Annotated in this window: 50 protein-coding genes, 3 pseudogenes and 1 riboswitch (1 of these 54 only partly in view); of the genes and pseudogenes, 31 read left to right on the forward strand and 22 right to left on the reverse strand. The window is 73.0% G+C overall.

The genetic code is table 11. The features are described from left to right. Positions 1-157 (reverse strand): annotated as a pseudogene (locus AB7F12_RS26065) (diaminobutyrate--2-oxoglutarate transaminase); the annotation flags it as partial. A gap of 733 nt (positions 158-890) precedes the next feature. Here AB7F12_RS26065 and AB7F12_RS26070 point away from each other — a divergent pair. Then, positions 891-1,175, forward strand: coding sequence for an ANTAR domain-containing response regulator (locus AB7F12_RS26070; protein WP_428497538.1), 285 nt, complete (start codon positions 891-893; stop codon positions 1,173-1,175). Positions 1,176-1,928: 753 nt separating this feature from the next. Here the strand turns inward: AB7F12_RS26070 and AB7F12_RS26075 are convergent. Continuing rightward, complete coding sequence (locus AB7F12_RS26075) at positions 1,929-2,459, reverse strand: DUF6886 family protein (RefSeq protein WP_428497539.1); 531 nt, start codon at positions 2,457-2,459, stop codon at positions 1,929-1,931. 560 nt (positions 2,460-3,019) lie between these two features. Between AB7F12_RS26075 and AB7F12_RS26080 the strand changes: the two are divergent. Then, positions 3,020-3,382, forward strand: a pseudogene (locus AB7F12_RS26080) (class I SAM-dependent methyltransferase); the annotation flags it as partial. 141 nt (positions 3,383-3,523) lie between these two features. Here the strand turns inward: AB7F12_RS26080 and AB7F12_RS26085 are convergent. Beyond that, positions 3,524-3,847, reverse strand: a pseudogene (locus AB7F12_RS26085) (DUF6879 family protein); the annotation flags it as partial. 834 nt (positions 3,848-4,681) lie between these two features. On the opposite strand from AB7F12_RS26085, the gene AB7F12_RS26090 reads away from it, so the two are divergent. After that, positions 4,682-6,124 (forward strand): FAD-binding oxidoreductase, encoded by a 1,443-nt coding sequence (locus tag AB7F12_RS26090; protein WP_428497540.1) that lies wholly within the window; start codon positions 4,682-4,684, stop codon positions 6,122-6,124. Between the two features lie 208 nt (positions 6,125-6,332). Here AB7F12_RS26090 and AB7F12_RS26095 read toward each other — a convergent pair whose 3' ends face one another. Continuing rightward, on the reverse strand, positions 6,333-7,058 hold the full coding sequence (locus AB7F12_RS26095) for a hypothetical protein (protein WP_428497541.1): 726 nt from the start codon (positions 7,056-7,058) through the stop codon (positions 6,333-6,335). Positions 7,059-7,342: 284 nt separating this feature from the next. Beyond that, complete coding sequence (locus tag AB7F12_RS26100) at positions 7,343-8,962, reverse strand: AMP-binding protein (protein ID WP_428497542.1); 1,620 nt, start codon at positions 8,960-8,962, stop codon at positions 7,343-7,345. A gap of 109 nt (positions 8,963-9,071) precedes the next feature. Here AB7F12_RS26100 and AB7F12_RS26105 point away from each other — a divergent pair, with 109 nt between their 5' ends. The 4 genes from AB7F12_RS26105 to AB7F12_RS26120 all read left to right on the forward strand — a co-directional run bounded on the left by AB7F12_RS26105 (position 9,072) and on the right by AB7F12_RS26120 (position 13,041). Beyond that, positions 9,072-10,001 (forward strand): thiamine pyrophosphate-dependent dehydrogenase E1 component subunit alpha, encoded by a 930-nt coding sequence (locus AB7F12_RS26105; protein WP_428497543.1) that lies wholly within the window; start codon positions 9,072-9,074, stop codon positions 9,999-10,001. Beyond that, positions 9,998-10,975, forward strand: coding sequence for an alpha-ketoacid dehydrogenase subunit beta (locus AB7F12_RS26110; protein WP_428497544.1), 978 nt, complete (start codon positions 9,998-10,000; stop codon positions 10,973-10,975). Before AB7F12_RS26105 ends, AB7F12_RS26110 begins: the two co-directional genes overlap by 4 nt. Beyond that, entirely contained in the window at positions 10,972-11,736 is a 765-nt protein-coding gene (locus tag AB7F12_RS26115; protein ID WP_428497545.1) for an SDR family NAD(P)-dependent oxidoreductase, read from the forward strand. Before AB7F12_RS26110 ends, AB7F12_RS26115 begins: the two co-directional genes overlap by 4 nt. A gap of 654 nt (positions 11,737-12,390) precedes the next feature. Beyond that, the gene (locus AB7F12_RS26120; RefSeq protein WP_428497546.1) at positions 12,391-13,041 is read left to right on the forward strand and encodes a class I SAM-dependent methyltransferase; all 651 of its coding nucleotides are present in this window, start codon (positions 12,391-12,393) and stop codon (positions 13,039-13,041) included. A 14-nt stretch (positions 13,042-13,055) separates the two neighbouring features. Here the strand turns inward: AB7F12_RS26120 and AB7F12_RS26125 are convergent, their stop codons facing one another. After that, on the reverse strand, positions 13,056-15,836 hold the full coding sequence (locus AB7F12_RS26125; protein ID WP_428497547.1) for an FAD-binding and (Fe-S)-binding domain-containing protein: 2,781 nt from the start codon (positions 15,834-15,836) through the stop codon (positions 13,056-13,058). Between the two features lie 313 nt (positions 15,837-16,149). Between AB7F12_RS26125 and AB7F12_RS26130 the strand changes: the two genes are divergently transcribed. The 5 genes from AB7F12_RS26130 (at position 16,150) to AB7F12_RS26150 (ending at position 20,897) form a co-directional block, all read left to right on the forward strand. Continuing rightward, positions 16,150-17,727 (forward strand): alpha/beta hydrolase, encoded by a 1,578-nt coding sequence (locus tag AB7F12_RS26130; protein WP_428497548.1) that lies wholly within the window; start codon positions 16,150-16,152, stop codon positions 17,725-17,727. Positions 17,728-18,024: 297 nt separating this feature from the next. Beyond that, complete coding sequence (locus AB7F12_RS26135) at positions 18,025-18,711, forward strand: hypothetical protein (protein ID WP_428497549.1); 687 nt, start codon at positions 18,025-18,027, stop codon at positions 18,709-18,711. Between the two features lie 3 nt (positions 18,712-18,714). Further along, on the forward strand, positions 18,715-19,122 hold the full coding sequence (locus tag AB7F12_RS26140; RefSeq protein WP_428497550.1) for a hypothetical protein: 408 nt from the start codon (positions 18,715-18,717) through the stop codon (positions 19,120-19,122). 229 nt (positions 19,123-19,351) lie between these two features. Further along, positions 19,352-20,056, forward strand: coding sequence for a maleylpyruvate isomerase family mycothiol-dependent enzyme (locus AB7F12_RS26145; RefSeq protein ID WP_428497551.1), 705 nt, complete (start codon positions 19,352-19,354; stop codon positions 20,054-20,056). Between the two features lie 160 nt (positions 20,057-20,216). Next, complete coding sequence (locus tag AB7F12_RS26150) at positions 20,217-20,897, forward strand: RibD family protein (protein WP_428497552.1); 681 nt, start codon at positions 20,217-20,219, stop codon at positions 20,895-20,897. Here the strand turns inward: AB7F12_RS26150 and AB7F12_RS26155 are convergent. Then, complete coding sequence (locus AB7F12_RS26155; protein WP_428497553.1) at positions 20,788-21,537, reverse strand: CDP-alcohol phosphatidyltransferase family protein; 750 nt, start codon at positions 21,535-21,537, stop codon at positions 20,788-20,790. The two genes, AB7F12_RS26150 and AB7F12_RS26155, sit on opposite strands and share 110 nt — an antisense overlap. A gap of 275 nt (positions 21,538-21,812) precedes the next feature. On the opposite strand from AB7F12_RS26155, the gene AB7F12_RS26160 reads away from it, so the two are divergent. From AB7F12_RS26160 to AB7F12_RS26185, 6 genes are read left to right on the forward strand one after another with little or no spacing between them, the layout of a single operon-like run. Next, positions 21,813-22,784, forward strand: coding sequence for a zinc-dependent alcohol dehydrogenase (locus AB7F12_RS26160; protein ID WP_428497599.1), 972 nt, complete (start codon positions 21,813-21,815; stop codon positions 22,782-22,784). 2 nt (positions 22,785-22,786) lie between these two features. Continuing rightward, positions 22,787-23,185 carry a 6-pyruvoyl trahydropterin synthase family protein gene (locus tag AB7F12_RS26165; protein ID WP_428497554.1) on the forward strand — a complete coding sequence of 133 codons (399 nt, stop codon included), beginning with the start codon at positions 22,787-22,789 and terminating at the stop codon, positions 23,183-23,185. 34 nt (positions 23,186-23,219) lie between these two features. Further along, complete coding sequence (locus AB7F12_RS26170) at positions 23,220-24,257, forward strand: glycosyltransferase family 4 protein (protein ID WP_428497555.1); 1,038 nt, start codon at positions 23,220-23,222, stop codon at positions 24,255-24,257. Continuing rightward, positions 24,254-25,198, forward strand: coding sequence for a lysylphosphatidylglycerol synthase transmembrane domain-containing protein (locus tag AB7F12_RS26175; RefSeq protein WP_428497556.1), 945 nt, complete (start codon positions 24,254-24,256; stop codon positions 25,196-25,198). Before AB7F12_RS26170 ends, AB7F12_RS26175 begins: the two co-directional genes overlap by 4 nt. After that, positions 25,195-26,766 (forward strand): sulfatase-like hydrolase/transferase, encoded by a 1,572-nt coding sequence (locus AB7F12_RS26180; protein ID WP_428497557.1) that lies wholly within the window; start codon positions 25,195-25,197, stop codon positions 26,764-26,766. The genes AB7F12_RS26175 and AB7F12_RS26180 overlap by 4 nt, the downstream gene beginning before the upstream one ends. 4 nt (positions 26,767-26,770) lie before the next feature. Beyond that, positions 26,771-27,181: a hypothetical protein gene (locus AB7F12_RS26185; RefSeq protein ID WP_428497558.1), complete on the forward strand. Its 411-nt coding sequence runs from the start codon at positions 26,771-26,773 to the stop codon at positions 27,179-27,181. Here the strand turns inward: AB7F12_RS26185 and AB7F12_RS26190 are convergent. After that, entirely contained in the window at positions 27,157-27,669 is a 513-nt protein-coding gene (locus tag AB7F12_RS26190; protein ID WP_428497559.1) for an Lrp/AsnC family transcriptional regulator, read from the reverse strand. The genes AB7F12_RS26185 and AB7F12_RS26190 overlap by 25 nt on opposite strands. 133 nt (positions 27,670-27,802) lie before the next feature. Between AB7F12_RS26190 and hppD the strand changes: the two genes are divergently transcribed. Further along, the gene (gene hppD, locus AB7F12_RS26195) at positions 27,803-28,966 is read left to right on the forward strand and encodes a 4-hydroxyphenylpyruvate dioxygenase (protein ID WP_428497560.1); all 1,164 of its coding nucleotides are present in this window, start codon (positions 27,803-27,805) and stop codon (positions 28,964-28,966) included. A 156-nt stretch (positions 28,967-29,122) separates the two neighbouring features. Here hppD and AB7F12_RS26200 read toward each other — a convergent pair whose 3' ends face one another. Genes AB7F12_RS26200 through AB7F12_RS26210 form a run of 3 tightly spaced genes read right to left on the reverse strand, consistent with a single transcriptional unit; the run spans position 29,123 to position 32,698 of the window. Further along, entirely contained in the window at positions 29,123-30,784 is a 1,662-nt protein-coding gene (locus AB7F12_RS26200; protein WP_428497561.1) for an ABC transporter substrate-binding protein, read from the reverse strand. A 32-nt stretch (positions 30,785-30,816) separates the two neighbouring features. Next, complete coding sequence (locus tag AB7F12_RS26205; protein WP_428497600.1) at positions 30,817-31,344, reverse strand: VOC family protein; 528 nt, start codon at positions 31,342-31,344, stop codon at positions 30,817-30,819. Positions 31,345-31,348: 4 nt separating this feature from the next. Then, entirely contained in the window at positions 31,349-32,698 is a 1,350-nt protein-coding gene (locus AB7F12_RS26210) for a Rieske 2Fe-2S domain-containing protein (protein ID WP_428497562.1), read from the reverse strand. Between the two features lie 244 nt (positions 32,699-32,942). Between AB7F12_RS26210 and AB7F12_RS26215 the strand changes: the two genes are divergently transcribed. Continuing rightward, a complete protein-coding gene (locus tag AB7F12_RS26215; RefSeq protein WP_428516947.1) occupies positions 32,943-33,878 on the forward strand; it encodes a LysR family transcriptional regulator in 936 nt (311 codons plus the stop codon). A 55-nt stretch (positions 33,879-33,933) separates the two neighbouring features. Here AB7F12_RS26215 and AB7F12_RS26220 read toward each other — a convergent pair whose 3' ends face one another. From AB7F12_RS26220 to AB7F12_RS26230, 3 genes are all read right to left on the reverse strand, one after another. After that, on the reverse strand, positions 33,934-35,586 hold the full coding sequence (locus AB7F12_RS26220; RefSeq protein WP_428497564.1) for an ABC transporter substrate-binding protein: 1,653 nt from the start codon (positions 35,584-35,586) through the stop codon (positions 33,934-33,936). A 412-nt stretch (positions 35,587-35,998) separates the two neighbouring features. Then, positions 35,999-36,880 carry a phosphoribulokinase gene (locus AB7F12_RS26225; protein ID WP_428497565.1) on the reverse strand — a complete coding sequence of 294 codons (882 nt, stop codon included), beginning with the start codon at positions 36,878-36,880 and terminating at the stop codon, positions 35,999-36,001. Between the two features lie 23 nt (positions 36,881-36,903). Then, the gene (locus AB7F12_RS26230) at positions 36,904-37,977 is read right to left on the reverse strand and encodes a class 1 fructose-bisphosphatase (RefSeq protein WP_428497566.1); all 1,074 of its coding nucleotides are present in this window, start codon (positions 37,975-37,977) and stop codon (positions 36,904-36,906) included. A 331-nt stretch (positions 37,978-38,308) separates the two neighbouring features. Here AB7F12_RS26230 and AB7F12_RS26235 point away from each other — a divergent pair, with 331 nt between their 5' ends. The 7 genes from AB7F12_RS26235 (at position 38,309) to AB7F12_RS26265 (ending at position 45,658) form a co-directional block, all read left to right on the forward strand. Beyond that, on the forward strand, positions 38,309-39,313 hold the full coding sequence (locus AB7F12_RS26235; protein ID WP_428497601.1) for a sensor histidine kinase: 1,005 nt from the start codon (positions 38,309-38,311) through the stop codon (positions 39,311-39,313). Further along, positions 39,313-40,107, forward strand: coding sequence for a LytR/AlgR family response regulator transcription factor (locus tag AB7F12_RS26240; protein WP_428497567.1), 795 nt, complete (start codon positions 39,313-39,315; stop codon positions 40,105-40,107). Before AB7F12_RS26235 ends, AB7F12_RS26240 begins: the two co-directional genes overlap by 1 nt. Positions 40,108-40,129: 22 nt before the next feature. Further along, positions 40,130-40,504: a hypothetical protein gene (locus AB7F12_RS26245; protein WP_428497568.1), complete on the forward strand. Its 375-nt coding sequence runs from the start codon at positions 40,130-40,132 to the stop codon at positions 40,502-40,504. After that, positions 40,501-42,177 carry a cation acetate symporter gene (locus AB7F12_RS26250; protein WP_428497569.1) on the forward strand — a complete coding sequence of 559 codons (1,677 nt, stop codon included), beginning with the start codon at positions 40,501-40,503 and terminating at the stop codon, positions 42,175-42,177. The genes AB7F12_RS26245 and AB7F12_RS26250 overlap by 4 nt, the downstream gene beginning before the upstream one ends. Positions 42,178-42,323: 146 nt before the next feature. Continuing rightward, the gene (locus tag AB7F12_RS26255; protein WP_428497570.1) at positions 42,324-42,674 is read left to right on the forward strand and encodes a DUF485 domain-containing protein; all 351 of its coding nucleotides are present in this window, start codon (positions 42,324-42,326) and stop codon (positions 42,672-42,674) included. Continuing rightward, the gene (locus AB7F12_RS26260; protein WP_428497571.1) at positions 42,671-44,320 is read left to right on the forward strand and encodes a solute symporter family protein; all 1,650 of its coding nucleotides are present in this window, start codon (positions 42,671-42,673) and stop codon (positions 44,318-44,320) included. Before AB7F12_RS26255 ends, AB7F12_RS26260 begins: the two co-directional genes overlap by 4 nt. Before the next feature lie 81 nt (positions 44,321-44,401). After that, a complete protein-coding gene (locus AB7F12_RS26265; protein ID WP_428497572.1) occupies positions 44,402-45,658 on the forward strand; it encodes an amidase in 1,257 nt (418 codons plus the stop codon). A 139-nt stretch (positions 45,659-45,797) separates the two neighbouring features. On the opposite strand, the gene AB7F12_RS26270 is transcribed toward AB7F12_RS26265, so the two are convergent. The 4 genes from AB7F12_RS26270 to AB7F12_RS26285 all read right to left on the reverse strand — a co-directional run bounded on the left by AB7F12_RS26270 (position 45,798) and on the right by AB7F12_RS26285 (position 48,340). After that, positions 45,798-46,451, reverse strand: a complete 654-nt coding sequence (locus AB7F12_RS26270; RefSeq protein ID WP_428497573.1) for an acetate uptake transporter family protein — start codon at positions 46,449-46,451, stop codon at positions 45,798-45,800. A gap of 292 nt (positions 46,452-46,743) precedes the next feature. Then, entirely contained in the window at positions 46,744-47,181 is a 438-nt protein-coding gene (locus tag AB7F12_RS26275) for a Fur family transcriptional regulator (RefSeq protein WP_428497574.1), read from the reverse strand. Then, a complete protein-coding gene (locus AB7F12_RS26280; RefSeq protein WP_428497575.1) occupies positions 47,154-47,594 on the reverse strand; it encodes a Dps family protein in 441 nt (146 codons plus the stop codon). Before AB7F12_RS26280 ends, AB7F12_RS26275 begins: the two co-directional genes overlap by 28 nt. Before the next feature lie 107 nt (positions 47,595-47,701). Further along, positions 47,702-48,340 (reverse strand): TetR/AcrR family transcriptional regulator, encoded by a 639-nt coding sequence (locus AB7F12_RS26285; protein WP_428497576.1) that lies wholly within the window; start codon positions 48,338-48,340, stop codon positions 47,702-47,704. 74 nt (positions 48,341-48,414) lie between these two features. On the opposite strand from AB7F12_RS26285, the gene AB7F12_RS26290 reads away from it, so the two are divergent. Further along, on the forward strand, positions 48,415-49,665 hold the full coding sequence (locus AB7F12_RS26290) for an MFS transporter (protein WP_428497577.1): 1,251 nt from the start codon (positions 48,415-48,417) through the stop codon (positions 49,663-49,665). A gap of 142 nt (positions 49,666-49,807) precedes the next feature. On the opposite strand, the gene AB7F12_RS26295 is transcribed toward AB7F12_RS26290, so the two are convergent. Beyond that, positions 49,808-50,356 (reverse strand): hypothetical protein, encoded by a 549-nt coding sequence (locus AB7F12_RS26295; RefSeq protein ID WP_428497578.1) that lies wholly within the window; start codon positions 50,354-50,356, stop codon positions 49,808-49,810. Positions 50,357-50,669: 313 nt separating this feature from the next. On the opposite strand from AB7F12_RS26295, the gene AB7F12_RS26300 reads away from it, so the two are divergent. Then, positions 50,670-51,071 carry a hypothetical protein gene (locus AB7F12_RS26300; protein ID WP_428497579.1) on the forward strand — a complete coding sequence of 134 codons (402 nt, stop codon included), beginning with the start codon at positions 50,670-50,672 and terminating at the stop codon, positions 51,069-51,071. Positions 51,072-51,147: 76 nt separating this feature from the next. Here AB7F12_RS26300 and AB7F12_RS26305 read toward each other — a convergent pair whose 3' ends face one another. The 3 genes from AB7F12_RS26305 to AB7F12_RS26315 form a co-directional block, all read right to left on the reverse strand. Next, the gene (locus tag AB7F12_RS26305) at positions 51,148-51,390 is read right to left on the reverse strand and encodes a helix-turn-helix domain-containing protein (RefSeq protein WP_428497580.1); all 243 of its coding nucleotides are present in this window, start codon (positions 51,388-51,390) and stop codon (positions 51,148-51,150) included. Further along, positions 51,391-51,870 (reverse strand): DUF2975 domain-containing protein, encoded by a 480-nt coding sequence (locus AB7F12_RS26310; protein WP_428497581.1) that lies wholly within the window; start codon positions 51,868-51,870, stop codon positions 51,391-51,393. It abuts the gene before it with no gap. Positions 51,871-51,935: 65 nt separating this feature from the next. Further along, positions 51,936-53,087, reverse strand: coding sequence for a 5-aminoimidazole-4-carboxamide ribonucleotide transformylase (locus tag AB7F12_RS26315; protein ID WP_428497582.1), 1,152 nt, complete (start codon positions 53,085-53,087; stop codon positions 51,936-51,938). A 31-nt stretch (positions 53,088-53,118) separates the two neighbouring features. Beyond that, positions 53,119-53,208, reverse strand: a riboswitch (ZMP/ZTP riboswitch). 61 nt (positions 53,209-53,269) lie between these two features. Here AB7F12_RS26315 and AB7F12_RS26320 point away from each other — a divergent pair. Beyond that, entirely contained in the window at positions 53,270-54,937 is a 1,668-nt protein-coding gene (locus AB7F12_RS26320) for an FAD-binding dehydrogenase (protein ID WP_428497583.1), read from the forward strand. 186 nt (positions 54,938-55,123) lie between these two features. Continuing rightward, positions 55,124-55,680, forward strand: partial view of a thiamine pyrophosphate-binding protein gene (locus AB7F12_RS26325; protein ID WP_428497584.1) — the 5' portion only. It continues 1,180 nt past the right edge of the window; only the first 557 of its 1,737 coding nucleotides appear in the window; its start codon is at positions 55,124-55,126; its stop codon lies off the right edge, out of view.

The following is a 55,680-nucleotide window of genomic DNA, read 5'->3' on the forward strand; positions in this document are numbered from 1 at the left end:
CGTAGTTGAGCGCGCCGGCGCCGGCGAAGAAGTCGAGGTAGCTGTTGCCGTCGACGTCGGTGAGGCGGCTGCCGCGGGCGGTGTCGAACACGACCGGCCAGTTGCGGCAGTAGCTGCGGACCTCTGACTCCAGCTCACCGAAGACGGCCGGGGTCATTGGGGGGTGAGTAACGGCTCCGATCACGCACCCATCCTCGTAGGCACACGGTTCTTCGAACCTTTCGGTCACCTGACGACTATTTCGGTGAAACTGACGGGTTCCTGACGAAGTCGGCGCTCGTCTATCGATCGGCGACGAGCTCGGGTAGACCTGGCGCCGGTGGTCGGCGGGGCCAGCACTTCCCGGGAAGTACCCTCAGCAGTTGCCGGTTGGTCAGCCCGCGGCAATTGGGGAGCGCGAACCGCGGCAGCCACGGCGCCGTTCCCACGACGGCGCCGACGCAGCGGCGCAGGACGTCCGCTGCAGGCTCCGCCGACCACCGCCAGGTCCCATCCCGTGCCCGAGTCAGCACCGGTTGGATTCGGTCCGGACCCCGACGACCAGGATCTGTGGCGATGTGCTGGCCGAGATGGCCCGGGTCGCGGTGGCAGTGCCACGGGGCGTCTTCGGCTGGATCGTCCCGGTCGTCCCACCAGCGGAACTCGCAAGCTCCGCAGCGCCCCTGGAACGGATCGGGATCACCTGGGCGTACCACCGCTAGGGGATCGTCTGGGACGGCGAACTCTCGATCGTTCGGCTCCTGTGCCGACACTGTTGCCTCCTCCGGCGCATCTCAACGTGCCCGCGCGGATGGCTGTGAGACCCGCGGGGGATGGACCCGCGGCGTCTGGTCGGGCGCTGGGCAACCGACCACTCGTTTGCCGGATGCGCCGTTCGGGAACCCGTGACGATGACGACCCAGGAAACGCGGTCGTGTACGAGCGAACTCGCGCAGACTGTCGAGGATCTGACGCGGGCGCTCGCCACTCGGCCGGTGATCGACCAGGCGATCGGCATCTTGATGCAGCGCAATCACTGCTCCGCCGACGCGGGCTTCGATCTACTGAGACAGCAGTCGCAGAATCAGAACAGGAAACTACGCGAGGTTGCCACCGAGCTGGTGCGAGAGGTCGGCAAGGTCGAACCCACCCCGCCGGTATTCGTGCTTCATGCTCGGTCGAGTACCGACGCCTAGGTGGCTGGTCCCGGGGGAGCGGGCCACGCAGGCGGGCTGTCACGCAGGCGGGCTGCAATGATTCCGGCCCTTTCCATCGCGGTCCTGCTGCGTGGGCGACAGATGACCTCGACCCGCGCTGGGCTCTGACTCTTCACCTTTCGCGTCAGACAGGCCAGCGCCTGCGCCCCGTCGGTCGACAATGACTCCAACCACCTCGAAGACGCTCAGAAGCCGCAGGCTGACCGGGCCATACAGGAGCCACCCGCGCGCCGCAGTCGGGTCTGGCACACACTGTTCCGTGCCGTGCTGCGGTCCCGTCCAGTCGCAGTCCGGGGTCGTCGCGTGGCTGGCACCGACCGGTGGACTCAGGTGTGCCCGCTGGTGCAGGAAGATCGCAAGGACGGCGGGCGAGCGGCGGTGAGGATCTCTGAAGCCGGTTCTGCCGTTCTACGGTTCCTGAGTCGGGCTCGCCCAGGTAGCCGCGCCACGACACCGGCCCTGCAAGTGCGTCCCGACCCGGCGGGCGCCGGCTCGGTCCTGCAGAAACGGCCTGCGAACAGCTCCACCACTGCGTCCGACGAGGCCACCCGCCCGCCAACATCAACCCCGCGGTGACCACCACAGCCCGACCGGCCTCAGTCTTCTCGCGACACGCCACAACTGCCGTGCAGTACGAGCAGTCAACGCGCCGCCGCCGGTTCGCGGGCCGGCCACGCCGGCCCCGCGGTCGGAGGGGCGCCCATCTGACGAGCTGCGAGCTCCGCCGTAACGCTACGTCTGCGCGTTCCCGAGCCGGATCCCACCGAACTCCAACGTGCTGGCCGTGACCGCTGCCCAGAATGCGCCCAGTCGGGGCAGCACGCGGAGTTGGATGCCGGCGGCCTCGTGTAGCTGCAGGAGGTCGCCGACCTTCTCCGGCGGTCCGAGCGGGCGAACAGGCTCGGTAGCGACGAACGCGTGGGGTTCAGGCTCTCCGAACGGCTCAAAGGCATCGGCGGGCAGCCGGTAGGCGAACAGGTCGACGGACTGGATACGAGACAGCCAGTCGTACTCCACGGCGTGGACGCGTGGCCCCGAGCCGGGACCGAGGATGAAATCAGCATCAGCCTTCGTCGTGCGCGACGACGTCCACGCCATCGCCCGGGGGCACTGACGGGGGAACCAGTAGCTGGGAGCCTGGTTCGCGTCCACGGCCCATACGTACGCGTCCTTCTGCCGGGCGGTTCTGGCGACATGGGGCTCGAACACGGCGATGGTGGGGTCCTCGGAAAAATGCAGAACCTGGCCGGGGTCGGGTCGCATCCAGACATTCTCCACTCGGTACGTCCACGTCGGCCGCGACCTCCTTGGGCGGCTGGGACGTCGAGTGCCTCCGACGGTCGGGGCTTCGCCTGAACCCCAGCGCCACCGGAGATCAGGGGAGGTGCGACGGGGTCGACCGACATCCGACCATCCGATAGCAAGCACTCGCATCCCAGCCACACGGCCGGCCCTGGTTCCCGCTGGTGCGTCCTCGATGACCATGCAGGCAGAGGGCGACACCCAAGGCGGTGCGACGCAAGCAAGTAGCCTTGGGAGGTCCGGCTTGCCCGACGAGACCGAGCTCAGATCCGCACGTAGGCCGCCAGTGGCGTCGACGCGCTCGACGATCGGGTGCCGCAGGTAGGTAGAGCTAGGCCGCGGCCCGCCATACAGGCCGCACGCGACGAGTCCCTGCGATATGAGCGGTGCTTGCTCGGACCGGTACGCGGCGATCTGTTCGTCGATCTCCCAGCGCGTGGTCCTTGCTGAGCAGCTTGATTGGCCGAGCCAGCGCAGTGAGTAGATGATCCGCGGCTGATGATTTCAGGCAGGATGGTGCGATGGCAGGCTCGGATCGACGTGGCCTCGGCCAGGTGTTCGACGACGTGCCAGAGCTCTATGACCGGGTCCGTCCGGGATACCCCGACGAGCTGTTCGCAGACCTCGCCACCATCGCCGGCATCGACGGGAATGCGTCCGTGCTCGAGGTGGGCTGCGGTACCGGCCAGGCGACCCGCTCGCTGGCGGCGCTCGGTTGCGCGGTCACCGCCGTCGAGCCCGGCGCAGGAATGGCCGCACTCGCCCGTCGACGGACTGCCACCTTCGGCAACGTCGATGTCGAGTTGTCGACGTTCGAGGAGTGGGACGACCGCGGCCGCCGTTTCGACGTAGTTGTGGCTGCCTCGGCGTGGCACTGGGTCGACCCGACGGTCGGCTGGCAGCGCGCCCACGACCTGCTCCATCCCGGAGGCCGGATCGCTTTGCTCGGCAATGTTGTCGTTCGCCAGCCGGGAATGCCCGAGGTGTACGCCGAGACCGCCGATCTTGTCTCCATGCTCGGCGCGGTGACTCAGGTCGAGCACGCGGATCTGCTCGCCGGCCTCGACGAGGTAGGTGTAGCCCCACTCGCATTCGTAGCGCTGATAGTCGGAGAGCGGGGCCCGCAGCACGTTCACCCGCCGCGAGACGAGGCCGGCGCGGGCCTCCTCACGGACATGCTCGAGCCACTCGGCCTTGCCGGGAGCGGCGGGATTGCTCTCTCCGCGCAGGAAGCGACGGAGGTCCTCGCCGTCGGACTCGACGTTGTAGCGCTCTCGGGTTTCGAGGCGGAAGAGGTCCCGTGTGAAGTGCTGGTCGATGAACTCGCCCAGCTGGTCCTCGTTCATCATGCGGCCAGTACCTCCGGGAGCATCTCGTGTGCTGCGCGGACGACGACTTCGTGTTCTGGGACGCGGAGGAACGCCAGGACGGCCGCATCTGTCACGCGCTCGCCGCGCGTGCACAGCGCCCACGAACGCCGGCGTCGCAGCACCAGCAGGCCGCTGAACACAGCTCCGCGGCGGTGAACAGCCCGGTCATCGTCAGACCGACGTCAGCCAACTTCTCGGCGCCGCCCTCCTCGATCGACAACGCACAAGACGTGATCGACAACGGCCCCCGCCCCGCACATCCGTTGTCGAGATCGCCACCTGCCCACCGGAGGTGACGACGTCCTCCACGACCAAGACCCGTCGACCCTCGATCTCGGCACCCTCGGAGGCGCCGCGTCCCATACGACTTCGCAGCCTTCCGGACGAACGCGACAGGAAGCCCGGTGGACAGAGCCGAGCGCGGTGGCTATCGGTACCCCGCCCAGCTCCAGACCCGCCGATACCTCAGCCCCCGCAGGCACCCGGTCAGCTGCCTCAGCTGCGATCGCCCGCAGGAGCACCGGGTCCGACTCGAAGCGGCACCTGTCGAGGTACTCCGTCGCGGTCCTGCCTGATCAGGGCCGGAGCATGCCCGTCAGATGCGGCGATGTCCCGGGCCGGTCACCGCACACCACCCCGTAGTGCCGTCGTCCGGCGCAGCGCGCCGCAAACCGGGCCGATCGGCCCGTTCGGCCCGGTGCCGGGAACGCTAGCCTGGCCCGCCCACGGCCGTGCCTGCATACAGCCGCTCGCTTCCGCGATCGGCACGTCACGCGGCCGCCCACGGGGGCGGCCGGGGTTGAGAGGTGCGCCATGACCGTCACGCTCCTGCGGGCCGACGGTGCCCGCGAGCACCTGTCCGACGACGTTCTCGACGAGCTCGACGCCGCCCTGCGCGGGACCGTCGTGCTCGGCGGCACCGACCCGGGTGCGCCCGAGCCGTGCCCGGAGTGGAACGCCATGTACGGCGACCCCGCCGCGCTGACGGCGCGGTGCACCGGGACCGCGGACGTCGTCGAGGCGGTGGGCTTCGCCCGCGAGCGGGGGCTGTTGGTCGGCGTCCGCGCGGGCGGCCACTCCGTCGCGGGGCTGTCGAGCATCCCCGACGGCCTGCTGATCGACCTGTCGGCGATGCGCGGAGTGATGGTCGACCCGGACCGCAGGCTGGCGAGGGTGCAGGGTGGGGCGCTCCTCGGCGACGTCGACCGGGAGACCCAGGCCTTCGGACTGGCGACACCGCTCGGGCGGGTGTCCGAGACCGGGGTCGCCGGGTTGACGCTGGGCGGCGGCTACGGCCACCTCAACGCGAAGTACGGGCTGTCCTGCGACAACCTCGTCGAGGCACAGGTGGTCTGTGCCGACGGCAGCGTGCGGACCGCGTCCGAGACCGACGACGCCGACCTGTTCTGGGCGATCCGCGGCGGCGGCGGCAACTTCGGCGTCGTCACCTCCTTCACGTTCCGGTTGCACCCGGTCGGCCCGATCGTCGCGTTCGCCGGCGTCATGTACCCCCTGGAGGACCTCGGCACGGTCGAGCGCAGCTGGCGCGAGTACGCCGCCGCCGCACCGGACGAGGTCACCACCTTCGTCGTGACGATGACCTTCCCGGCGGCCCCCGGCATGCCCGAGGTCATCCACGACCGGCCCGTCGCGATCGTCGCCGCGGTCCACTGCGGACCCGACCCGGACGAGGGGATGCGGGTGCTGCAGCCACTGCGCGAGCTGGGCACACCGTTGTTCGACCTGTCCCAGCCGATGCCGTACTCGGTCGTCCAGGCCTCGTTCGACCCCTTCTTCCCCCGGGGCGCGCTGCGGGCCTACTGGAAGTCCCAGTACCTCGACGAGCTCTCCGACGACGCGATCGACACCCTCGCCCGGCGCGCGGCGGATCGGCCCGGTCCGATCACCCTGGTCAACACGTTCCGGCTGGGCGGCGCCGTGCACGCCGTGGACCCGGAGGCCACCGCGTTCGCCGAACGGACCTCGCCGTGGATGGTCTCGTTCGACACGATGTGGAGCGACCCGGAGCAGGACGAGGACGCGATCGCGTGGGGCCGGTCGGCCTGGGAGGAGATGACGAAGTACGGCAACGGGCGGGTGTTCCTGAACTTCACCGGTAGGCAGGACGAGCCCCTGCAGGCCGGCACCGACACCGCGTTCGGCCGCAACCTGCATCGCCTCGGCCGGATCAAGGCCGACCTCGACCCCGACAACGTCTTCCAGATGAACAACAACATCATCCCGACCCCCGGCTGACGACGCCGCACCCCCGCGGCCGGCCACTGGGCGCGGGTGCGGACGAGGTCGAGCCCACCGGCTGTGCTCGTGGCCGGTGGTCCGCTCCGGACCGTGAATGCTCAGCCGGTGCTCGGGCACCACCCGGTCACGGCATCACTCGCGGTACCTGGCGGTGCAGCGCGAGGCCTGCGCCGAGGGACCCGGCAGGCTCACGAGGGTGGGGCGGTCACGGATCGGTGCGGGTCCGTAGGTGGGCGGCGACGGTGCGGGCCTTCGCCGCCGCCTGCTCGTGGTCGGCCCGGTCGCTGGGGTCGGCCGCGGCCGCCAGGTGCTCCTCCAGCAGCGCCTCGCGCTCGACCAGGCCGAGCAGCTGCGCGGGTGGCGACGACCCGTCGTGCAGCGTGGCGAGCCGGCGCCGCAGCGCGGCGAGGTGCAGCAACTCGTGGTGCGGGTCCATCCGCCCGAGGGCGTCGGACAACGGCCGGTCACCGGTGTCCGGGTCGGTGGGTTCACGGTGGCGGACGACCCAGCCGTCGAGCTCGGCGATGGTGGCCTCGACGGGGGCGGGCACGTCGTCGGGGTCGTCGTCGACGCGGGGGACGGCGGCCTGCTCCATCGCGGCGTCCCACCGCTGCACCAGGGGCTCCCAGTGGGCGCGGGCCCGCTCGGGCTCCTCCCCGGTCGCCGCGGCGACGCCCGCCCAGGTCGTCCCGTCGGCACGTTCGGCAGCGACCGCCAGCGCGAGGGCGCGGGCGGCGAGCCCGTGCAGCCGGCGTGCGTCGGCGACGAGGGTCCCCTCGTAGGAGTCCCGGACGGACCCGGCCGGGATCAGGGACCTCGCGACGTCGGAGACCTCCCGCACCGCGACCGCGAAGGCGAGCTCCGCGGCGCCACGGGTGGTGAGCGGCGCGCCGTCGACGGGCTCGGGCCAGACATCGGGCACCTCGGTCATGGCTCGACGCTAGTCGCCCGGGTGGCCTTCGGGGTGATCCCGCGGAGTTCGACCGCGCAGCGGTCGCCGCCGCCGGACGGTCGACAGGGGGCGGGGCCGGACCCGGCGGGTGCGCTCAGCACGTCCGGGTCCACTCCGGGTGCCACTCCGCCGAGCCGACGCGCGGTTGCCGGGGTGGGTCGATGGGAGCCGCTCGGAGGACGTCCCTCGGACCGTGGCCGGTCGCGGCGTGCCGTAGACGCGTCGGCGCGGAGGACGACCCGGTCGGCTCCGGCGAGGCCTGGTCAGTCCGCGGGGTCCGGGGCGATCCGGCGGTCGGCGACCGCGGTGCGGGTGGGGACGTCGGGAGAGTCCGGGTCCGACAGTGCGGTGCGGGCGCGTTCGGTGAGGTCGAGCTTCGCCACCTTGTTCGTGGCTGTGCGGGGCAGGTCGGGCACCAGCGCGAGGTAGGACGGGACCATGTAGCGGGGCAGGACGTCGTGGGCGTGGGCCTCGACGTCGGCAGCAGTCAGCGTCGTGCCCGGGCGGGGGACCACGAAGGCGAAGATCTCCTCCTCGGAGATGTGCGCTGGGACCGGGACGGCGGCGACCTCGGCGATGTCGGGGTGCCCGGCGAGCAGGTCCTCGACGACCGTCGCCGGGATGTTCTCCCCGCGCCGGCGGATGACGTCCTTGCGGCGGCCGCGGTAGTGCAGCCAGCCGTCGGGCCCGATGTCGCCGAGGTCGCCGGTGTGGAACCAGAGGTTGCGCCAGGCGTCGACGGTCTCCTGCGGTTTCCCGAGGTAGCCCTGGAAGGTGGTGAACGGGGCGCGGGGGCGCAGGGTGATCTCGCCGGTCTGGCCTGCGGGCAGGGGCAGGTCGTCGTCGCCGACGATCCGCACCTCGGTGTACGGGAGGACGGGGCCGGTGGCGCCGGGGCGGTCGTAGCCCTCGCCGGGCCGGGTCATCGACGACGGCAGCCACTCGGTCTGGGCGTAGCAGGTGGCGAAGTCGAGGCCGAAGCGCGCGGCGAGCTCGACGGCGTCGGGCGGCAGGGGCGCGACGAACATGGTGCGGACGGTGTGCGCGCGTTCGGCGGGGTGCGGCGGCCGGGACGCCAGGATGCGGACCATGCTGCCCATGGCGTTGACCTCGGTGGCGCCGAGGTCGGCGAGGTCGTCCCAGAACGTCGTCGCGGAGAAGTGCGGCCCGAGGGCGAGGGAGGCGCCGCTGACCAGCGCCCCGGACAGCGAGTAGGCGGTCGCGTTGATGTGGAACAGCGGCAGGCACGTGTAGAGACGGTCGTCGGGGCCGAGGCCGAGGCGGTCGGCGAAGATCGCGCCGCACGTGATGACCTGGGCGTGCGTCACGGCGGTGGCCTTGGGCATGCCGGTGCTGCCGGAGGTGTAGAGCACGACGAAGGTGTCGGAGAACGACGCGGCGCCGGGGTCGAGCGGGACCGGATCGGAGCCGCCCAGCTCGCCGAGGTCGTCGGCGCCCGAGGGCAGGACGATCGCGGGCGGCCCGTCGGTACCGGCGGCGGCGCGGAACGCGGGCGCGCGGTCCTGGTCGACGACGCCGAGGACGCATCCGGAGTCGGCGACGAAGTAGCGCAGCACCTCACCGGACGCGTCGGGGTTGAGCGCCACGGGGGTCGCGCGCAGGTGGGCGAGGGCGAGCAGGAGCCAGACGTGGCGCGGGGACGTCGGCATCATGATCGCGACGCGTGAGCCCTGGCCGATGCCGCGGGCGGTGAACGCGGCGGCGAGCGTCGCGACGATCCGGTCGGTCTCGGCGTGGGACCAGGCCCGTTCGCGGGTGACGACGAACGGGCGGGCGGGGTCGAGCGCGGCGGACCGGGCGAGCATGCGCGGCACGGTGCGCTCGGTGAGGGGGACTCCGGCGGGGTCGGGGGCACCGCTCACGGGCTCGCTCCTGTCGCCGTTGCCGTCGGAAGTCGGTTCAGGCTAGCGTACGAGTCGACCGACTGGTCGGTCGGTTTCGGGAGCCCCGGACTGCAGCGAGAGAGCGACGATGCCCGACGACGTGACGTCCCCACCGCCCGCGGACCTCTACCGGCAGCTGCTGCTGTGCCGTCGATTCGAGGAGGTCGTCGCCGAGCAGTACCGCGAGGGCCACGTCCCCGGCCCGCTGCACCTCGCGCTCGGCCAGGAGGCCACGGCCGTCGGCGTGTGCGCCGCGCTGCGCCGCACCGACGTCGTCACCTCCACCCACCGTGGCCACCACCACTGCCTGGCCAAGGGTGCCGACGTCGACCGCATGATGGCCGAGCTGCTGGGTCGGCGGACCGGGTACTCGGCCGGTCGGAACGGGTCGATGCACATCGCCGACCCGGACGTCGGTCTGCTGGGCACCAACGGGATCGTCGGCGGCGGGCTGCCGATCGCGACCGGCGCCGCGTTCGGGCTGCAGGTCCAGGGCCGCGACGACGTCGCCGTCTGCTTCTTCGGCGAGGGCGCCACGGCCACCGGCAACTTCGGCGAGGCCCTCAACCTCGCCGCGCTGTGGGCCCTGCCCGTCGTGTTCGTGTGCGAGAACAACCGGTTCGCCGAGCTCACCCCGTCGTCGACGCACGTCGCGGGCGAGGTGTGGCAGCGCGCTGCGGCCTACGGGTTCCCGGGGGTGCGGGTCGACGGCAGCGACGTCCACGCCGTCGCCGCCGCCTCCCGCGCCGCCGTCGACCGGGCGCGCGCCGGCGACGGGCCGACCCTGATCGAGGTCATGACCTACCGGCTGTCGGGCCACTACGTCGGCGACCCCGCGACGTACCGCGACGAGGCCGAGGCCCAGGCCTGGCGTGACCGCGACGCCGTGGCCCGCGCCCGCGCCGCGCTCGCCGAACCCGACGCCGCCGCGATCGACGCCGAGATCGAGGCGCTGATCTCCGGTGCCGTCGATCGCGCCCTGGCGGCACCCGCCGCGGACCCGGAGGTGCTGGGATGACCACCCGTCCACTCAAGTTCTGGCAGGGCGTCAACCAGGCCCTGCACCAGGAGATGGAACGCGACGAGAAGGTCGTGCTCGTCGGCGAGGACGTCGGCGGCCCGGGCGGGCCCTACGGCGTCACGCGCAACCTGCGTGCGACGTTCGGGCCGGACCGGGTGCGCGACACCCCGATCAGCGAGGCCACCATCGCCGGGCTCGGCATCGGCGCCGCGGCCGTGGGGCTGCGGCCCGTCGTCGAGCTGATGTTCTTCGACTTCTGCATGCTGGCGATGGACCAGATCGTCAACCAGGCCGCGAAGTACCGGTACTTCACCGGCCGCCCCCTGCCGCTGACGATCCGCACCATGAGCGGCTCCGGCGGCTCCTACGGCGCCCAGCACTGCCAGAGCTTCGAGGCCTGGTTCGGCGCCGTCCCGGGGCTGACCGTCGTCATGCCGTCGAACGCGCGCGACGCGAAGGGCCTGCTCAAGAGCGCGATCCGCAGTGACGACCCCACCCTCGTCATCGAGACGTTCGGCCTGCTCACCGCGCGCCGCGACACCCCCGTCGACGAGGACTTCCTCGTCCCGCTCGGCGTCGCCGAGACCCGCCGGGCCGGCGACGATGTCACGGTCGTCGCCACCGGCCGCATGGTCGACCGGTCGCTGGAGGCCGCCGAGCGGGCCGCCGCCGACGGCGTCTCCGTCGAGGTGATCGACCCCCGCACCATCGCCCCGCTCGACCGGGCCGCGATCGTGGAGTCGGTGTCGCGCACCGGCAGGCTCGTCGTCGTCCAGGAGGCCCCGGCGCCGTTCAGCGTCGCCGCCGAGGTGTGCGCGCTCGCCGTCGAGGAGTGTTTCGACCGGCTGCGCGCCGCGCCGGTCCGGCTGTGCGCGGAGTTCGCCAACGTGCCGACGCCGCAGGAGCTCGTCGAGGCCCGGGTGCCGGGGGTCGACGCCATCCATGCCGCCTTGCTGAAGGTGAACGCATGACCGTACAGGAGCTCACCGGTCGGGTCGCCGTCGTCACCGGGGGAGCGGGCGGGTTCGGGCGCGAGATCGCGCCGCTGCTGGCGTCGGCCGGGGCGAAGGTCGCAGTGTGGGACGTCGACGAGGCCGGCGCGCGTGAGGTCGCCGCCGGGATCGGGGAGGCCGCGCTCGGTGTCGGGGTGGACATCGCCGACCCGGCCGCCGTCACCGCTGCCGCGGCCCGCACCGCCGATGCGCTCGGCGTCGTGGACGTGCTGGTCAACAACGCCGCGGTCGTCGACGCCGTCGATCCGTGGGACGTCACCGACGACAGCTGGACCCGCACCATGGCCGTCAACGCCAACGGCGCGTTCTGGTGTGTCCGCGCCGTGCTCCCGGGGATGCGGGCCAAGCGGTACGGGAAGATCGTGAACATCGGGTCGCTCGCCGCGCAGTCGGGGCGGCCGGCGTCCAACCCGGCCTACGCGGCGTCGAAGGGCGCGATCCTCGGGCTCACGGTGTCGTTGGCGCGCACCCTCGGCGAGTACGGAATCTGCGTCAACGCGGTCAACCCCGGCTTCATCCGCACCGCCATCCACGACGCGTTCTCCGACGACCAGATCGCGACGCTCACCGCCGACATCCCGTTGCACCGCAACGGCGAGCGTGGCGCCCACGGCCGCCCGCGCGACATCGCCGAGGCCGTGCTGTTCCTGGCCTCGCCGCGGTCGGACTACGTCAGCGGGGAGTTCCTCAACGTCAACGGGGCGTCCCGCACGGGGTGAGCGTGGTGCGACGCAGTTCCCGGCCCGGCCCGGCCCGGCCCGGCCCGGCGCGGCGGGGTGGGTCGGCGCGGCGCACGGGGTGGGTCGGCGCGGCGCACGGCGGGGCGCGTCGGCACGGGATGGGGCCGTCCGTCTCGGGCGTCGCTCGACCCGGGACGGGCCGTCTTGATAGCGACATGACGTTTTCGCGATCCTCGGGTGCGAGATGTCGCGGGAGCGTCATCTCGTCGGTCGAACTGCAACGCGGCCCGAGGCGCGGGGCGCCCGCCTGATCCGGGAGCTCCCCGCGCCAGTTGTAGGCGCGTACGGCCCTGCGAAGAGTCGACGTATCCGAGACATCCCGCGACCGAAGATCGAGAAAGCGTCAACTCGTTCGCGAACCCCTGCACCGAGCGAGGCGACGCGCCGGCCCCGATGTGCCAGAGCTTCAGACCAGAGCAATGCGTGCCCCGACCGAGCGAGCGAGGGGCCTGATGTGCGGCGACCTGACGCTGCTGCCGCATCGAGCTCGCGTCTGTCTCGGAAACGTCACCCCGTCGACGACGTCGCCGGTCCCTCGCCGAGACGGCCGCCCGTGGGGACGGGCGATGCGGTGCTGTCGTCGACCGTGACCCCGTGATGAACTGACGCCCCGGACCACGACGAGGGGCTGCGATGGGCGACCCGACGACCGACCGGCCGCGGCGCTGGTTCAGCAAGGTCTACGCGTCGACGAGCGTGCGCCTGGACGACGCGGGGATGGGCGCGCTGCGCGACGAGCTGCTGGCGCCGCTGGCGGGGGCGGTCGTCGAGATCGGGTGCGGCAACGGGCGGAACTTCGCCCGGTACCCGGCGACGGTGACGTCGGTGGTGGCGGTCGAGCCCGAACCACACCTTCGGGCACTCGCCGCGGCGGCCGCGACCCGCGCGCCGGTCCCCGTCGAGGTGCACGCGGGTGTGGCGGAACGGCTCCCGTTGGCCGACGGCACCGTCGACGCCGCGGTGCTGTGCCTGGTCGCGTGCTCGCTGCCGGACCGGGCGGGCGCGTTCCGCGAGCCGCGCCGCGTGCTGCGGTCGGGTGGGACCGTGCGGTTCCTGGAGCACACCGTCGCCGACACCCCGGGGCTGCGGCGGGTCCAGCGGATCGCCGACGCGACGATCTGGCCGTTGGTCGCGGGCGGCTGTCACACGGCCACCGACCCGATCGGCGACCTGCGGGCCGCCGGGTTCACCGTCGACGAGCCGCGCCGGCTGCGGTTCCCCGACATCCGGATCACACAGCCGTCGACGCCGCACGCTCTCGGCACGGCCCACTCGCCGGACTGACGTCCGGTTCGCGGTCAGGCGTCCGTCGCCCGCTCCCGGAGGAGCTGGGCCAGGTGTAGGGCCGGGCGACCGCGGAGGTCGGCGAGCTGGGTGCGGCAGGAGAAGCCGTCGGCGAGGACGATCGCGTCGGGGTGTGCGTCGACGGCGGGCAGCAGGTTCTGTCCGGCGATCGCGACGGAGACGTCGTAGTGCCCGCGGGTCATCCCGAAGTCCCCGGCGAGCCCGCAGCAGCCGGCGACGGTGTGGACGGTCGCCCCGGTGCGTTCGAGCAGGGCCTGGTCGGCCGACCACGTCATGATCGCCCGGTGGTGGCAGTGGGGCTGGGCGACGACCTCGATCCCGCTCAGGTCGGGTGGTGTCCACTGTGGATGGTCAGTGAGGAACTCGGCGAGCGTGGACGTGTGGGCGGCGACGGCGCGGGCGTCGTCGGTGCCGAGGAGGTCGACGGCGTCGCGGCGCAGGGCGGCGGTGCACGACGGTTCGAGGCCGATGATCGGGATGCCGGCGTCGGCGGCGCGGCGCAACGTGGTCACGGTGCGGCGCAGGATGCGGCGGGCGGCGTCGAGCTGGCCGGTGGTGATCCAGGTCAGTCCGCAGCAGACACCGGCGCCGGTGGGCCGTGCCGCGACGCCCGCGGCGGCGAGCACGGCGAGTGCCGCGTCGGCGACGTCCGGGGCGAACGCGTCGGTGAAGCTGTCGACGAAGAGCACGGCGGGAGTGCCGCTGGCCGGCGAGAAGGGCTTGCGGCGGAACGGTGTCGGCGCGAACGGCGGCACGGAGCGGCGCGGGTCGACCCCGGCGAGGCGCGCGGCCAGGCGGGTCCCCGCGAGCCTGTTCACCGGCCCCGCGACCCGGCCTGCCAGCCGCGCCCACTGCGGGAGCCGGCCCAGTGTGTAGTGCGCGAGCGGCCGGGGCCGGCGCCGGTAGGCGTGGTGGAGGACCTCGGCCTTGTAGGTCGGCATGTCGATGCCGGTCGGGCACTCCGACGTGCAGCCCTTGCACGACAGGCACAGGTCGAGGGCGTCGTGCACCTCGGGCGCGCGCCAGTCGGTGCGCTCGCCGCGGACGAGCTCCTGCAGGACCCGGGCGCGGCCACGGGTGGAGTCGCGTTCGTCGCGGGTGGCCAGATAGGACGGACACATGACACCACCGGCGGCCGAGTTGTCGGCCCGGCACTTGCCGACCCCGGTGCAGCGGTGCACGGCGGCGGCGAGGTCACCGTGGTCGTGGGGCAGGGCGAACCCGCCCGGCCGGTACACGGGAAAGGTGCCGGCGACACGAACGGCGGCGTCGACGGGATCGGGGTCGACGAGGACCCCGGGGTTGAGCAGGCCGTCCGGGTCGAAGGCGCCCTTGACCCGGGCGAACAGGTCGAGCGCCGCGGGGGTGTACACGGCGGGGAGCAGGGCGCTGCGGGCGCGGCCGTCGCCGTGCTCGCCCGACAGCGTCCCGCCGTGGGCGGCGACGAGCGCGGCGGCGTCGGTGAGGAACGCGCGGAACCGGTCGGTGCCGTCGGGGCGGTCGAAGGGGAAGTCGAGCCGCACGTGGACGCAGCCCTCGCCGAAGTGGCCGTAGGGGGCGCAGCTCAGGCCGTGCGCGGCGACGAGCTCGTCGAACCCCGCCAGGTAGGCACCCAGCGACGACGGCGGGACGGCGGCGTCCTCCCACCCCGCCCAGCCCGGCCGCCCCGACGGCGCCACCCCGGCCAGGCCCGCGCCGTCCTCACGGATCCGCCACAGCCGTGCGGCGACGGCCGGGTCGTCGACGACCCGCGCGGCCACCCCGAGCCCGGCCCCGGCGAGCGCGGTGGCCCGGTCGAGGACCGCGGCGCGGTCGTCGCCCGCGAACTCGACGAACAGCCACGCCCCACCGCGCGGTAGGTCGGGAACCCGTTGTGGCCCATGGCGTTCCCGGACGACGTCGACGATCCGCGAGTCGAGCCCCTCACAGGAGCTCGGTCCGTGCGTGACGACCTCCGGGCCGGCGGTCGCGGCGGCGACGATGTCGTCGAAACCGAGCACGACGAGCACCCGGTGCGCCCGGTCCTCGACCAGGCGCACGGTCGCCTCCGTGACGACCGCGAGCGTGCCCTCCGAGCCGACGAGGGCCTGGGTGAGGTCGAAGCGCTCGGGCAGCAGGTGCTGCACGGCGTAGCCGGAGACCTGGCGGCCGAACCGGTCGAACTCGGTGCGGGCCACCGCGAGGCGGTCGGCCATGACGGCGTGCAACCGGGCGGTCAGCGCCTCGGCACCGGTGGGCGACGGGCCGGTCCGGAACCGGTTGCCGTCGCCGAGCAGCGCGTCGAGGCCGAGGACGTTGTCGGAGGTCCGTCCGTGGGCGAGGCTGCGCGACCCGCAGGAGTTGTTGCCGATCATCCCGCCGATCGTGCAGCGCGTGTGGGTGGACGGGTCGGGCCCGAACCGCAGCCCGACGGCGGTGGCGGCCTGCTGCAGGGTCGCGTGCACGGTGCCGGGCTGGACCGTCGCCGTGCGGGCGTCGGCGTCGAGCGCGACGACGCGGTTCATGTGCCGGGAGAAGTCGACGACGACGCCCGGCCCGATCGCGTTGCCCGCCACCGACGTCCCGGCCCCACGGGCGGTCAGCGGCGTCCCGGACGCGCGGCACACCGCCAGGACCGCCTCGACGTCGGCGGCCTCCCGCGGGTGCACGACGGCGAGCGGCGGGATGCGGTAGAGCGACGCGTCGGAGGAGTACCAGGCGCGGGTGCCGGCGTCGGCGGCCGTGGGGACCCCGGTGCGGCGCAGGGCCTCGACGACGTCGCCGTGCGTCGACATGTGGTGACCTCCGGCGGGCAGGCAGGCGGCGGTGGCGCGCGCCGACAACGACAGTAGGCGCGTGCCCGGCGACGCGCCCACCGGTGCCCGCGCCGCCCCGCGGACGCCGACGACCGCGGCCACCGGCGGGCCGGCGCAGCAGGCCACCGCGGGGTGAGCCCTATCCGGACCGTCGGGTTCACCCGTCCGGTCCGGGTGCGTGCTCCCTCGAAACCGCCCGCCCCGGTCCGCATCCTCGACACCGTGCGCCGCTCGCCGGCCCGTCCATCGGCGGACCGTCGTCCCAGCGGCCGACGGGGGAGGACCGACCAGGATGACGATCTCACCACGCCGCGCGGCTCTGGCCGCGCTGGCAGCAGCCGCGAGCGTGGCGCTCGCGTCGTGCACGGTGCCGACCGCGGGGGTCGCGATGGCGGCGACCACCTCGGGGGACGCGCCGCCCGTGCTCGACCGCTACTACACGCAGGTGCTCGACTGGGGCCCGTGCACGCCCTTCGCGGGCAACGACGCGGAACGCACCGCGTTCGCCGCGCCCGGCCTCGACTGCGCGACGCTCACCGTCCCGCTCGACTACTCCGAGCCCGACGGGCGCGTCGCGAAGGTCGCGGTCCTGCGCCATCGCACGACCGCGACGGCCCGACGGGTCGGCTCGCTCGTCGTGAACCCCGGCGGCCCGGGCGGGTCCGGGATGGCGCTGGCCGCCCAGTTCGGCGCGGCGCAGCAGGACGGCCCGTTCGATGTCGTCGGGTTCGACCCGCGCGGTGTCGGCGCCAGCACACCGGCGATCGACTGCATGACCGACCGCGAGATCGACGAGCAACGTGCCGAGACCGACGTCGACGTCTCGCCCGCGGCCGTCGCACGCCTGGACGAGGAGAACCGCCGCGACGCGGCGCGGTGCGTCGAACGTTCCGGTGGTGCCGACGTCATCGCCCACTCCGGCACCCGCGACGTCGCCCGCGACATGGACGTCCTGCGCGCCGCGCTCGGTGAGCAGAAGCTGACCTACCTCGGCTACTCCTACGGCACCCGCATCGGCGCCGACTACGCGGAGCTGTTCCCGGGCAACGTCCGGGCCATGGTGCTCGACGGCGCCATCGACCCGACGCAGTCGGCGTCCGACGGGGCCGTCGCCCAGATGGAGGGTTTCCAGAAGGCCTTCGAGACCTACGCCGCGAACTGCGCGACGGCACGCGGCTGCCCGCTGCCCGGGGATCCCGCCGGCGCGACCGCGGCCTACCAGGAGCTCGTCCGGCCGCTGCTCGAGAAGCCGGTGCCGGTACGCGGCAGCGACCGCGCGCTGTCCTACAGCGACGCCGTCACGGCGACCATCGCCGCGCTGTACAACCCGGGCGCCTGGCCGAAGCTGACCGCCGGCCTCACCGAGCTGAAGGCCGGCGACGGTACGACGCTGATGACCCTGGCCGACGCCTACTACGGCCGCACCGACCAGGGCGCCTACGGCAACTCGCAGGAGGCGCTGATGGTGGTCAACTGCGCCGACGGGGCGCGCAACGAGGACCCCGAGGCGACTGCGGAGACCGCGCGCAGGATCAACGAGATCGCACCGCTCCAGGACTCCGGCATCGAGGTCCCGGCCACCCTGAACGTCTGCTCCTACCTGCCGGTGGAACCGACGACCCCGCACCTGCCGAAGGTCGACGGGCTCCCGCGGACGCTCGTGATCTCCACGACGGGCGACCCGTCCACGCCCTACCAGGCCGGGGTCTCGCTCGCGAAGGCACTCGACGCGCGCCTGCTGACCTTCGAGGGGACCCAGCACACGATCGCGCTGCAGGGCAACACGTGCGTCGACACCGTCGTCGGCAACTACCTCATCGGCCTCGACCTGCCGCCCGCCGACGTGCGCTGCACGCCCGGTACCAGCTGAGAGGTGACGTCGTCCCCGGTACGGACACCGTTCGTCCGTACCGGGGACGACGTCTGTCCGGGTCACGGCGTTGCGACTCGGTGTGTCGGCCGTCGAGATGGCATGGTTCGGGGTGATCGCACCCGGCGGGTCCCGGAATCGTCCCGTCCGTGCCGATCCGATCGAGCCGCAACCGGTGGTCCGACGTGAGATGCGTCGGGTGCGAGGATGATGTGGGTCGTGGTGTGATCTGCTGTGCCACAGCGAAGGGTGGTCCCCAGGGGCACCCGCCAACACATACATCGAAGGAGGACACCAGTGGCCGACGACGCGACCGGATCGTCCGCCGTCCTGTCGATCCAGGGCGAGCAGCAGCAGGAGACCGGACGGGTCCGCGCGTCCGACGAGGACGTCGACCTCTACGTCGACGGGGTCTCGGACGAGGTGCTGGCGTGCCGCGAGCGCGGCCGCCACCTGTTCCCGACGATCAGGCAGGCGGGGATCCATTTCAACGGTGTGGACCGCGACGGGATGCTCCTGCGTCGCCTGGTCTGCACCTGCTGCCTGCTGGCGGTGAAGGTCGAGAAGTGGGAGGGCGTCCGCGCGGGGGGTCGCACCCGGTTCCGCCGGGTCGCATCGAACCTCGAGTACCGCACCGGCAACGACGGCGAGGTCTACCTCGCGCCGAGTGGCCGCGGGCACATGACGCCGCGCCAGATCGGCGACTCGGTGGCGTCGAAGGCGCTCGCCGGGCAGACGCTGACCGCGCTGCGCAAGGCCGCCACGAAGGCTGCGGCCGAGGCGGCCGCGGAGAAGGCGGCGGCCGACAAGGCGGCAGCGGAGAAGGCGGCGACCAGAGCGGCGGGCCGCACAGCCGCGAAGCCCGCCGCGAAGACCGCCGCAAAGACCCCGGCGAGGGCCGCCGCGAAGGCCCCGGCCAAGTCGGGCGCCGCCGCAGGCAAGGCGCGCACGACCCGCGCCCGCAGTACGAAGGGAACCAGCTGATCCATGGGTATCCGGGAGATCCGTTACTGCGACATCAGCGGTACGGAGGACGAAGTCGAGACCCACGAGCTCAACATCGACCAGATGCACATCCGCATCGATCTCGCGGGACCCGAGTACCAGAAGCTGTTGGACCTCCTCGGGCCCTACCTCGAGGCCGGGACGATCGAGGCGTCGATCCCGGGCTACGGCGGCCGCCGCGCCGTCCACACCAGCACCGGCCTCACCGTCGAGGAGCGCGCCCAGCTGCGCGAATGGGCGGAGGCGCGGGGCATCGAGGTGCCCTCGAACAACCGCTTCAAGCGCACGCTGGTCGACCAGTGGCGTGACGAGATGGAGGGCGGCGGTTCCGGCCGGGCGCGCGACGGGGACGACCCCGACGACGACCCCGAGGACGACGCCGAGGACTGATCCCGGGTACCGACCCGTGGCACCGGCCCCGGCTCCCGCGCCGACGATGGCGGGAGCCGGGGCCGTTCCGTTCCGCGGGAGCCGGCCTTCGAGGCCGCCGACGGGCCGCTGCCCGGCGCAGGCCGGGCCGGCGGGCACGTCGACCGGTCGTGATGTGATGTCGACACGATCGACACGACGGTGCTGCGCGTCGACAGCGCCCAGTGCCCGGGCGAGGGGGAGTACAGGCATGACCGATCGGAACGACGTCACGGTGACACTGGCCTGGATGCGTGCCGGGGAGGCGCGGTTCGCCGCGCTCGTCGCCGACCTCCCCGACTCCGCACTGGGTGAACCCTGCGCGCTGGCCGGCTGGACCCGGGCGCACCTCGTCGGGCACGTCGCGCGCAACGCCGAGGCGCTGACCCGGCTGGCGACGTGGGCGCGCACGGGCGTCGAGACCCCGATGTACTCCGGTCCCGACCAGCGCGACGCCGACATCGAGGAAGCCGCCGGCCACCCACCCGCGCGGCTGCGCGCCGACCTGGCGGCGACCACCGCCACCCTCGACGACGCGCTCGCCGCGCTGGGCGACGCCGACTGGACGGCGCAGGTCCGCAGCGCGCAGGGACGCGACATCCCCGCCACCGACGTGCCGTGGATGCGCGTGCGCGAGGTGTGGCTGCACGCCGTCGACCTCGACGCCGGCGCGTCCGTCGCCGACCTGCCCGCCGGCGTCGTCGACGCGATGATCGCCGACGTCGCCGGGATGCTGTCGGGCAGGCAGGGTTGCCCGTCGGCGGTGCTGGCGCCCACCGACCGGTCGGCGACCTGGTCGCTCGGACCGGCGGCACCGGACGCACCGACGATCGCCGCCCCCGCGGCCGCGCTCGCCGGCTGGTTGACCGGACGAGCGCCCCTGCCCGGCGCACCCGCCCTGCCGCGCTGGCTCTGACGAACGCCAGGATCGGCCAGGTCGAGACGGTGGGTGTGCCCTGCGGGGTGACGTCGTCGGCAGCGGTGACGGCGACCCCGGGACCTTGCGTGAACCGCGGCGCGGCCGCGGCCGTCGGGGAGAGGTGGGTTTCGACCGGTTCCTGTGCTCTGCTGAGACGATGAGGCGACCGCACGTCCTGCTCTCGGCCGCGGTGTCGCTGGACGGCTGCATCGACGACCTCGGTCGTGAACGCCTGATCCTCTCCAACGACGCCGACCTCGACCGGATCGACGAGATCCGCGCCTCGGTCGACGCGATCCTGGTGGGCGCCAACACGATCCGCTGCGACGACCCGCGCCTGCTCGTGCGCTCCCACACCCGCCGCGCCGCCCGGGTCGCGACCGGCAGGCCGCCGTCGCCGGTCAAGGTGACGCTCACCCGCACCGGCAAGATCGCCCCCGACTCCCGGTTCCTCACCACGGGCGAGGGGGAGCGGATCGTCTACGCGCCGACCTCGGCGGTCGCGGACGTGCGCGACCGGATCGGACCGGCGGCGACCGTCGCCGGTGCCGGGGACCCGCTCGACGTCGCGACCCTGCTCGCCGACCTGCGGCGGCGCGGCGTCCGGACGCTGATGGTCGAGGGCGGCTCCGAGGTGCACACCCTGTTCCTGGTGTCCGGCCTGGTCGACGAGCTGCACCTGGTGTTCGCACCGTTCCTCGTCGGGCAGCCGGGAGCGCCGCGGTTGGTCAACGCCGCGGCGTTCCCGCAGGGTCCGGGGAACCGGATGCGGCTGGTCGAGACCCGGCCGATCGGCGACGTCGTGCTGCTGCGCTACGTGCCCCGTTCAGATACCTGACGTCGCGCCCGAACGACCAGCTCAGCGCACCGAGCGCGGTGCCGACGAGCACCGTCGCCGCGGCTGCGGGCAGCAGGGCGGCCGATGCGACGACCAGCACGATCCCCTGTGCGGCGGCGACGACCTTCGCGCCGCTCGTCGGCGGCACGGTCCCGCGCAGCCACGGCACCAGCGCGGTGGCGACGACGAACGCGTACCGCATCGCCCCGATCGCGACCACCCACCAGCCCAGCAGGCCAGCGACGTGCACGGACAACACGGCGATCAGCCAGGCGTCGGTCTCCATGTCGAACCGCGCGCCGAACGCCGACGCAGACCCGGTCCGGCGCGCGACCCGGCCGTCGACCGCGTCGAGCACGAGCGCGACCGACGCGACGACCACGAGCACGGCCACGGGCGCCACACGGCCCGCGACCCCGTCGGCGACCAGCGCCGTCACGGCGCCGCCCAGCACCGCGCGGAGCGCGGTGACCCGGTCGGCGGGCCGCCGCCCCTCCGCGCGCTCGCCCCGGGCGAGCAGCGCCGTGAGCACGACGGCGTGCACGGCCCCCACGACCCAGCCGGCCGGCCCGAGGCCCACGGTCGCGGCGAGCACGCCGAGCAGCGCGAGCTCGCCCCCCAGCACCGTCGTCGCGATCATGGGTCCCTTCCGTTCGGTCTCCGGTCCTCCCGACGGGCGCGAGGCCCGCCCGGTTCAACCCCTACCGCACGCGGGCCCCGTCCGACACGCCGTGCGCAACCCTGCCGCTGCCGCAGGGTGCCGGTCCGACCGTGCGGTTGCGCGCGGATCGCGACGACCGTCACCGGTGGGACGAGCCGACGGGAAGCGCGATGTTCACGTTCGCCTGGTGGACTGGACGGACGCCGACGCGTGATCCGCTGACGCGGTCGTCGCCAGGGAGGACAACCATGACCATCGCACGAGCACTGTGGCTGCGCGCGCCCGGAGAGCCGGAGATCCGGGACGTCTCCGTGGACGAGCCGGGGCCGGGGGAGGTGCTGGTGCGGACGACGTTCAGCGGGGTCAGCCGGGGGACCGAGGCGATCGTGTTCCGCGGCGGGGTGCCGGCGAACCAGCGCGCGGTGATGCGCGCACCGTTCCAGGAGGGCGACTTCCCGGGGCCGGTGAAGTACGGCTACCTGAACGTGGGTGTCGTCGAGCACGGCCCGGCGGACCTGGCAGGGCGCACCGTGTTCTGCCTCTACCCCCACCAGACGCACTACGTCGTCCCGGCGTCGTGGGTCACCGTCGTACCGTCGGAGGTGCCGGCGGAGCGGGCGGTGCTGGCGGGCACCGTCGAGACGGCGGTCAACGCCCTGTGGGACGCCGCGCCGCTGGTGGGGGACCGGGTCGCCGTCGTCGGCGCGGGCATGGTCGGGTGCACGGTCGCGGCGGTGCTGGCGGGGCTGCCCGGTGCGCGGGTGCAGCTGGTCGATCCGCTGCCCGCCCGGGCGCGGGTCGCGCAGAAGCTGGGAGTCGGCTTCGCGACGCCCGGGGACGCCGACGGGGACTGCGACCTCGTCGTCCACACCAGCGGCACCGGCGAGGGGCTGGCCCGGTCGCTGGAGCTGCTCGCCGACGAGGGCGAGGTCGTCGACATGAGCTGGTACGGCGACCGGCCGGTCACCCTGCCGCTGGGCGAGGGCTTCCACCCGCGGCGGCTGACGATCCGCAGCAGCCAGGTCGGCACGGTGGCACCACGCCGGGCCCGTCGTGGCTTCGCGGGACGCCGGGACGTCGCCATGCGGCTGCTCGCCGACGACCGGTTCGACGCGCTGGTGACCAGCACGGGAAGCTTCGAGGAGCTACCCGTCGCACTCCCGCGTGTGCTCACCGGTGAACCGCCGGGGCTGCTGCACCGTGTCGGGTACGGGGGAAGGAGCTGACGTTGTTCTCGATCACCGTCCGCGACCACTTCATGGTCGCCCACAGCTTCCGCGGCGAGGTGTTCGGCCCGGCGCAGGCACTGCACGGCGCCACGTACGTCGTCGACGCGACGTTCCGGCGCACCGACCTCGACGACGACGGGATCGTCGTCGACATCGGGCTCGCCACCGCCCAGCTGGGCGAGGTGCTCGGCGAGCTCAACTACCGCAACCTCGACGACGAGCCCGCGTTCGCCGGGGTGAACACGTCGACGGAGTTCCTGGCCAAGGTCGTCGCCGACCGGCTGGCCGAGCGGGTGCACGCCGGGGCCCTGGGGGCGGGCGCCCGCGGGCTCGCCGGGATCGTGGTGACGCTCAACGAGTCGCACGTGGCCTCGGCGTCCTACGAGAGAACCCTGTGAGCGCGCGGTGAACCGGCCGGTCACCGTGGTCGTGATGCCCGCGGGCATCGACGACCCCGCGCGCCCGTCCGGCGGCAACGTCTACGACCGCCGGCTCTGCAGCACGCTCGCGGCGAACCGGCCGGTGTGCGAGATCGAGGTCGACGGCGCCTGGCCGCGCCCCGAGCCCGCAGCCCGGACCGCTCTCGCGCAGGCGCTCGCCGCGATCCCGGCCGGCACCGTCGTCCTGCTCGACGGGCTGGTCGCGTGCGGAGTGCCCGAGGTCGTGGTGCCGCACGCGGCGCGGCTACGGCTGGTCGTACTCGTGCACCTCCCGCTGGGCGACGAGGCGGGCGCCGCCCCGGGCCTGGCCGCCGCGGAACGCCGCGTGCTGCACGCCGCGGCCGCCGTCGTCACCACGAGCGCGTGGACGCAGCGACGCATCGTCGACGGACACGGCGTCCCGGCCGGGCGGGTGCACGTCGCCGAACCGGGCGCCGACCCCGCGCCGCTCGCGGCCGGCTCCGGCGACGGCGGCAGCCTGCTGTGCCTGGGCGCGGTCACCCCGACCAAGGGCCAGGACGTGCTGGTCGAGGCCCTGGCCGCGGTCGCGGACCGACGCTGGACGTGCCGGGTCGCCGGCCCGCTGGACCGCGCCCCGGCGTTCGTGCACCGCGTCCGGGAGCGGGCCCGCGTGCACGGGCTGGCCGACCGGATGAGCTTCGACGGGCCACTCGCCGGCCGGGCGCTGGACATCGCGTTCGACGGCGCCGACCTGCTGGTGCTGCCGTCGCGGACCGAGGCGTTCGGGATGGTCGTGCGCGAGGCCGCGGCCCGCGCGGTCCCGGTGCTCGCCTGCGACGCCGGCGGCGTCGGCGAGGCGCTCGGCACGGGTGGGCTGCTCGTCGAACCCGGCGACGCGACCGCGCTGGCCGGCGGGCTGCGCCGCTGGCTCGACGACGTCGGGCTGCGGCAGGCGCTGCGCCGCAGGGCGATGGTGGCGCGATTCGCCGTACCCGGCTGGGACCGGACGGCCGCGCGGGTCGCCGCGGTGCTCGACGCCCTCGTCCCCGCACCGGCGCTACTGCGATGACCGCGGTCGTGACCCGGGCGGCCCCGACCCGCCGTGTCGTCCCGGCGCTCCGCAGGAACGTCGGGGCGATCGGCGGCGTCGCCGTGCTCGCCGTCGTCGGATGGCAGCTCGGCGCGGGCCCGCTGCTCGACGGGCTGCGCGCCATCGACCCGACTCTCGTGGCCGTCGCGCTCGCCGTCGGCCTGCTCACGACGGCCTGCAACGCCGCCCGCTGGCAGCTCGTCGCGGGCGGTCTGGAGCTGCCGCTGCGGTTCCGGCCGGCGCTCGCCGACTGCTACCGGTCGACGTTCCTCAACACCGTGCTGCCGACCGGTGTGCTCGGCGACGTCGGGCGCGCCGTCGGGCACGGGCGCGCGATCGGGGCGCTGGCCCGGTCGGCGCGCGCCGTCGTCCTGGAGCGGTTCGCGGGCCAGATCGTGCTGGTCGTCGTCGGCCTCACGGTGCTGCTGAGCAGGCCCGACGCCTTCTCGGTGCTGCTGCCCGGCCCGGCCGCACTGGGCGTCGCCGCAACGGTCGTGGTGGTGGCGGCGGTCGTGGTGGGATACGTGCCGCGGCTGCGGTCGGCCGTCGCGACCCTGCTCGCCGACGCCCGGACCGGGCTGTTCGCCGCGCGGATCTGGCCGGGCGCGTTCGGCCTCTCGGCGATCGCGCTCGCCGGGAACGTGACGCTGTTCGTCGTCGCGGCGAGGGCGATCGGGTCCGACGCTCCCGTCACCCAGCTGCTGCCGGTCGTGCTCGCCGCCCTCTTCGCCACGGGCCTGCCCATCGGCATCGGTGGCTTCGGGCCGCGCGAAGCCGCTGCGGCACTGGGCTTCTGCGCCGCGGGCCTGCCCGCCGCCGACGGCGCGTCCGCGTCGATCGTCTACGGCCTGCTGACGTTCGCGTCGACGATCCCGGGCGCGGTCGTGCTGGCGGCCCGGCGCGGTCGCCCGGCGGGATGAGCCGCGCCCGGAGCGTCGTCGCGGTCGCGCTGGTGGTCGCGGTGCTGGTGGCGCCGGACGCGGTCACCGACCTCACCCCGGCCGCGTTCGTCCGGATCCCGCTGGAGCTGCTCGTCGCGGCCGCTGTGCTGCTCGCGCTGCGCGGGCGCGCCCGCCGGATCGCGGCGGTCGTGTTCGGCCTCGCGCTCGGCGTGCTGACGGTGCTGCGGCTGTTCGACCTGGGCTTCTCCGCCGTCCTCGACCGGCCCTTCGACCCGCTGAACGACGCCGGGCTGCTGAAGGGCGGCGTCGACTTCGTGCGGTCGTCCTCGGGGAGCGCCGCGGCGGTCGGGACGGTCGTCGGGGCGGTCCTGCTCGGGCTGGCGGTGAGCGCCGCCGTGACCGCGGCGGTGCTGCGCACGGCCCACGTCGTCACCGCGCACCCGACGCCGTCGAGGCGGATCGTGGCTCTCGGCACCGTCGCGTGGGTCGTGTTCGCGCTGCTCGGCACCCAGGCCGCCGGGCTGCCCGTCGCCTCCCGCGACGCGGCCACGCTCGCGGCGACCCACGTCGGCCAGATCGGTGCCGACCTCACCGACCACCGCGAGTTCCAGGCCGCCGCGGCCGCCGACGCCTACCGGTCGACCCCGGGCCCGGAGCTGCTGACCGCGTTGCGCGGCAAGGACGTCGTGCTGGTCTACGTGGAGAGCTACGGACGTTCCGCGCTCACCGACCCCACCCTGGACACCCTGCTCGACGGTGCCGGGCTCCCCGCCCGCAGCGCCTTCCTCACCTCGCCGACCGTCGGCGGTGGCAGCTGGCTGGCGCACTCGACACTCGAGTCGGGCGTCTGGATCGACAACCAGGCCCGCTTCGACGACCTCGGCGCCACCGGTCGCACGACCCTCGCCACCGCCTTCCGCCGCGCCGGCTGGGACACCGCCGCGGTCCAACCCGGCACCACCTCCGGCTTCCCCGACGCCGACTTCTACGGCTACGACCAGGTCCTCGACGCACACCACCTCGGCTACGCGGGGCCGAACTTCAGCTTCGCGACGATGCCCGACCAGTACACGCTCACGACGTTCCAGGACCGGCTCCGCGCCCCCGGGCACGCGCCGCTGATGGCCGAGCTGACGCTGGTGTCCAGCCACGCGCCGTGGACTCCGCTGCCCACGCTGCTGCCCTGGGCGCAGGTCGGCGACGGTTCCGGCTACGCCTCGATGTCCGGGCCCAGCTTGGCGCCGCAGGCCATCCTGACCACCGACCCGGCCGTCGTCCGCGCGAACTACCTCGCCTCGATCCGCTACAGCCTCGCGACGCTGATCTCCTACCTGCAGACCTACGGCGGCCCGGACCTCGTCACGATCGTCGTCGGGGACCACCAGCCCGCCCCCGTCGCCACCGGCAACGACCCCAACCGGGACGTGCCGGTCACGATCGTCGCCCACGACCCGGCCGTGCTCGACGCGACCGCGGGCTGGGGCTGGGAGCCCGGGCTGCGGCCCTCGGCGCAGGCCCCGGTCTGGGGCATGGACACGTTCCGCGATCGATTCCTGCGGGCCTTCGGCCCGCGGCCCCTACAGTGACGGCATGCCTGGACGCGCCGCGGCGGCGGTGGTCGACGTCTTCGTCTACGTGGTCGTCCTCAACCTCTTCGTCGAGTACCTGCCGGCGGTCGTGAGCGAGACCTTCACCCTCTCCCTGTTGACGGCCGTGCTGCTCAAGGGGGTCCTCGAGGTCGTCGTCCTGGCGAAGAACCGGGTGAAGACCCGGTTCCGCGAGGCGGCGTCCCCGATCGGGAAGGTGGGTGCTGCGCTGCTGCTGTGGCTGGTGCTGTTCGGCAGCAAGTTCGTCGTGCTCGAGGCGGTCGACCTCGCCTTCGGCTCCCGCGTCAGCCTCGGCGGCTTCTTCTCGGTGACGCTGCTGATCGTCGTGCTGATGCTGACCCGGGAACTCGTCCGGCGGCTGCTCGACGGCTACGACTCGCCCGTCCCGCGGTAGGCGGGCGCCCGCCGCGGCGCCTGCCGCGGGAGGCTGCGCAACAAGGGCAGCGTCCGCGGCGCCACCACCTGCGAGAGCACGACGACGCTCGTCGACCGGGCCACGACCCCCGACCGGTTGAGCTCCAGCAGCGTGCGCTGCAGGTCCTCGTGCGAGGACGCCGCCAGCCGGCACAACACGTCCGACGATCCGGTCGTCGCGTACGCCTCGAGCACCGCGGGATGGGCCGCGAGCTCTGCGGCGACGTTGTCGAGCGCGCCCTGGGCGATCTCCAGCGTCACGAAGGCGTGGACGCCGAACCCGGCCGCGACGAGGTCGACGTCCGGCCCGTAGCCGGTGACGACACCCTCGCGTTCGAGCCGGTCGATCCGCGCCTGCACCGTGCCGCGCGCGACCTGCAGCAGCCGCGACAGCTCCAGGACACCCGCGCGCGGGTTCTCGCGCATCGCGGCGAGCAGGTCGACGTCCAGTGCGTCCAGGTCGGTCATGTGTTCGGAATGTACAGCTGGTCGCCGCTTCCGCCGCGCATTCTGCACAGCTGGTGCAGCGTGCACGTGGTCGGTTGCGGCCTCTCCCGGCGCGCGCTGTCCTGGTTACGCACAGCACACCCGAGGAGGCGTCATGAGCATCGACCACGACCTCTCGCCGGAGCGGCTGCACCGACTGCTCGGCCTCGTCGACCACGACCACAGCCGCGACCCGTTCCCCGTCACCGGCTGGGACGCCGTGGTGTGGGTCGTCGGCAACGCCACCCAGACCGCGCTGCTGCACCGGCTCGTCCTCGGCATGGAGCTCGTCGCCTACTCGGGGCCCGAGACCGGCAACGCCGACCACCACGCCTACGTGCTGCGCGCGGGCGACGTGCGGTTCGTCGTCACCGGCGGCGTCGACCCCACCAGCCCCCTGCACGACCGGCACCGCCGCCACGGCGACGGCGTCCGCGACATCGCGCTCGAGGTCCCCGACGTCGACCGCTGCATCGCCCACGCCCGCTCGGCCGGTGCGACCGTGCTCGTCGCGCCGCACGACGTCACCGACGAGCACGGCACCGTCCGCACCGCCGCGATCGCCGCCTACGGCGACACCCGGCACACCCTCGTCGACAGGTCCCGGTACGACGGCCCCTACCTGCCCGGATACGTCGCCGCGCACGAGCCGGCCCTCGCCGCACCGGCGTTCCAGGCACTCGACCACGTCGTCGGCAACGTCGAGCTCGGGCGGATGGACGAGTGGGTCGCGTTCTACACCCGCGTCATGGGCTTCACGAACATGGCCGAGTTCGTCGGCGCCGACATCGCGACCGAGTACTCGGCCCTGATGAGCAAGGTCGTCGCCAGCGGCGACCGGCGCGTGAAGTTCCCGCTCAACGAACCCGCCCGCGGGCGCAGGCGCAGCCAGATCGACGAGTACCTCGACTTCCACTGCGGCCCCGGCGTGCAGCACCTCGCGCTCGCGACCGACGACATCCTCGCGACCGTCGACGCCCTGCGCGCCAGGGGCGTCCAGTTCCTGCCCACCCCCGCGTCGTACTACTCCGACCCGGCGCTGCGGGCCCGGATCGGTGACGTCCACGTCGACGTCGACGAGCTCGCCGCCCGCGGCATCCTGGTCGACCGCGACGAGGACGGGTACCTGCTGCAGATCTTCACCGCGCCCGTCGGTGACCGGCCGACGGTGTTCTTCGAGTTCATCGAGCGCCACGGCTCGCTCGGCTTCGGCAAGGGCAACTTCAAGGCCCTGTTCGAGGCGATCGAGCGCGAGCAGGCCCGCCGCGGCAACTTCTGACCGACCCGCGCGCAACCTCAGGGTCGCGAGTCCGGTCCGGACCAGCGGTGAGGTTGCGCGCGCAGGGCCGGGCGCAACCTCCCGGTCGCCCGGATGCGCATCGGCAGCGGTGAGGTTGCGCGCGGCGGCGTGGCCGCTATCCACAGGAGCAGGGAGTCAGCGGTCGAGCCACGTCGTGGCGAAGAACATGTCGCGGGACAGGTAACGGTCGACGCCCTTCACGTCCTTCTTCGTGATCGTCGCCAGGTAGGCCCGGCTGATCCACACCACCGCGAGGTCCTTGTTCACCTGGTCCTCGACCTGCTGGTAGTCCCTCGTCCGCTGGGCGTCGTCGCTGGTCACGGCCGCGTCGGCCAGCCACCTGTCGACGTCGGGGTTCGAGTACCTCCCGAAGTTGCCGCTGCCCCCGGTGCCGACGAGCCGCTGCGCCCCCGGGAACGGGTTGTCCAGCGGCGCGACCGTGGTGCTCAGCTGGAAGTCACCGCTCTGCACGACGGCCGACGAGTACTGCGCCAGGTCGTAGGTCTCGACGTCGACCTCGATCCCGATCGCGGCCATCTGTGCCTGCACGAACTCGGCGAAGGGCTGGCGGCTCGTCGTCGTCTTGAACGTGAAGTCGGGGTTCCCGCCCGCGGCCCGGTAGGCGTCGACGAGCTCCTTGGCCCTGGCCTGGTCGAACGTCGGCCACAGGTCCGCGGCCTGCTGGGTGTGGTAGGGGCTGGCCTGGTCGAACAGGCTGGTCGCCGGCGTCAGCCGGTTGTTGTACTGGCTGGCCGAGAGCGCCTTCATGTCCAGGGCGCGGATGATCGCCTCGCGCATGCCGCGGTCGTCGAACGGCGCCTTGGTGAAGTTGAAGAACAGGTACTCGCCGGAGTTCCCGGGGCCGTAGTACACCTGCAGGTCCGGGTTGTTCAGGCCGCGGACGAGCTCCTGGTTGTAGTCGGCGAACGCGAGGTCGATGTCGCCGTTCTGCGTCGACGACGTGCGGGTCTCGGTGTCGGGCAGCGGGCGGAACTCCAGCCCGTCGAGGTACGGCTTGCCCTGCTGCCAGTAGTTCGGGTTGCGCGCCAACGTCATCGCGGAGTCACGGACCCAGCTGGTGAGGGTGAACGGTCCGGCGCCGACCGGGTTGGTGGCGATGTCCTTGCCGTACTTCTGCAGCGCCGCCGGGGAGATGATCATGCCGAGGGTGCCGTTGAACCCGCTTTGGGCGAACACGATCGGGAACGACGCGAGCGGCGACTTGAGCGTGAACCTCACGGTCAGCGGGTCGACCGCCTGCATGCTCGCGATCATCGCCGCGTAGGCGTGCGCCGGCGAGGTGGCCTTGTCGATGTGGCGCTGGGTGTTCACGACGACGGCGTCGGCGTCGAAGGCGGTGCCGTCGGAGAACGTCACGTTCGGCGTCAGCGTCATCGTCCACGTCGTCCCGTTGTCCGACGTCGTCATCCCCGTCGCGATGAAGGGCTCGACCTTGCCCTCGGGGGAGAGCTTGAGCAGCGAGTCGTACACGGCGTTCTGCGCCATGTTGGTGTTCTGCACGGTCGGGTCGAAGCTGACGGCCTCCCGGTCGGCGCCGAGGATCAGGGTGCCGCCCGTCTTGGGCGTGCCCTCCTCGGCGAGGTCACCGCCGTACGGGTCGATCGCGGCGATGGGCCCGGTCCGGGCGGCCGACCCTCCCGCCGACGACCCGCACCCCGTCACGACCAGCAGCATCGCGGCGACCGCGGCCACCACCGCGGCGAAGCGTGCCCGCCGTCGTCCGGCTCCTACCTGCATGGCGCCCACCCACTCCTCGTCGAGTCCGGCAGTGATCACTGCTCACGCAGGCCGCGGCGGCGGCATGCGACTCACGTCCCGGCCGGGGCCGGGGTCGATACACCCACACCGCCTCGCGTGTCCGCGCCGTAGCGCGCGATCTCCGCGGGCAGGTCCAACGGCACCCCGCGGCGCATACGCGCCTCGTAGTGCGAGTCGTCGAGGAGCTCGGCGGGGACGAGCCACGCCACCTCGAACTCGATGCCGTCGGGGTCGCGCGCGTAGATGCTCTTGGTCGTGCCGTGGTCGGTGGCGCCGACGAGGGCGCCCCCGCGGCGCAGGACCTCGGCCAGCTCCCCGAGCTCGCGCAGCGTCCGCAGCTCCCAGCCCAGGTGGTAGAGCCCCACCGTGGTGGTGCCGGCGGGCGAGTCGTGGGCGCCGTCACCGATCGCGAACAGGCCCACGTCGTGGTCGTTCGTCGAGTCCGGGGCCTGCAGGAACGCGGCCCGCCCGGGCCGGTCCATGACGACCCGGAACCCGAGCAGGTCCCGGTAGAACGCCACGCTGCGATCGACGTCGCGGACGTAGAGGACGGCGTGGTTGAGCCGGCTGATCCCCACGACGTCAGTCACCGGCGATCGGGAGGTGACGCCCGATCGAGTCGAGGGCCTCGCGGACGGCCGGATCGTCGTCGGTGCCGAGGTAGCGCCAGTCCTCGCCCTCGTCGAGGATCTTGTCGGCGGCGCGGATCGCGGTGAAGTCCCGGCCGTCCCCGGCCAGCGCGGGCGGGGCGGTGCCGTCGGCCTCCAGCGCCCTGGCCGCACCGAGCAGGATGCGCCGCATCCGGATGACGGCCTTGTCGAGCTGGCCGAGCTGCTCGGTGCTGCGGTCGTAGATCCTGCCCATCGACTCGGTGACCATCAGGTCCTGGCTGACGAAGTCGGCCACCCCGCTGAACGTCTCGGTGCGCTGGACGTCGCGGTCGAGCCGGTAGCCGTTGTCGGCGGTGTACTCGCGTGGGGTGATGCCCCCGACCCGGCGGGTGAACGGCGTCTCGAACGGGCTGAAGCTGTGCAGCGGTGCGCCGCCGTGGCCCTGCGGGTTGGCGTCGACCTGCGCGTCGAAGTTGTAGCGCCAGCAGCTGTGGTCGTCGATCGGGACGACCATCAGGTGGCGGGTGTTGTAGGGGATCGCGGCGATGATCGTCGAGTAGGGGGCGATGTACTCGGTGATGCGGACGTTGGTGTGCCCGTTGGGCGTGGTCCGCAGCCCGGCGTAGCGGTAGCCGTACCAGGTGTTCTCGACCTCGATGCGCGGGGCCTGGTCGTGGCTCCAGAACCGCCACGTCGCCTTGTTCGACGGGTAGCCCGGCTTGTCGGTGCCGTCGTCGGAGAACTCGCCCGCGGCGAAGAACCCGTGCAGCCAGGAGATGTGGGCGGTGTCGAGGTTGCCCTCCATCGTCTGGATCCAGTTGCAGTCGGCGTAGAGCTTCGTCGCCAGCGTCCGCTCCGGCGGCAGCGTCTCGGTGCCGAAGTCGCGGAACGGCGTCATGGTCTCGGCCGGGCCCATGTAGGTCCAGACGATCCCGCCCGACTCGTGCACCGGGTACGACCTCGCCTTCACCCGGTCCTTGAACGAGCTCTCCGGCGGCTCGCTCGGCATGTCGACGCAGTTGCCCTCGGTGTCGAACTTCCAGCCGTGGTACGGGCAGCGCAGCCCGCACTCCTCGTTGCGGCCGAAGAACAGGGAGGCGCCGCGGTGCGGGCAGTTCTCCTGGATCAGACCGACCTTGCCGGTGGTGTCACGGAACGCGACCAGCTTCTCGCCGAGCAGCGTCACCCGCAGCGGGGTGCAGTCGGGCTCGGGCAGCTCCTCGCTGAGCGCGGCGGGGGTCCAGTAGCGGCGCAGCACCTCGCCCATCGGGGTCCCCGGCCCGACCCGGCACAGGGTCTCGTTGTCCGCGTGCGACAGCATCGTCGGCCCTCCTCGTGGCGCGCCCCGTTCCGGCACGGCTGTGTTCCAGGCACGGTCGTGTCCGGTCCCGGAGCGATTTCGTGACGTCGGCGGGATTCCGCCTGATTTCGTCCTCGACGCTAACGCAGGCTTTTCACGTGACGGAAACAATGAATTCGTCTGACGCACCATCAGCGTGGTGAATACCGGCACAGCACGATCCGGGAACCGCATCCCCCGGCTCCGGCCGTGATGTGATGGGGCGGTGACGTCCTCGTCGGCGAGGCTCGCCCGTCTCGATCTCAACCTGCTCGTCGTGCTGCGCGAGCTCCTGCGCGAACGCAACGTCACCCGCGCGGCTGCCCGCGTCGGCGTCTCCCAGCCCGCCGCGAGCGCCGCCCTCGCCCGGCTGCGCCGCCACTTCGACGACGAGCTGCTCGTCCGCAAGGGCGCCGGGTACGAGCTCTCCGCGCTCGCCCATCAGCTCGTCGACCAGGTCGAGACCGTCTGCGACGGCATCGACCGGCTCCTGTCCACCGGCGCCGACTTCGACCCCGCCACCTCCCACCACGAGTTCACGATCGTCATGTCCGACTACGCCATCGCCGTCATGGGAGAACGCCTCGCCGCCGAGACCCGCGCCCGCGCACCCCACGTGCGGCTCAACATCGTGCTGGTCCGCGAGGCCCTCGCCGCCGGCATCGACCGCACCATCCGTGCCGTCGACGCCGTCGTCTCCTCCGCCACCGCCCGCTTCCGGCTCCCCGAGATCCGCTCGGCGCTGCTGTTCCGCGACCGCTGGGTGTGCGTCGTCGGCCGCGACGCCCCCTACGGAGACACCCTCACCCTCGACGAGCTGCGCGACGCCGGCTGGGTCGTGCCCTACCACCGCGACTCCGAGTTCCCGTCGGTCGTGCCCGTCAGCGGGCAGCTCGCCGCCCTGGGCATCCGGCCGACGGTCGCGGTGCGCGTCGACAGCTACATCGCCGTCCCGTTCCTGCTCGCCTCCTCCGGGCACATGGCGCTCATGCAGGAGACGCTCGCCCGGACGCTGCAGGCGCGGCTGGGCCTGCGCGTCCTCGACCCGCCCGCGCCGCTGGAGCCGTTCGTCGAGCGGGTGTGGTGGCACGAGCGCCTGACCCCGGACCCGGCCCACCGCTGGTTCCGCCGGATCGTCGAACGGGCCGCCCGCCCGCTGTGAGCGGGCGGGCGCCGGAGGCGGGCGCGGGGCCCCGGCCCACTCACAGGCCGGCGGGCTACTGCTTCCAGGTGCCCGCGAAGAACAGCTCGCTCGACAGGTACCGCGACACGCCCTTCACGTTCGGGCGGGCGATCGCGGCCTTCGCCGCACGCGAGAGCCAGATCACCGGCAGGTCGGCCGCGATCAGCTCCTGCGCCTTCTTGTAGGCGGCGATCTGCGCGGCCGGGTCGGCCGAGGCGGCCGCCTGGTCGAGGGCCGCGTCGACCTGCGGGTTCGAGTACTTCCCGTAGTTGTTGATCCCGCCCGTGTGGAACTGGTTGGTCATGAACGGGAACGGGTTCTCGTAGGGGCCGCTGATCCACGTCGCCGTGCCGAACTGCGTGCCCTGGATGATCGGGCCGATGAACGTCGCGATGTCGTCGAACTGCAGCGTGACGTCCACGCCGATCGCCGCCCACTGGGCCTGCAGGAACTGGCCCATCTGGTGGTCGTCGGGGGAGTTGCCGGTGTTGTAGGTGAAGTCCGGGTTCCCACCGCCCGCCTTGTAGGCGTCGATCAGTTTCTTCGCCCCGGCCTGGTCGTATTTCGGGTAGGTGTCGGCCGCGGCCTGGCTGAAGTACTGGTCGCCCTCGGCGAACGGCGTCGTCGCCAGCTGTCCGACGTTGTTGTACTGCGTCGCGTCGAGCGCCTTCGGGTCGATCGCCATGATCAGGGCCTGGCGCACGGACCTGTCGTCGAACGGCTTCTTGGTCAGGTTGTAGTAGAGGTACTGGCCGTCGCCGCCGGGGCCCCAGTAGGTGGCCAGGTTCTTGTCCATCGACGCGCGGCGCAGCTCGGAGAAGAAGCCGCCGATGTCGAGGTCGATGTCACCGTTGGCGACGGAGGCGTAGCGCGCGTCGGTGTCGGGGATCGGGCGGAACTCGATGCCGTCGAGGTACGGCTTGCCCTTGTCCCAGTAGTTGTCGAACTTCTTCACGACGATCTTGTTGTTCGGGATCCACTGGACGAACGAGAACGGCCCCGCGCCGACCGGGTTGCGGCCGTAGTCGGCGCCCTCCTTCTGCACGGCCGTCGGCGAGGCGATGGTGCCGAGGTTGCCGGAGGAGAAGGGCAGCGCGAACGACGTCGGGAACGTGGCGGTGGGGCGCTTGAGGGTGAACGTGATCGTCAGGTCGTCGGTCGCGGTCATCGACGCGATCGGCTCGGTGTAGAGCTTGCCCAGCGCGGTGGGGGTGTCCCGCTGGCGCGTGACGTTGAAGATCACGGCGGCGGCGTCGAACGGGGTCCCGTCCTGGAACGTGACACCGGGCCGGAGCTTCATGACCCACGTCGTGCCGGCGTCGGGACTGTCCATCGACTGCGCCAGGTAGGGCCGTGCGACGCCCTTGTCGTCCATCTTGAGCAACGAGTCGTACACCGCCGAGGCCATCAGGTTCGAGCCGACGACCGGGTCGAACGAGCGCGCCTCCGTGTACATGCCGACGATCAGGTTGCCGCCGGCCTTCGGGGCTCCCTCCTCGGCGGGGTCGCCGCCGAACGGCTGCGACGAGTCGAGCCGGTCGGGGTTGGTCGCGGCGGCCGTGGCGCCGCCGTCCGACCCGCACGCCGTCGCGAGGAGGACGACGGCCGCGATGCCGGCGACCGCGGCGGCCAGCCGTGATCCCCGGCCGCGTCCCGGAGCCCCGCGGCGTCCTGGAACAGAGCGCATGACGGACACACCTCTCTCGAACTGCCCATACGGCGGTGTACTGGACACGACCCGTCGGCGGTGCGACCGCCGAGGGCGGCGGGCATCGCCGGAGGTCACCGACAGAGGCAGCACGGCGTGCGGAGGCGCTCGTCGTGCCAATGCCGAGAGGTACTGCGTGGCACCGGTTCGTCGCAGAGGGGGTGCGGCGGGCCTGGAACCGGCGGCGAGCATATCCGCGGGCCGCCATGATCGACAATGACGAGCGCGCAGCAGTTCCGGACGACGCGTGCGACCGGGACGACATATCGCGCGCAACCTGACGGTCGTGATCGGGCGCCGCGACGACCGTGAGGTTGCGCGCGGGTCTGGACGCAGAGCGGCCCCGCCCGGATGACCGGGCGGGGCCGCTCCGTGCGACGTGGCCGCGAGATCAGGCGCCGACGGCCTGCTTGCGACGCTCCATGAGGCGCCAGATCATCGGCGTGAAGATCAGCTGCATCGCGAGGTCGAACTTGCCGCCCGGGCAGACGATCGTGTTGGCCCGCGACATGAACGAGTCGTGCAGCATCGACAGCAGGTAGGAGAAGTCGATGCCCTTGGGGTTCGCGAAGCGGATGATCAGCATCGACTCGTCGGCCGTCGGGATCGTGCGCGCGATGAACGGGTTCGACGTGTCGACCATCGGGACCCGCTGGAAGTTCACGTGCGTGCGCGAGAACTGCGGGCAGATGTGGTTCACGTAGTCCGGCATCCGGCGCAGGATCGTGTCGGTGACGGCCTCGGTGGAGTAGCCGCGCTGGATCTTGTCCCGCTGCAGCTTCTGGATCCACTCGAGGTTGATCACCGGGACGACACCGATGAGCAGGTCGGGGTGCTGCGCGACGTCGGCCTTGTCGGTGACGACGGCGCCGTGCAGGCCCTCGTAGAACAACAGGTCGGAGTCGGGCGCCAGGTCCGTCCACGGGGTGAAGGTGCCGGGCGCCTGGTTGTACGGCGCGGCCTCCTCGTCGTCGTGGAGGTACTTGCGGACCTTGCCGGTACCCGACTCGGCGTAGGTGCGGAACAGCTCCTCGAGCTCCTCGAAGAGGTTGGACTCCGGGCCGAAGTGGCTGAAGCTGTGGTCGCCGCGGGCGTGCGCCTCGGCCATCGCGACCTTCATCTCCGCGCGGTCGTAGCGGTGGAAGCTGTCACCCTCGACGCTCACCGCGTCGATGTGCTCGCGGCGGAAGATCTGCTGGAAGGCCCGCATGACCGAGGTCGTCCCGGCGCCCGAGGCCCCGGTGACGGCGATGATGGGATGTTTGCTCGACATCGTGTCTCCGTTCGCTTCGGCGGTCAGTTCGCGGTGCGGAACAGCCCGCGGGTGCCGTAGAAGGGGGTGTCCACGTCGGTGTCGACGTTCTCGACGTGGTACTTCGCGATGAGCTCGACCTCCTCGACCGCGCCGAACACGAGCGCGATGCGCTGGTGCAGCTCGCTGGGCACGACGTCGAGGATGCGCTCGTGGCCCGTGTGCGCGGCGCCGCCGGCCTGCTCGATGATGAACGCGACCGGGTTGGCCTCGTAGAGCAGGCGCAGGCGGCCCGGCTTGGCCGGGTCCTTCGTGTCGCGCGGGTAGAGGAAGACACCGCCGCGGCTGAGGATGCGGTGGGTCTCGGCGACCAGCGACGCCACCCAGCGCATGTTGAAGTCCTTGCCACGGGGACCCGACCGGCCGGCGAGGCACTCGTCGACGTAGCGGCGCACCGCGGGCTCCCAGAAGCGGCGGTTGGACGCGTTGATCGCGAACTCCGATGCCGCGTCCGGGATGCGGATGTCCTCGCGGGTGAGGATGAACTCGCCCAGCCGCGGGTCGAGGGTGAAGGCGTGCGTGCCACGGCCGACCGTGAGCACCAGGATCGTCGACGGCCCGTAGATCGCGTAGCCGGCGGCGACCTGCGTGGTGCCGGGCTGCAGGAAGTCGTCGGCGGTGGGGTTGCCGCCCGCGCTCTCAGGTGACCGCAGGACCGAGAAGATGCTACCGACGGACACGTTCACGTCGATGTTCGACGACCCGTCCAGCGGGTCGAAGACCAGCAGGTACTTGCCCCGCGGGAACTCGGCCGGGATCTCGTACGGGTCGTCGAGCTCCTCGGACGCCATGCCGGCGACCTGCCCGCCCCACTCCGTGGCGCGGATGAAGATGTCGTTGGACAGCACGTCGAGCTTCTGCTGGGTCTCACCCTGGACGTTGACGGTGCCCTGGGCGCCGAGCACGCCCTCGAGAGCGCCGTGGGCGACCCGGCCCGCGATGGCCTTGCAGGCGATCGCGACGTCGAGGAGCAGCGAGTTGAGGTCGCCCACCGCGTCCGGGTGGCGGCGCCGCTCGTCGTTGAGGAAGCGGGCGAGCGTCGTACGGTCGGCGAGCATTGCGTTTTCTCCCCGCAGCCGAGTCGGACAAGAGACAGGATCGAGCACGAACAGAGGACAGGGCAGCGCACACGGCGCGTCCCGGGCCGTGTCCTGAGGTTGCCGTCCGCCGTCGCCCGGCCCATCCCCTACCGGGGTGGCGGGCAGGGGGTGATGCGCGGGACCCCACCGCGGTGGTGGCGGTCACTACAGTGACGCCGTGGACGCGACCGGGGCGAAGCGCGTCGTCGGCGACGATGCCTCCGCCGGGGCGGATCCCGACCCGTCCGCACAGGTCGCGGGGCGGCGGCGGCGCCGGTGGCGGCCGCGGCGGCTCCCGGCGTCGGACGCGATGGCGGTGCTGGCGGTGGGCCAGGCGATCGCCGAGGACCTGCGGGGCGGGCTCACCCCCGACCGGGCCGGGGCGGCAGCGCGCAGGCTGCGCGGGCTGCTCGACGCCGACGCGGTCGGTCTCGCGGGCATGTCGGGGCCGCCGGCGTGGGCCGGTCGTCCCGACGAGGGGGCGGTCGGTCTCCTCGACCAGGTGCGTCGCGACGGGCACCGCGCCGGGCGGGCCGGCCGCACGCTGGCGTTGCCGCTGCCGGTGCGCGGCGAGCCGGGCGGGGTGCTGGTCGTCGTCGGCGCCGTGCCGGCGGCCGCGGCGCGCCGAGCGGCGGCATGGACGGGGGAGGCGCTGGCGCGCAGCCGGCTGGAGTCGTCGGCGGAGGCGGCGGAGCGGGCGGAGCTGCGGGCGTTGCGCGCGGAGATCTCCCCGCACTTCGTCTACAACGCGTTGACGACGATCGCCGCGTTCGTGCGCTCGGACCCCGACCGGGCCCGCGAGCTGATCCGTGACTTCGCCGAGTACATCCGGCACAACCTGGCCCGCCGGGGCGAGTACACGACGCTCGCGGGGGAGTTCCGTGCGATCGAGGCGTATCTGGAGCTGGCGCGGGCAGTCCTGGGGGAGCGGCTGCGGGTCCAGGTGCGGATAGCACCGGAGGTGCTTCCCGTCGCACTGCCGTTCCTGACGTTGCAGCCGCTCGTGGAGAACGCCGTGCAGCACGGTGTGGAGCGGATCGAGGGTGGCGGATCGGTGCAGGTCAGCGGAGAGGCACAGGGCACGGACTGCGTCATCGCGGTCGAGGACGACGGTCCCGGGATGGACCCCGAGCACGCCCGCGCGGCGCTCGCCGGCGAGGGCCGGGGGTCCGGGCTCGCGCTGGCCAACGTCGACCGCAGGCTGCGGGCGGTGTACGGGCCGCAGTACGGCCTGGTCATCGAGACGGCCGAGGGCGCGGGCACCCGGATCGTCGTGCGGGTGCCCCGCTTCGCGCCCGGCGTGGTGGCGCTCTGATGGCCGAGCGGCTGCGGGTCCTCGTCGTCGACGACGTCGCGCCCGCACTCGACGAGCTGTGCGGGATGCTGCGCGAGTCGCCGTGCGTGCGCGAGGTCGTCCCGGCAGGCGACGCGGTGACGGCGCTGCGGCTGATCCAGGCCGCCGACCGCGACGGCCCGTTCGACGCGGCGTTCCTCGACATCTCGATGCCGGGCATGGACGGGCTGGAGCTGGGGTCGCTGCTGTCGCGGCTGGCCCGCCCGCCGGAGATCGTGTTCGTGACCGCGTTCGAGGAGCACGCCGTGTCGGCTTACGGCGTCGGCGCCCTGGACTACCTGCTCAAACCGGTGTCGACGGAACGTCTCGACGGGGCCCTCGCCCGGATCCGCCGCGTCGCGGGGGCCTCGCGCGAGGAGCAGGCCGCGGGCGCGCGGACCGCCGAGCCCGTCGACCAGCTCGCCGCGGTGCCCGTGGAGCTGGGTGGCCGGACCCGCTGGGTGCGCCGCGACGACGTGCGGTTCGTCGAGGCACAGGGCGACTACGTGCGCCTGCACACCCGCGGCGGGTCCCACCTGCTGCGGATGCCGATCTCACGGTTGGAGGAGCACTGGGCCGACCACGGCTACACCCGGGTGCACCGCAGCTTCCTGCTCGACGCCGGCTCGGTGCTGGAGCTGCGCAGCGACAGCGGCGGCGGGCTGCTCGCCCACACCGACGCCGGCGACGTCCCGGTGAGCCGCAGGCACGCCCGCGCGCTGCGCGACCTCCTGCTCGACGCCGCGATGCGCGGCGACCTGCGGGGGGCCCGATGATCGGCGCCGTGAGGGCGTCGTGGTGAGCCGCGCGCGGCGGGTCACCGTCGCCAGCCCGCAGACCGCCGTCGTGCTCACCGCCCGCCGCGGCGGGGTGTCCTCGCCACCGCCGCGGCTGTCGGCGACCGAGCGCGACCGCGCCGAACGGCTCCGCCTGGCGCAGCTGCGGCTCGCGCTGGTCGGGCTGGCCGGGCTCGCGCTGCTGCTCGTCGGGCTGCCGATCCTGCTCGACGCCGTCCCCGAGCTGATCCGGCCGCGGCTGTTCGGGCTGCCCGTCAGCTGGCTGGCCGTCGCGGTGCTGCCCTACCCGGTGCTGGCGCTGATGGCGTGGCGGCAGCTGTGCCGGGCCGAGCGCGTCGAACGAGCGGACGACCTCGCGGAGGACGGCGCTCCGTGATCGCGCTCGCGGCCCTCCCGGTGGTGCTGGCGACGCTGCTCATCGGGGCCCGTGGCGTCGCGGCCCTGCGCTCGACGTCGGACTTCCTCGTCGCGTCCCGCCGGATCTCGCCCACGCTCAACGCCGCCGCGGTGTCGGGGGAGTACCTGTCGGCGGCGTCGTTCCTGGGGGTGGCGGGGCTCGTCGTCAAGAACGGTGTCGGCGCGCTCTGGTACCCGGTCGGGTTCACCGCGGGCTACCTGGCCATGCTGCTGTTCGTCGCGGCCCCGATGCGGCGCACCGGCGCGCTGACCGTGCCCGACTTCGCCGAGGCGCGGCTGGGCTCGCCCGCGCTGCGCCGGTTCTGCGCGGTCGTCGTACTCGTCATCGCGGGGCTCTACCTGGTGCCGCAGTTCACCGCCGCCGGGCAGGTGCTGATGGCGGTCAGCGGCCTGCCGTACTGGGTGGGCGTCGTCGTCTCCGGGGCGGCGGTGAGCGTCACACTGGCCCTCGGCGGGATGCGCGCGGCGACGTACGTGCAGGCCTTCCAGTTCGTCCTCAAGCTGCTGCTGTTCATCGTCCCGGCGGTGTGGCTGATGACCGCGGTCGGCCCGCAGACCCGCCACGAGGCCCTGAACCCGGCGGAGTTCAGCCGGTTCGCCGCGGACACCCCCGTCGAGTTCAGGCTGCCGACGCGCATCGAGGTACCGACGTCGATGACGGTCGTCGCCGACACCGACACGGGGCCGGTGCCGGTGCATCTCGAACCGGGGACCTACGTGGTCCCCGGCCAGGCCCGCTGGGTCTTCCCCGCGGGAGCCGACGTGCCGCGCATCCGCGGCGCCGCCCTGCCCGGCAGCGACGACTGGCAGCGCCCGCTGCTCGACTCCGACCGCTCGGGGCACTCCCTGCTCGCGACGTGGTCGGTGCTGGTCGCGACCGCGCTGGGGACGATGGGGCTGCCACACGTCATCGTCCGCTTCCACACCAGCCCGGACGGCCGCTCGGCGCGGCGGACCGCGGCGATCACCGTCGGCCTGCTGGGCGCGTTCTACCTGTTCACGTGGGTGTACGGGCTGCTCGGCGGCGTACTGATGCCGGAGCTGTACCTGTCGGGGGCCACCGACACCGCGGTCGTCGAGCTGCCGGGGCGGGTCGACGACGGCACCGCAGGTCAGGTGTTCACCGGGCTGCTGACGGCGGGGGCCTTCGCGGCGTTCCTCGCGACGTCGCTGGGGTTGCTGCTGGCCCTGGCGGGCGCGGTCTCGCACGACCTGCTGCCCGGGTCGCTGCGCCGGCTGCGGCTCACCGCGCTGGTGGCCGCGGCCGTCGTCGTCCCGATCGCGCTGCTCGCCGCCCGCGTCGACGTCGGGGCCGTCGTGACCTCGGCCTTCGCGGTCGCGGCCTCGACGTTCTGCCCCCTGCTCGTGCTGGGGATCTGGTGGCGGCGGCTGACGGTGCGCGGCGCGTTCGTGGGCATGGGGGTGGGGCTGGCCGCGTCGGCGGGCGGGATGGCGGCGAGCCTGCTGATCCGGCCCGCACCCGGCGTCGCGGCACTGCTGCTGGCCCAGCCCGCGCTGTGGTCGGTACCGCTCGCGTTCCTGACGATGGTGGGTGTCTCGCTGCGCGACCGGCCCCCGGCGGGCGCCGAGTCGGCCATGTTGCGCCTCCACCTGGACGAGACCCGGGCGTGACCCACGCCACCGTTCGTCGCGGAACGGGACCGCTCGTGGACCGTTCGTCGTCGCGGTGAGGTGTGTGTCGCGCGTTACTTCCGGTCGGTCACCGGTGCCGCTTTCCTTCACGCCGGAGTCGACCGGCAGGCCTGCGAGGAGGCAGCGTGAGCACCACCGAGTCACCACCCCCGGCAGAGGGGACCGCGCACACCGACTGGGAAACGGTCCAGGCCAGTCCCGAGTTCCAGTCGCTGCGCCGCCGGCTGCGGCGCTTCGTCTTCCCGCTGACCGCGGCGTTCCTGGTCTGGTACCTGCTCTACGTCCTGCTGGCCAGCTACGCGCCGGCGTTCATGGCGACGAAGGTCGTCGGCAACATCAACATCGGGCTGATCTTCGGGCTGCTGCAGTTCGTGACCACCTTCGCGATCACCACCTGGTACGTGAAGTGGGCCGACAAGAACTTCGACCCGCCCGCGGCCGCCATCCGTGAGGAGATCGAGGGGAGCGGGCGATGAACCTGGCTCAGTCCGCCGGCGGGGTCGAAGGCAGCAACCCGTGGCTCAACATCGGCATCTTCGCCGTCTTCGTCATCGTCACGCTGACCATCGTCGTGCGGGTCTCCCGGCGCGCGAGCAGCGGCGCCAAGGACTTCTACACCGCCGGCGGGGGGTTCTCCGGCCCCCAGAACGGCATCGCGATCTCCGGTGACTACCTGTCCGCGGCGTCGTTCCTCGGCATCGCCGGCGCCATCGCGCTCTACGGCTACGACGGCTTCCTCTACTCCATCGGCTTCCTGGTCGCCTGGCTGGTCGCGCTCCTGCTGGTCGCGGAGCTGCTGCGCAACACCGGTCGGTTCACCATGGGCGACGTCCTCGCGTTCCGGATGCGCCAGCGCCCCGTCCGCGCGGCCGCGGCCACCTCGACGCTCGTGGTGTCGTTCTTCTACCTGCTCGCCCAGATGGCCGGCGCGGGCGGGCTCGTCGCGCTCCTGCTCGACGTGAAGTCCAAGACCGGGCAGTCGATCGTCATCGCGGTCGTCGGCGTCCTCATGATCGCCTACGTCCTGATCGGCGGCATGCGCGGCACGACCTGGGTGCAGATCATCAAGGCCGTCCTGCTCATCGCCGGGGCGGGCGTCATGACGTTCTGGGTGCTCGCCAAGTACGGCGCCAACCTGTCCCAGCTGCTGGGCGGTGCCGTGGAGCGCGCCGGCCAGGGCGGGGAGAAGCTGCTCAACCCGGGTGCGCAGTACGGCAAGTCCGGCCTGACCAAGCTCGACTTCGTGTCACTGGGCCTCGCCCTCGTGCTCGGCACCGCCGGGCTGCCGCACATCCTGATGCGCTTCTACACCGTGCCCACCGCCAAGGAGGCCCGCCGCTCGGTGGTCTGGGCGATCTGGCTGATCGGCCTGTTCTACCTGTTCACCCTGGTCCTGGGCTACGGCGCGGGCGCGCTCGTCGGCCCCGACACGATCAAGAAGGCACCCGGTGCCGCCAACTCGGCGGCCCCGCTGCTCGCCTACGAGCTGGGCGGGACGGTCCTGCTGGGCCTGATCGCGGCGGTCGCGTTCGCGACCATCCTGGCCGTCGTCGCCGGGCTCACGATCACTGCGTCGGCGTCGTTCGCCCACGACATCTACGTCAACGTGATCAAGCACGGCAAGGTCGACGACGCCCAGCACACCGAGGTGAAGATCGCGCGGCGCACCGCCGTCGTCATCGGCGTCGTGGCCATCGCGGGCGGCATCCTGGCCAACGGCCAGAACATCGCGTTCCTCGTGGCGCTGGCCTTCGCGGTCGCCGCCTCGGCGAACCTGCCGACCATCCTGTACTCGCTGTTCTGGAAGCGGTTCAACACGGGTGGCGCGCTGTGGAGCATCTACGGCGGCCTGACGATCACCCTGGTGCTGATCATCTTCTCGCCAGTCGTGTCCGGAAAGCCGGTCGACCCGGCGACGGGCAAGAGCCCGTCCATGCTGCAGGGCGTGGACTTCCACTGGTTCCCGCTCGACAACCCGGGCCTGATCTCGATCCCGGCGTCGTTCCTGCTGGGCTTCCTCGGGACCGTCCTGACGAAGCACAAGGCCGACAAGGCCCGCTACGCCGAGATGGAGGTCCGGTCGCTCACCGGCGCCGGTGCCGAGAAGGCGGTCGTGCACTAGGCGGCTGCGCCGACGCCACGACCGGTGCGGGTCCGCGGAGTCGCGGGCCCGCACCGTCGTGCGGGCGTAATGTCGACAGCCGTGACCGCGTCCCTGCGTGAGACCGCCCGCACCGTCGTGGACGGCTCCACCACCGCAACCCGGCTGGTCGAGGAGGCGCTGGAGCGCCTGGCCGCCACCGAACCCGACATCCACGCCTGGGTGACCGTCGCCGCCGACGCCGCGCGCGCGGAGGCCCGCCGCCTCGACGCCGGACCGCACCGGGGCCCGCTGCACGGCGTCCCCGTCGGGATCAAGGACATCGTCGATGTCGCGGGCCTGCCGACGGAGTGCGGATCACCGCTGCGCGCGGGTCGCGTGGCCGACAGGGACGCCTGGGTCGTCGCCCGGCTGCGCGACGCGGGCGCCGTGGTCCTCGGCAAGACGGTGACCACCGAGTTCGCCTACTTCCGCCCCGGCCCGACGCGCAACCCCCGCGATCTGTCCCGGACCCCGGGCGGATCGTCGAGCGGCTCGGCCGCCGCCGTCGCGGCCGGGGTCGTACCCCTCGCCGTCGGCACCCAGACCGCCGGGTCGGTCACCCGGCCCGCCGCCTTCTGCGGCATCGCCTCCTACGTACCGCCGGTCGGTGCGCTGCCCTACGACGGCGTCAACCCGATGTGCCCGTCACTGGACACGGCGGGGTTCTTCGCGGCGACCGTCGAGGATCTCGCGCTGGTCCGCACGGCCGTCGGCGGCCTGCCGGAGGTGCCCACGGCACGGACCGACGCGCCGACGTTGCTGCTGATGCGCGGCGACGAGCTCGGGCCCGTCGAGACCGAGATGGCCGACGCGCTCGAGCGCGCCGCGACGGCGGTGGGCGCGGCAGGCGCGCGGATCACCGATGCGAGGCTGCGGCTCGGCCCGCTCGCCGACGACCACGTGACGGTGATGGAGTACGAGTCCGCACGCTCGATGCGCGACGAGCTCGCGTCGGCACCCGAGCAGCTCAGCGACATCCTGCGGGAGATGCTGGAGCGGGGCGCGACCCTCAGCGGGGCGGCGTGCTCGGCGGCGCTGGCCCGGGCGACCGCCCAGCGCGACCTGGTCACCGGGATGCTCGGCGAGGCCGACGCGATCCTGCTGCCCGCCGCCCCCGGTCCCGCCCCGAAGGGGCTGGGCGCCACCGGCCTGCCGACGATGTCGCGGCCGTTCCAGCTGATGAACCTGCCCGCGGTCGGGGTTCCCGGTCTCGCGACGGCCGACGGTGTACCGCTGGGGCTGCAGCTCGTCGGGCACCCCGGGCGGGAGGCGGAGCTGCTCGCGACGGCGGCCTGGGTGGCAGAGCGACTGCGCTGATCCCGCGCGTGTCGATCCGGGCGGTGTCGATCCTGGCGGTGTCGATCCCGGAGGCGGGGTGGCGCCGGCGGTGGTGAGCCGCCGGCGCGGGTTGGTGCCGGGTGCGGGCCCTGGATCGCAGGACCCGCACCCGGAGTCTCTACTTGACGACCGGCGCGCCCATCGGCAACGCGCGGCCACCCAGCTCCTGGTTCATGGCGTCGTAGAACAGGTAGATGCCGATCAGGCAGAACACGAACACGGCGATCCCGCCGCCGGTGAACATCGCGGTCGAGCCACCGAGCACACCGGCGAGCACCAGCGCGACGGCGATGTCGACGAACACGAACAGCAGGGTGAAGGCGAGCGGCAGCCGCATCGTCGCCAGCGTGACGACGACCAGCACGACCAGCCACGAGATCAGGAACGTGGCCTGCAGGGACTGGATCTGCGAGGCGGCGGCGGTGGCGTCGGTGGCCGACACCCCGAACCAGCCGTTGACCAGGCCCATCACCATGAACCCGAAGCTCAGCCAGAACACACCGAACATCCCGAAGATGCCGGCGACGGCGCTCTGGCCGATGCGTGCGGCCCACAGGCCCGACAGCAGCACGCCGATGCCGGAGGCGAAGAAGACGGCGGGGATCAGGCCGCCGGGCAGCGTCAGCGGCAGGTAGCCGACGAGCCAGAGGCCGAGCGTGATGCTCCCGACCAGGAAGCAGGGAAGCGCGAACAATGACGGGTTGCCGGCTGGGGCTGCGGCAGGTGCCGCCGCCTCGGCGACGGGAGCCTGAGCCTCGTTCTCGACTGTCATGACCGGATCTCCTCGTTGAGTTCGGTACTGCAGCGGTGAGTACTTCGTGAGTACGGCGAGGACGGGCGTGCCATGGAGTGCGCGGACACCGTGGACGCGGAGCCTTCAGGAGCGACGATCTGAACGACGATCGTGGGTGACGATGTGGACCGGCCGCACCGGCTGTGCGGTGGCCCGGACGCATCGTCACCCCCGAACGGCGGGCCGGATGTCTCGAAAAGAGACGGTGACCTATTCGTGACGTGCCTGGTCACCGGCCTGTTACCCGATCGATCGCCCGCGAGGGGCTCGTTCAGGCCGGCCCGGACGGGTCGAGGCAGGCCGTGCAGACGCCCCGCAGGACGACCTGGACCTCCTCGACCTCCCCGACACCCGGATCGGCGGCCAGGCACGGCGGCGCGGCTGCGGAGCAGGGCACGTCGATCACCCGATGGCAGACGCGGCAGACGAAGTGGTGGTGCCATTCGCGCCCGGTCTCGTAGAGGACGGCGCCGGGGCCGGCGTCCGCGGTGAGCACCAGGCCCGCCCCGACCAGCGAGGCCAGGGCGTTGTAGACGCTCGACCGCGGGACCCGCCCGCCCCGGGCGGTGAGTGCGTCGTGCACCTCGTCGGCGGTGCGGTGGCCACCGAGGTCCTCGAGGACGCCGAGGACCTCGACGCGCGGCCCGGTGGCCCGCAACCCGCCGGAGCGCAGACGGCTGGTCAGGCCTGCTGCGCGTCGAACATCCACCGCTGCTTCTCCAGCCCGGCGACGATGCCGATGAGCAGGTCCTGGCTCACCGGGTCGAGCGCGCCCAGCCGGTCGATCCGGGTGCGGGTCCGCTCGATCACGACGTCGAGCACGCGGACGGTGTGCGCGATCGCGGCGTCGGCGTGGAGCCGGCCGTCGGGGGCCTCGGGCAGCGGCGTCTCCTTGGCGACGATCGCGACGCGGCCGTCGGCAGGCTGTCCGAGTGCGACGGCCCGCTCGGCGACGGTGTCACCCGCGGCGCGGGCCTCGTCGGTCAGCGCGTCGAGCTGCTCGTGGACCGACAGGAACGTCGGGCCGGTGACGTTCCAGTGCAGCTGCTTGGCCTGCAGCGCCAGGTCGGTGAGTTCGACGAGGGTGTCCTGCAGGTCGGTGCCGATGCGGTCGGTGTTCATGGTGGTCGGCCTCCTCGGAGCGAGTCGGTTCTTTTCTGGACAGGTTCCAGTTTAGCTCTTTTCTGGACTCGATCCAAAGAAGGCGCTGTGGTCTCGCTCTCGGTAGGTCAGGCAGTGCTGCTGCCGCTGCCGCCGCCGGCGTCCGCCTCGGCCGTCGTGCAGTGGTCGACGAGGGAGTCGGCCAGGTCGCGGGCCCACGCGGCGTCGCCGGGCTGCTCGGTGAACAGCGCCCGGAAGTACAGCGGGCCGAGCAGCATGTCGGCGGCCCGGTCGACCGACGGCACCGCGCCACCGCGCTCCCGCTCCCGGTCGAGCATCGACCCGAGCTGCGTGTGCCGCTCGAGCACGCACGCGCACCCGCCCCCGGTGCCGGTGCCGAGGGTGGCGCGGATGATCGCGAGCGTCTCGGGATCGGTCAGGTCGGTGGCGACGTCGGTGGCCCACTGTCGCAGGTCGCCGCGCAGTGAGCCTGTGTCGGGGACGACGAGATCGTCGGTGAACCGGCTCCCCGCCACGGCGGCGAGCAGCTCGGCGAGCGAGCTCCAGCGCCGGTAGACCGTGGTCGGGTGGACGCCCGCGCGGGCGGCGATGACGGGCATCGTCAGGTGTTCGGCCGGTGCTTCGGAGAGCAGTTCGATGACGGCGCGGTGGACCGCCGTGCGCACGCGCGCGGACCGGCCGCCGGGCCGGGACTGCGGGACCCCGGTCGCGTCCGAACGGGTGGTGTCCACCGTGTGTGAAGCCATGACGGCATTATTGCAGCGATCGCTGCGTTGACGCCGTAGTCTCTAACGCAATGATCGCTGCAGTCTGGAGAGGGATGTCCGCCACCGCACCACCCGTCGACCTCGACGCCGCGACCTCGTCACGACGACTGAGCCGCGCCCGCACCTTCCCCGTCGTCGCCTCCGTCATCGTCCTGTTCATGGCTGCCGCGGGTGCCCCGACCCCGCTCTACGTCGTCTACCAGCAGGCCTGGGGCTTCACCCCGACGACGCTGACCGTCGTCTTCGCCGTCTACGCCATCGGCCTGCTCGGCTCGCTCCTCGTCGTCGGCGGCCTGTCCGACCACATCGGCCGTCGCCCGATCCTCGTCGCCGCCGTCGCGCTCGAAGCCGTCGCGTTCGTGTTGTTCCTCGTCGCCGACGGCGTCCCCGTGCTGCTGCTCGCCCGCGCGCTGCAGGGCCTGGCCACCGGCGCCGCCCTCACGACGCTCTCCGCCGCCCTGGTCGACACCGCCCCGCCGCACGAGCCCTCCCGGGCCGGTGTCGTCAGCAGCGTCGCGCCGGTCGCCGGCCTCGGCGTCGGCTCGCTCGGCGCCGGTGCCCTCGTCCAGTACGCGCCGGCCCCCACCCACCTCGTGTTCGCCGTGTTCCTGGTGCTGCTCGTGATCGCCGTCGTGGCCGTCGCGTTCATGCCCGAGACGTCCGCGCGCGTGCCCGGGGCGCTCGCGTCGCTGCGGCCCGTCGTCGGGGTTCCCCGCCACCTGCGCGCCGACGTCTTCGCCCTGGTCCCGATCCTGCTCGCCTCGTGGTCGCTGAGCGGGCTGTTCTTCTCGCTCGGCCCGTCCGTGGCCGCCGAGGTCCTCGGCGTGCACAACCACCTCGTCGGCGGGCTCGTCGTCGTCCTGCTGTGCGCACCCGGCGCGCTGACCTCGCTGTTGCTGCGGGCGTGGCCGCTGGACCGGCTGCTCACCGTCGCAGCCGTACTCGTCACCGTCGGTACTGCGATCGCGCTCGTCGGCGTGGACGTCGGGCTCGGGCTCGTCGGGGCGCTCGGCACCGTCGTCGCCGGTGTCGGGTTCGGGGCCGCGGCACTCGGGACCTTCGGGACCTACGCGCGGATCGCCGCCCCGCACGAGCGCGGTGCGCTGTTCGCCGTCGCGTACACGATCTCCTACCTGGCCTTCAGCATCCCCGCCGTCGTCGCCGGGTTCGCCGCCACGTCGGTCGGCCTGCAGGCCACGGCCGCCGGGTACGGGGTCATGGTGGTCGTGCTCGGGCTGGCCGCCCTCGCCGCCCAGCGCCACGCCACCCGGCGCCGCTCGGCCGCGGCGATGCCCGCCGCCTGAGGCCCACCGCCGGTGCAGGCGCCGCGCGCCCGCGGGACCGTGCGCCGGTGGACGGGCGCGGGACCGTCCCCGGCGCCGCGGACATCGGGCGGGCGCACGACGAGGCCGGGCGGGGGTCCGCCCGGCCTCGTCGTGGCCGTGCTCAGCCGGCATCGACGATCGACAGGTAGTTCGGGCCGACGTTGATCTTGACGCCGGCGGGGGCGTCGACCGGGTGGGTGCCGGGCCACGTGCTCGGGCCGATCTTGACGACCTGCTCGCCGAGCTTGCTGCCGTTGTCGAGCCAGGCGAGGGTGGCGTCGAAGTAGCCGGTCTCACCGGTGTTCTTGTCGACGACGAAGAACTGCAGGACGCCCTGGACGGCGGTCTTCCCGGTGGTGTTGAGCAAGATGTCGTTGGCGGCGGTGCGAGGGGTGAGGACGAAGCCGCTGGGTGCCGTGACGTCCCAGGTGCCGTTCGCATCCGACGGGTCCGAGGTCCCGAGGAGCTCGAGCTGGTAGTGGGTCGATCCGTTGGCGACCTGGAAGTCCGAGATCGACCCGCCCAGCTTCTGCTGACCGGCGACGGCCTGGGCGACGGCGGCGTGGGTCGGGGTGTCGGCCGGGGTGGCGGCGGAGGCGACCCCGGCCCCGAGCCCGCCGAGGGCGGCGGCGGTGAGGACGACGGCGACGGACCTGGTGACGATGTTCATGGTGGGCTCCTCGGGGTGTTGCGGTCGGAATCGGTCTGGCGGCCGGTGTCCGTCGGGGGTGTTCGTCTGACACGAGAAGCGTCTCTCCGCCGGCCGTCCCGGACCGTCGGCCGGACGGCCGGTGTGGGGGGTGACGCCGGGGCCGGCCGATCGACGGACAGGGGTGTCGCCGGGGCGCGCGGACGTCACCGCGCGGTGCCGCGGCCGGACGGCGACACACGGGCGCGACCGCGTGGCTCGTGTCGGCGCGGTCGGACCGGTAGAACTCGTCCCCGTGAGGGAACCGGGCGGGGGACCGAGGGGGCTCGGCCCCATGGGCGACGTTGCGCTGCTCGCGGTGATGCTGCGCAGCGACCGGAACGACGTGGCGTCCTACGCGCGGCTGCTCGCCGAGGCGTTGGCGGGGGCGCTGCCCGACGGGACGGTGGAGGTCGAGCGCAGGCGCGGGCTGGCCGACCGCGTGACGGGTCGCGAGGGGCGCCCCGTCGCGGTGCTGGTGCACGGCCAGGACCGGGACCTGGAGCTGCGCGAGGGCGCCCGTGGCGTCGTCGAGGGTGAGATCCGGCAGGTCGTGCGGGGTGTGGTGATCGGCAGCCGTCCGGTCGGGGTGGACCAGTGGCTCGAGGCGCTGGCCGTCGACCTCAACCGCATCGCCGCCCGCGACGCCGCCGCGCGCGAGGCCCTCGCCCGCCTGCTCCGGCCGGGGACCGGCTGATCGGGGGCCCGTGGCGACGGTTCCGTCGCGCCACGCCGCGGGCCGGCGTGGGTCGAGACGGGGTCGCCGCCGGGTGTCAGGGGTGGCTCTGTGCCCGGGGCTCGGCCGGTTCGTCCTCGTCGACGAACTCCAGCAGGTCGCCGGGCTGGCACTCCAGCACCCGGCACATGGCCTCGAGCGTCGAGAAGCGGACGGCCTTGGCGCGCCCGTTCTTCAGCACCGCGACGTTGGCCGGGGTCAGGCCGACCCGCTCGGCGAACTCGCCGACGCTCATCTTGCGCCGGGCCAGCTCGACGTCGATCCGCACGATGATCGCCACTCAGATCACCGAGTCGAGGTCGGTGCGCAGTGCCGTGGCCTGGCGCAGCAGGGCGCGCAGCACCACGACCAGCAGTCCGAAGACGGTGGCGCCCGTGGTGAGCAGCAGCAGGAGCATCGGCATTCCGGGGTCGTCGGCCTGGGTGAGGACGACGATGTCGACCGCGACGAGCACGAGCCAGCCCGCGCCGATCGCCCCGACGATCACGTCGACCCAGCGCAGCGAGCTCTCGCTGAAGATGCTGTCCCGCTTGACCCGGGTGAGCAGCTGCCAGGTCGCGACGATCACGACCTGCACGCACAGCACCCAGAACCCGGCGATGATCGTCGCCGGCCAGCGCAGCGGGGCGTCGTTCGGGTTCTGCTCGGCCATGTAGCGGAAGGTGCCCGGCAACGAGAGGAACTGGAAGACGAGTAGGACGCAGAACAGCACCACGAGGAACACCCGAAGTGCGGATATCGCTCGACGTTCGATCATCATAGATCGATTTTCAGGGAAGATCTATCGATTGTCAATCGACAGCGCGGTGCGCTCCGATGTCGGGGTCAGTGCCGGAACAGCCGCGGGACGTCGCAGACCCTGGTGATGCGATGCTCCCGGCACGCCGCGACGACGTCGGGCGAGCGGGTCGAGCCGCCCGGCTCCGCGAGGTGCCGCACCCCGTGCCGCGCGGCCTGGTCGACGTTGTCCCGGAACGGGATCGCCCCGTCGGAGACGAACGCGACCTGGTCGAGCCGCCCGATCCACGACGTCCGCTCCCGGGCCGTGAACAGCGTGAACCCGCGGGTCGCCGCCGACAGCAGCGTCGTCTCCCGCAGGTCGAGATCCCCCTCGACGACGCGCAGCCGCCAGTTCGTCCGCTCCGTCGCCGACAGGCCGTCGACGAACGTCATCGACCGCACCGCGGGGTGCCGGCGCAACCACCAGTTGTCCGTCTTGCTCCCCGCCAGCCGGGTGCAGTCGATCCGCGACTGCTGGCCCGCCCCGATACCCAGCGCCATCCCGTCGCGCAGGTACGCGACGGCGTTGGACTCGGTGTGGCGCATGGCGATCAGGCCGAGTAGCAGGTCGGTGACGGCGCGCGGGGCCAGCGCGGGCGCCGAGCGGGTCAACAGCTCCGCGGTGAGCGGCTCGGCGTCGCGGGGCTGCTCGAGCCGGACCCCGCCGATCTCCCGGGCCTCCCGCTGCGGCGGCGACACCGACGGGTCGGCCTCCAGCACCAGGAAGCGGCCGTCCTTCTTGGCCGCCAACGTCTCCACGGTTCCCGGCGCGTACCCGGGCGCGATGATGCCGTCACTCGTGAGCCGCCGCACCAGGTCGGCCAGCTCGGCGTCGACCGGCTCGGACACGGCGATCATGTCGCCGAACGAGGCACGGGGATCGGCGTCGCGGGCCCGGACGTAGGCACTCGTCAGCGGCCCGACCGACGCCGCGTCGAGCCCGAACGTCTCCGCCGCGACCTCGTCGACCTGCCCGGCGAGCGCCACCCCCGCGGGTGACACGTGTTTCATCGACGCGGCTGCCGGGACACCGCATGCGGTGGCCGCCTCCCGGACCAGCGCCCACCCGGTGAGGGCGTCGAGCATGTTGACGAACGACGGCTCGCCGGAGAGCACCCGGACCGGCGGGCGGCCGGGGTCGAGGAACTCGGCGGTGGCAGGCTGCTGGTGGGGGTTGGTGCCGTAGCGCAGGAGCATGCGGATCCTCACGGTCTGCGGTCGGGACGGGCCGGGGCACCCGGGCGGTCGACGCCGGCGAAGGACGTGCCGTCGGCCGCTCCCCGGTGGTGCTCCACCTTCGCCGGTCGCGGCCGGCGACCCACCCTACGGGTCGATGATCCGGCGCCCACGCGACCCGCCGCTGCTGGCATCCTTCGCGCGTGGACACCGACGTGATCGTCGTCGGCGGGGGACTGGCCGGGCTGGCCGCCACCGCCGAGCTCGCCGACGCGGGCCGCCGCGTGATCCTCCTCGACCAGGAACCCGACGCGTCGCTGGGAGGTCAGGCCCACTGGTCCTTCGGCGGGCTGTTCCTCGTCGACTCCCCGGAGCAGCGACGCCTCGGCGTCCGCGACTGCGCCGACCTCGCCTGGCAGGACTGGCTGGGCAGCGCCGGCTTCGACCGCGACCCCGACGCGGTCACCGGCGCCGACCACTGGGGCCTGCGCTGGGCGCGCGCCTACGTCGACTTCGCCGCCGGGGAGAAGCGATCCTGGTTGCACGCCATGGGGATCCGCTGGTTCCCGGTGGTCGGCTGGGCCGAACGTGGCGGCGGGCTCGCCGACGGCCACGGCAACTCGGTGCCGCGCTTCCACGTCACCTGGGGCACTGGTCCGGGCCTGGTCGAACCCTTCGAGCGCCGGGTCCGCGAGCACGCCGCCGCCGGCCGCGTCGAGCTGCGGTTCCGGCACCGTGTCGACGCCCTGACCATCACCGACGGAGTCGTCGACGGGGTGCGCGGCGCGGTCCTCGAACCGTCGACGGCCGCGCGCGGCACGGCGAGCTCCCGCGTCGTCACGGGTGAGTTCGCGCTGCACGCGCAGGCGGTCGTCGTGACCTCGGGCGGGATCGGCGCGAACCACGACCTGGTGCGCGCCAACTGGCCGTCCCGTCTCGGCGCCGCCCCGGCGACGATGATCTCCGGGGTGCCCGCGCACGTGGACGGCCGGATGCTCGGGATCACCGAGCAGGCGGGCGGGCGCGTCGTCAACCGCGACCGCATGTGGCACTACACCGAGGGCCTGCGCAACTGGGACCCGATCTGGGACCGGCACGGCATCCGCATCCTGCCCGGGCCGTCGTCGATGTGGTTCGACGCCCGCGGCCGCCGCTTCCCGGCCCCCGCGTTCCCCGGCTTCGACACCCTCGCCACGCTGAAGGCCATCACCGACACCGGCTACGACCACTCCTGGTTCGTGCTGACGCAGACGATCATCGAGAAGGAGTTCGCGCTGTCGGGCTCGGAGCAGAACCCCGACCTGACGGGCAAGGACGTCCGCGCGACGCTGGGCCGCATCCGCCCCGGCGCCCCGGCCCCGGTGGCGGCGTTCATGGAGCACGGCGAGGACTTCGTCGTCGCCGACACGCTGCCCCGGCTCGTCGCGGGGATGAACCGGCTGACCGGCCAGGACCTCGTGTCGCTCGCCGGGCTGGAACGCCAGATCGTCGCCCGCGACCGCGAGATCGACAACCCGTTCGCCAAGGATCTGCAGGTCACCGCACTGCGCGGGGCGCGGCGCTACCGGGGCGACAAGCTGGTGCGGGTCGCGTCGCCGCACCGCATCCTCGACCCGCGGCACGGCCCGTTGATCGCGGTACGGCTCAACATCCTGACGCGCAAGACGCTCGGCGGGCTGCAGACCGACCTGTCCGGCCGCGTCCTGGGTGCCGGTGGCGCGCCCGTGCCGGGGCTGTTCGCGGCGGGCGAGGTCGCCGGGTTCGGCGGCGGCGGGATGCACGGGTACCGGTCGCTGGAGGGAACGTTCCTCGGCGGCTGCCTGTTCAGCGGCCGCCAGACCGGCCGCGCCGCAGCCGTCGCGACGACCTGACCGGCCCGGCCCGCGACACCGCGCCGGTCCGCTCCTCGTGCACGGGACCGGCCCGGGCCCGGCGGTGGGTCCCCGGCGCGCAGGTCCGGCGAAAGGGACGCATCGGCACCCGAACGGACTCGGCAGACCGCCTCGACACTCGTAGGCTGGCCGTGGGGGGTTACTCGCCGGCGAGGGGAGCGGACGGTGCACGGAGGCGATCAGGTCGCCGAGGTCCTCAGTGCGCAGGGGGTACACGCCCTGTTCACCCTGTGCGGCGGGCACATCTCACCGATCCTGGTGGGCGCCAAGGCACGTGGCATCCGGATCGTCGACACCCGGCACGAGGCGACGGCGGTGTTCGCGGCCGACGCGGTCGCGCGGCTGACCGGCCTGCCGGGCGTCGCGGCGGTCACCGCGGGGCCGGGGCTGACCAACACGGTGACGGCGGTGAAGAACGCGCAGCTGGCCCAGTCGCCGGTCGTGCTGCTCGGGGGCGCGGCGCCGACGGTGCTGCAGGGCCGCGGCGCGTTGCAGGACATCGACCAGATGGCGTTGATCCGGCCGCACGTGAAGTGGGCGTACGCGGTCCGCCGGGTCCGCGACATCGGTCCGGCGGTCGAGGAGGCGTTCCGGATGGCGCGGTCCGGGGTGCCCGGGCCCGTGTTCGTCGAGCTGCCGATCGACCTGCTCTACGACGAGGTCGTCGTCCGCCAGTGGTACGGCGCCGCGCGGTCCGGCCGGTCGCTGGGCGAACGCGCCGT

Origin of the sequence: Pseudonocardia sp., from assembly GCF_050250275.1 — a bacterium.
Lineage (GTDB): Bacteria > Actinomycetota > Actinomycetes > Mycobacteriales > Pseudonocardiaceae > Pseudonocardia.

What these genes read in the sequence shown, in the direction of transcription:
- AB7F12_RS26190 (WP_428497559.1), bottom strand. Translation starts at nt 27,669, where the DNA reads ATGACCGACCTGGACGCACTGGACGTCGACCTGCTCGCCGCGATGCGC.
- AB7F12_RS26260 (WP_428497571.1), top strand. Translation starts at nt 42,671, where the DNA reads ATGAACCTGGCTCAGTCCGCCGGCGGGGTCGAAGGCAGCAACCCGTGG.
- AB7F12_RS26150 (WP_428497552.1), top strand. Translation starts at nt 20,217, where the DNA reads ATGAGGCGACCGCACGTCCTGCTCTCGGCCGCGGTGTCGCTGGACGGC.
- AB7F12_RS26230 (WP_428497566.1), bottom strand. Translation starts at nt 37,977, where the DNA reads ATGCTCGCCGACCGTACGACGCTCGCCCGCTTCCTCAACGACGAGCGG.
- AB7F12_RS26095 (WP_428497541.1), bottom strand. Translation starts at nt 7,058, where the DNA reads ATGACCGAGGTGCCCGATGTCTGGCCCGAGCCCGTCGACGGCGCGCCG.
- AB7F12_RS26290 (WP_428497577.1), top strand. Translation starts at nt 48,415, where the DNA reads ATGTCCGCCACCGCACCACCCGTCGACCTCGACGCCGCGACCTCGTCA.
- AB7F12_RS26295 (WP_428497578.1), bottom strand. Translation starts at nt 50,356, where the DNA reads ATGAACATCGTCACCAGGTCCGTCGCCGTCGTCCTCACCGCCGCCGCC.
- hppD (WP_428497560.1), top strand. Translation starts at nt 27,803, where the DNA reads ATGAGCATCGACCACGACCTCTCGCCGGAGCGGCTGCACCGACTGCTC.
- AB7F12_RS26145 (WP_428497551.1), top strand. Translation starts at nt 19,352, where the DNA reads ATGACCGATCGGAACGACGTCACGGTGACACTGGCCTGGATGCGTGCC.
- AB7F12_RS26240 (WP_428497567.1), top strand. Translation starts at nt 39,313, where the DNA reads ATGGCCGAGCGGCTGCGGGTCCTCGTCGTCGACGACGTCGCGCCCGCA.
- AB7F12_RS26235 (WP_428497601.1), top strand. Translation starts at nt 38,309, where the DNA reads ATGGCGGTGCTGGCGGTGGGCCAGGCGATCGCCGAGGACCTGCGGGGC.
- AB7F12_RS26280 (WP_428497575.1), bottom strand. Translation starts at nt 47,594, where the DNA reads ATGAACACCGACCGCATCGGCACCGACCTGCAGGACACCCTCGTCGAA.
- AB7F12_RS26110 (WP_428497544.1), top strand. Translation starts at nt 9,998, where the DNA reads ATGACCACCCGTCCACTCAAGTTCTGGCAGGGCGTCAACCAGGCCCTG.
- AB7F12_RS26125 (WP_428497547.1), bottom strand. Translation starts at nt 15,836, where the DNA reads ATGTCGACGCACGGCGACGTCGTCGAGGCCCTGCGCCGCACCGGGGTC.
- AB7F12_RS26175 (WP_428497556.1), top strand. Translation starts at nt 24,254, where the DNA reads ATGACCGCGGTCGTGACCCGGGCGGCCCCGACCCGCCGTGTCGTCCCG.
- AB7F12_RS26090 (WP_428497540.1), top strand. Translation starts at nt 4,682, where the DNA reads ATGACCGTCACGCTCCTGCGGGCCGACGGTGCCCGCGAGCACCTGTCC.
- AB7F12_RS26115 (WP_428497545.1), top strand. Translation starts at nt 10,972, where the DNA reads ATGACCGTACAGGAGCTCACCGGTCGGGTCGCCGTCGTCACCGGGGGA.
- AB7F12_RS26185 (WP_428497558.1), top strand. Translation starts at nt 26,771, where the DNA reads ATGCCTGGACGCGCCGCGGCGGCGGTGGTCGACGTCTTCGTCTACGTG.
- AB7F12_RS26170 (WP_428497555.1), top strand. Translation starts at nt 23,220, where the DNA reads ATGCCCGCGGGCATCGACGACCCCGCGCGCCCGTCCGGCGGCAACGTC.
- AB7F12_RS26120 (WP_428497546.1), top strand. Translation starts at nt 12,391, where the DNA reads ATGGGCGACCCGACGACCGACCGGCCGCGGCGCTGGTTCAGCAAGGTC.
- AB7F12_RS26070 (WP_428497538.1), top strand. Translation starts at nt 891, where the DNA reads ATGACGACCCAGGAAACGCGGTCGTGTACGAGCGAACTCGCGCAGACT.
- AB7F12_RS26285 (WP_428497576.1), bottom strand. Translation starts at nt 48,340, where the DNA reads ATGGCTTCACACACGGTGGACACCACCCGTTCGGACGCGACCGGGGTC.
- AB7F12_RS26155 (WP_428497553.1), bottom strand. Translation starts at nt 21,537, where the DNA reads ATGATCGCGACGACGGTGCTGGGGGGCGAGCTCGCGCTGCTCGGCGTG.
- AB7F12_RS26310 (WP_428497581.1), bottom strand. Translation starts at nt 51,870, where the DNA reads ATGATGATCGAACGTCGAGCGATATCCGCACTTCGGGTGTTCCTCGTG.
- AB7F12_RS26140 (WP_428497550.1), top strand. Translation starts at nt 18,715, where the DNA reads ATGGGTATCCGGGAGATCCGTTACTGCGACATCAGCGGTACGGAGGAC.
- AB7F12_RS26315 (WP_428497582.1), bottom strand. Translation starts at nt 53,087, where the DNA reads ATGCTCCTGCGCTACGGCACCAACCCCCACCAGCAGCCTGCCACCGCC.
- AB7F12_RS26075 (WP_428497539.1), bottom strand. Translation starts at nt 2,459, where the DNA reads ATGCGACCCGACCCCGGCCAGGTTCTGCATTTTTCCGAGGACCCCACC.
- AB7F12_RS26130 (WP_428497548.1), top strand. Translation starts at nt 16,150, where the DNA reads ATGACGATCTCACCACGCCGCGCGGCTCTGGCCGCGCTGGCAGCAGCC.
- AB7F12_RS26210 (WP_428497562.1), bottom strand. Translation starts at nt 32,698, where the DNA reads ATGCTGTCGCACGCGGACAACGAGACCCTGTGCCGGGTCGGGCCGGGG.
- AB7F12_RS26225 (WP_428497565.1), bottom strand. Translation starts at nt 36,880, where the DNA reads ATGTCGAGCAAACATCCCATCATCGCCGTCACCGGGGCCTCGGGCGCC.
- AB7F12_RS26300 (WP_428497579.1), top strand. Translation starts at nt 50,670, where the DNA reads ATGGGCGACGTTGCGCTGCTCGCGGTGATGCTGCGCAGCGACCGGAAC.
- AB7F12_RS26180 (WP_428497557.1), top strand. Translation starts at nt 25,195, where the DNA reads ATGAGCCGCGCCCGGAGCGTCGTCGCGGTCGCGCTGGTGGTCGCGGTG.
- AB7F12_RS26105 (WP_428497543.1), top strand. Translation starts at nt 9,072, where the DNA reads ATGCCCGACGACGTGACGTCCCCACCGCCCGCGGACCTCTACCGGCAG.
- AB7F12_RS26270 (WP_428497573.1), bottom strand. Translation starts at nt 46,451, where the DNA reads ATGACAGTCGAGAACGAGGCTCAGGCTCCCGTCGCCGAGGCGGCGGCA.
- AB7F12_RS26220 (WP_428497564.1), bottom strand. Translation starts at nt 35,586, where the DNA reads ATGCGCTCTGTTCCAGGACGCCGCGGGGCTCCGGGACGCGGCCGGGGA.